This window comes from Pandoraea sp. SD6-2 (assembly GCF_000389825.1).
Classification (GTDB): Bacteria; Pseudomonadota; Gammaproteobacteria; order Burkholderiales; family Burkholderiaceae; genus Pandoraea; species Pandoraea communis.
Genome location: NZ_KB944456.1, coordinates 1 through 57,671, shown reverse-complemented (window position 1 = coordinate 57,671; position 57,671 = coordinate 1). Strand labels below are relative to the sequence as shown.

Annotated in this window: 56 protein-coding genes (1 of these 56 running past the window's edge); 8 read left to right on the top strand and 48 right to left on the bottom strand. The window is 63.2% G+C overall.

Translation table 11 applies throughout. The features are described 5' to 3' along the window. The 5 genes from fliN to fliR form a co-directional block, all read left to right on the top strand. A protein-coding gene (gene fliN, locus C266_RS22375; protein WP_010807715.1) for a flagellar motor switch protein FliN crosses the window boundary here: on the top strand, positions 1-365 show its 3' portion. Its footprint begins 76 nt before the window's first position; only the last 365 of its 441 coding nucleotides appear in the window; its start codon lies beyond the left edge, outside the window; it ends in the stop codon at positions 363-365. Further along, positions 362-967 (top strand): flagellar biosynthetic protein FliO, encoded by a 606-nt coding sequence (gene fliO / locus C266_RS22370; RefSeq protein WP_246189730.1) that lies wholly within the window; start codon positions 362-364, stop codon positions 965-967. The genes fliN and fliO overlap by 4 nt, the downstream gene beginning before the upstream one ends. 74 nt (positions 968-1,041) lie before the next feature. Further along, the gene (gene fliP, locus C266_RS22365; protein ID WP_051126525.1) at positions 1,042-1,773 is read left to right on the top strand and encodes a flagellar type III secretion system pore protein FliP; all 732 of its coding nucleotides are present in this window, start codon (positions 1,042-1,044) and stop codon (positions 1,771-1,773) included. Between the two features lie 16 nt (positions 1,774-1,789). After that, on the top strand, positions 1,790-2,059 hold the full coding sequence (gene fliQ / locus C266_RS22360; protein WP_010807718.1) for a flagellar biosynthesis protein FliQ: 270 nt from the start codon (positions 1,790-1,792) through the stop codon (positions 2,057-2,059). A 12-nt stretch (positions 2,060-2,071) separates the two neighbouring features. Further along, complete coding sequence (gene fliR, locus C266_RS22355) at positions 2,072-2,863, top strand: flagellar biosynthetic protein FliR (RefSeq protein WP_010807719.1); 792 nt, start codon at positions 2,072-2,074, stop codon at positions 2,861-2,863. Between the two features lie 116 nt (positions 2,864-2,979). Here fliR and flgL read toward each other — a convergent pair whose 3' ends face one another. The 11 genes from flgL to flgB all read right to left on the bottom strand — a co-directional run bounded on the left by flgL (position 2,980) and on the right by flgB (position 13,804). Then, positions 2,980-4,215 (bottom strand): flagellar hook-associated protein FlgL, encoded by a 1,236-nt coding sequence (gene flgL, locus C266_RS22350; protein WP_010807720.1) that lies wholly within the window; start codon positions 4,213-4,215, stop codon positions 2,980-2,982. 16 nt (positions 4,216-4,231) lie between these two features. Next, on the bottom strand, positions 4,232-6,220 hold the full coding sequence (gene flgK / locus C266_RS22345; protein ID WP_010807721.1) for a flagellar hook-associated protein FlgK: 1,989 nt from the start codon (positions 6,218-6,220) through the stop codon (positions 4,232-4,234). Between the two features lie 176 nt (positions 6,221-6,396). Beyond that, on the bottom strand, positions 6,397-7,284 hold the full coding sequence (gene flgJ / locus C266_RS22340) for a flagellar assembly peptidoglycan hydrolase FlgJ (protein ID WP_010807722.1): 888 nt from the start codon (positions 7,282-7,284) through the stop codon (positions 6,397-6,399). Between the two features lies 1 nt (position 7,285). After that, on the bottom strand, positions 7,286-8,464 hold the full coding sequence (locus C266_RS22335) for a flagellar basal body P-ring protein FlgI (protein ID WP_010807723.1): 1,179 nt from the start codon (positions 8,462-8,464) through the stop codon (positions 7,286-7,288). After that, positions 8,464-9,186, bottom strand: coding sequence for a flagellar basal body L-ring protein FlgH (locus C266_RS22330; protein ID WP_051126524.1), 723 nt, complete (start codon positions 9,184-9,186; stop codon positions 8,464-8,466). Before C266_RS22330 ends, C266_RS22335 begins: the two co-directional genes overlap by 1 nt. Positions 9,187-9,228: 42 nt before the next feature. Continuing rightward, complete coding sequence (flgG, locus tag C266_RS22325; protein ID WP_010807725.1) at positions 9,229-10,011, bottom strand: flagellar basal-body rod protein FlgG; 783 nt, start codon at positions 10,009-10,011, stop codon at positions 9,229-9,231. 67 nt (positions 10,012-10,078) lie between these two features. Beyond that, positions 10,079-10,822, bottom strand: a complete 744-nt coding sequence (locus C266_RS22320; protein WP_010807726.1) for a flagellar basal body rod protein FlgF — start codon at positions 10,820-10,822, stop codon at positions 10,079-10,081. A 40-nt stretch (positions 10,823-10,862) separates the two neighbouring features. After that, positions 10,863-12,119, bottom strand: a complete 1,257-nt coding sequence (gene flgE, locus C266_RS22315) for a flagellar hook protein FlgE (protein ID WP_010807727.1) — start codon at positions 12,117-12,119, stop codon at positions 10,863-10,865. Between the two features lie 79 nt (positions 12,120-12,198). Continuing rightward, a complete protein-coding gene (gene flgD, locus C266_RS22310) occupies positions 12,199-12,930 on the bottom strand; it encodes a flagellar hook assembly protein FlgD (protein WP_010807728.1) in 732 nt (243 codons plus the stop codon). 23 nt (positions 12,931-12,953) lie between these two features. Beyond that, entirely contained in the window at positions 12,954-13,358 is a 405-nt protein-coding gene (gene flgC / locus C266_RS22305) for a flagellar basal body rod protein FlgC (RefSeq protein ID WP_010807729.1), read from the bottom strand. Positions 13,359-13,363: 5 nt separating this feature from the next. Next, a complete protein-coding gene (gene flgB / locus C266_RS22300; protein ID WP_036664149.1) occupies positions 13,364-13,804 on the bottom strand; it encodes a flagellar basal body rod protein FlgB in 441 nt (146 codons plus the stop codon). Positions 13,805-14,216: 412 nt separating this feature from the next. Between flgB and flgA the strand changes: the two genes are divergently transcribed. The 3 genes from flgA to C266_RS22285 all read left to right on the top strand — a co-directional run bounded on the left by flgA (position 14,217) and on the right by C266_RS22285 (position 16,162). After that, complete coding sequence (gene flgA, locus C266_RS22295; RefSeq protein WP_010807731.1) at positions 14,217-15,242, top strand: flagellar basal body P-ring formation chaperone FlgA; 1,026 nt, start codon at positions 14,217-14,219, stop codon at positions 15,240-15,242. Between the two features lie 126 nt (positions 15,243-15,368). Beyond that, positions 15,369-15,707 (top strand): flagellar biosynthesis anti-sigma factor FlgM, encoded by a 339-nt coding sequence (gene flgM / locus C266_RS22290; protein ID WP_010807732.1) that lies wholly within the window; start codon positions 15,369-15,371, stop codon positions 15,705-15,707. After that, positions 15,704-16,162 carry a flagella synthesis protein FlgN gene (locus C266_RS22285; RefSeq protein WP_010807733.1) on the top strand — a complete coding sequence of 153 codons (459 nt, stop codon included), beginning with the start codon at positions 15,704-15,706 and terminating at the stop codon, positions 16,160-16,162. The genes flgM and C266_RS22285 overlap by 4 nt, the downstream gene beginning before the upstream one ends. Before the next feature lie 103 nt (positions 16,163-16,265). Here the strand turns inward: C266_RS22285 and C266_RS22280 are convergent, their stop codons facing one another. The 37 genes from C266_RS22280 to mnmG form a co-directional block, all read right to left on the bottom strand. After that, entirely contained in the window at positions 16,266-16,994 is a 729-nt protein-coding gene (locus tag C266_RS22280) for an RNA polymerase sigma factor FliA (protein ID WP_010807734.1), read from the bottom strand. Positions 16,995-17,031: 37 nt separating this feature from the next. Beyond that, positions 17,032-17,886, bottom strand: coding sequence for a flagellar biosynthesis protein FlhG (locus tag C266_RS22275; protein WP_010807735.1), 855 nt, complete (start codon positions 17,884-17,886; stop codon positions 17,032-17,034). Then, positions 17,879-19,141, bottom strand: a complete 1,263-nt coding sequence (gene flhF / locus C266_RS22270; protein ID WP_010807736.1) for a flagellar biosynthesis protein FlhF — start codon at positions 19,139-19,141, stop codon at positions 17,879-17,881. The genes C266_RS22275 and flhF overlap by 8 nt, the downstream gene beginning before the upstream one ends. Then, the gene (flhA, locus tag C266_RS22265; RefSeq protein ID WP_370855816.1) at positions 19,138-21,198 is read right to left on the bottom strand and encodes a flagellar biosynthesis protein FlhA; all 2,061 of its coding nucleotides are present in this window, start codon (positions 21,196-21,198) and stop codon (positions 19,138-19,140) included. The genes flhF and flhA overlap by 4 nt, the downstream gene beginning before the upstream one ends. Positions 21,199-21,246: 48 nt before the next feature. Then, complete coding sequence (gene flhB, locus C266_RS22260; RefSeq protein ID WP_010807738.1) at positions 21,247-22,398, bottom strand: flagellar biosynthesis protein FlhB; 1,152 nt, start codon at positions 22,396-22,398, stop codon at positions 21,247-21,249. Between the two features lie 186 nt (positions 22,399-22,584). After that, a complete protein-coding gene (gene cheZ / locus C266_RS22255; RefSeq protein ID WP_051126522.1) occupies positions 22,585-23,178 on the bottom strand; it encodes a protein phosphatase CheZ in 594 nt (197 codons plus the stop codon). 83 nt (positions 23,179-23,261) lie between these two features. Further along, complete coding sequence (gene cheY / locus C266_RS22250) at positions 23,262-23,660, bottom strand: chemotaxis response regulator CheY (protein WP_036664138.1); 399 nt, start codon at positions 23,658-23,660, stop codon at positions 23,262-23,264. A 134-nt stretch (positions 23,661-23,794) separates the two neighbouring features. Beyond that, positions 23,795-24,874, bottom strand: coding sequence for a chemotaxis response regulator protein-glutamate methylesterase (locus tag C266_RS22245; protein WP_010807741.1), 1,080 nt, complete (start codon positions 24,872-24,874; stop codon positions 23,795-23,797). Further along, on the bottom strand, positions 24,871-25,545 hold the full coding sequence (gene cheD, locus C266_RS22240) for a chemoreceptor glutamine deamidase CheD (RefSeq protein ID WP_010807742.1): 675 nt from the start codon (positions 25,543-25,545) through the stop codon (positions 24,871-24,873). The genes C266_RS22245 and cheD overlap by 4 nt, the downstream gene beginning before the upstream one ends. A 1-nt stretch (position 25,546) precedes the next feature. Continuing rightward, entirely contained in the window at positions 25,547-26,497 is a 951-nt protein-coding gene (locus C266_RS22235; RefSeq protein ID WP_010807743.1) for a CheR family methyltransferase, read from the bottom strand. A 60-nt stretch (positions 26,498-26,557) separates the two neighbouring features. Further along, positions 26,558-28,183 (bottom strand): methyl-accepting chemotaxis protein, encoded by a 1,626-nt coding sequence (locus C266_RS22230; protein WP_010807744.1) that lies wholly within the window; start codon positions 28,181-28,183, stop codon positions 26,558-26,560. Positions 28,184-28,366: 183 nt separating this feature from the next. After that, on the bottom strand, positions 28,367-30,127 hold the full coding sequence (locus C266_RS22225) for a methyl-accepting chemotaxis protein (protein ID WP_036664106.1): 1,761 nt from the start codon (positions 30,125-30,127) through the stop codon (positions 28,367-28,369). Positions 30,128-30,189: 62 nt separating this feature from the next. After that, positions 30,190-32,550: a PAS domain-containing methyl-accepting chemotaxis protein gene (locus C266_RS28305; protein ID WP_010807746.1), complete on the bottom strand. Its 2,361-nt coding sequence runs from the start codon at positions 32,548-32,550 to the stop codon at positions 30,190-30,192. A 120-nt stretch (positions 32,551-32,670) separates the two neighbouring features. Continuing rightward, complete coding sequence (locus tag C266_RS22215) at positions 32,671-33,186, bottom strand: chemotaxis protein CheW (RefSeq protein ID WP_010807747.1); 516 nt, start codon at positions 33,184-33,186, stop codon at positions 32,671-32,673. Between the two features lie 17 nt (positions 33,187-33,203). Continuing rightward, a complete protein-coding gene (cheA, locus tag C266_RS22210; RefSeq protein WP_010807748.1) occupies positions 33,204-35,381 on the bottom strand; it encodes a chemotaxis protein CheA in 2,178 nt (725 codons plus the stop codon). Positions 35,382-35,423: 42 nt separating this feature from the next. Beyond that, complete coding sequence (locus C266_RS22205; protein WP_010807749.1) at positions 35,424-35,807, bottom strand: response regulator; 384 nt, start codon at positions 35,805-35,807, stop codon at positions 35,424-35,426. 17 nt (positions 35,808-35,824) lie between these two features. Then, positions 35,825-36,802, bottom strand: a complete 978-nt coding sequence (motB, locus tag C266_RS22200) for a flagellar motor protein MotB (RefSeq protein WP_010807750.1) — start codon at positions 36,800-36,802, stop codon at positions 35,825-35,827. A 12-nt stretch (positions 36,803-36,814) separates the two neighbouring features. Further along, positions 36,815-37,675, bottom strand: a complete 861-nt coding sequence (gene motA / locus C266_RS22195) for a flagellar motor stator protein MotA (RefSeq protein WP_010807751.1) — start codon at positions 37,673-37,675, stop codon at positions 36,815-36,817. Between the two features lie 116 nt (positions 37,676-37,791). Then, positions 37,792-38,388 carry a flagellar transcriptional regulator FlhC gene (flhC, locus tag C266_RS22190; protein WP_010807752.1) on the bottom strand — a complete coding sequence of 199 codons (597 nt, stop codon included), beginning with the start codon at positions 38,386-38,388 and terminating at the stop codon, positions 37,792-37,794. Between the two features lie 75 nt (positions 38,389-38,463). Further along, positions 38,464-38,781 carry a flagellar transcriptional regulator FlhD gene (gene flhD, locus C266_RS22185; RefSeq protein ID WP_010807753.1) on the bottom strand — a complete coding sequence of 106 codons (318 nt, stop codon included), beginning with the start codon at positions 38,779-38,781 and terminating at the stop codon, positions 38,464-38,466. A gap of 562 nt (positions 38,782-39,343) precedes the next feature. Then, entirely contained in the window at positions 39,344-40,552 is a 1,209-nt protein-coding gene (locus C266_RS22180; RefSeq protein ID WP_036664103.1) for a Bcr/CflA family multidrug efflux MFS transporter, read from the bottom strand. A 110-nt stretch (positions 40,553-40,662) separates the two neighbouring features. Then, positions 40,663-42,381: an AMP-binding protein gene (locus C266_RS22175; RefSeq protein WP_010807755.1), complete on the bottom strand. Its 1,719-nt coding sequence runs from the start codon at positions 42,379-42,381 to the stop codon at positions 40,663-40,665. A gap of 377 nt (positions 42,382-42,758) precedes the next feature. Further along, the gene (locus tag C266_RS22170; RefSeq protein WP_010807756.1) at positions 42,759-43,175 is read right to left on the bottom strand and encodes a F0F1 ATP synthase subunit epsilon; all 417 of its coding nucleotides are present in this window, start codon (positions 43,173-43,175) and stop codon (positions 42,759-42,761) included. Between the two features lie 149 nt (positions 43,176-43,324). Further along, complete coding sequence (gene atpD / locus C266_RS22165; RefSeq protein WP_010807757.1) at positions 43,325-44,716, bottom strand: F0F1 ATP synthase subunit beta; 1,392 nt, start codon at positions 44,714-44,716, stop codon at positions 43,325-43,327. Positions 44,717-44,777: 61 nt separating this feature from the next. Beyond that, the gene (gene atpG, locus C266_RS22160) at positions 44,778-45,665 is read right to left on the bottom strand and encodes a F0F1 ATP synthase subunit gamma (protein WP_010807758.1); all 888 of its coding nucleotides are present in this window, start codon (positions 45,663-45,665) and stop codon (positions 44,778-44,780) included. A gap of 88 nt (positions 45,666-45,753) precedes the next feature. Further along, a complete protein-coding gene (gene atpA / locus C266_RS22155) occupies positions 45,754-47,295 on the bottom strand; it encodes a F0F1 ATP synthase subunit alpha (protein WP_010807759.1) in 1,542 nt (513 codons plus the stop codon). Between the two features lie 50 nt (positions 47,296-47,345). Then, complete coding sequence (locus C266_RS22150) at positions 47,346-47,876, bottom strand: F0F1 ATP synthase subunit delta (protein ID WP_010807760.1); 531 nt, start codon at positions 47,874-47,876, stop codon at positions 47,346-47,348. A gap of 2 nt (positions 47,877-47,878) precedes the next feature. Continuing rightward, on the bottom strand, positions 47,879-48,349 hold the full coding sequence (locus C266_RS22145) for a F0F1 ATP synthase subunit B (RefSeq protein ID WP_010807761.1): 471 nt from the start codon (positions 48,347-48,349) through the stop codon (positions 47,879-47,881). A 125-nt stretch (positions 48,350-48,474) separates the two neighbouring features. After that, complete coding sequence (atpE, locus tag C266_RS22140) at positions 48,475-48,741, bottom strand: F0F1 ATP synthase subunit C (protein WP_010807762.1); 267 nt, start codon at positions 48,739-48,741, stop codon at positions 48,475-48,477. Between the two features lie 85 nt (positions 48,742-48,826). Continuing rightward, entirely contained in the window at positions 48,827-49,675 is an 849-nt protein-coding gene (gene atpB, locus C266_RS22135) for a F0F1 ATP synthase subunit A (RefSeq protein ID WP_010807763.1), read from the bottom strand. Positions 49,676-49,745: 70 nt separating this feature from the next. Beyond that, positions 49,746-50,249, bottom strand: coding sequence for an ATP synthase subunit I (locus tag C266_RS22130; protein WP_010807764.1), 504 nt, complete (start codon positions 50,247-50,249; stop codon positions 49,746-49,748). Positions 50,250-50,493: 244 nt separating this feature from the next. Then, positions 50,494-51,609 carry an SLC13 family permease gene (locus C266_RS22125; protein ID WP_036664134.1) on the bottom strand — a complete coding sequence of 372 codons (1,116 nt, stop codon included), beginning with the start codon at positions 51,607-51,609 and terminating at the stop codon, positions 50,494-50,496. A 145-nt stretch (positions 51,610-51,754) separates the two neighbouring features. Further along, positions 51,755-52,654 (bottom strand): ParB/RepB/Spo0J family partition protein, encoded by a 900-nt coding sequence (locus tag C266_RS22120; RefSeq protein WP_010807766.1) that lies wholly within the window; start codon positions 52,652-52,654, stop codon positions 51,755-51,757. A 27-nt stretch (positions 52,655-52,681) separates the two neighbouring features. Next, a complete protein-coding gene (locus C266_RS22115; RefSeq protein ID WP_010807767.1) occupies positions 52,682-53,452 on the bottom strand; it encodes a ParA family protein in 771 nt (256 codons plus the stop codon). A 181-nt stretch (positions 53,453-53,633) separates the two neighbouring features. Next, positions 53,634-54,218, bottom strand: a complete 585-nt coding sequence (locus C266_RS22110; protein ID WP_036664098.1) for a lipocalin family protein — start codon at positions 54,216-54,218, stop codon at positions 53,634-53,636. After that, entirely contained in the window at positions 54,215-54,895 is a 681-nt protein-coding gene (gene rsmG / locus C266_RS22105) for a 16S rRNA (guanine(527)-N(7))-methyltransferase RsmG (RefSeq protein ID WP_010807769.1), read from the bottom strand. Before rsmG ends, C266_RS22110 begins: the two co-directional genes overlap by 4 nt. 12 nt (positions 54,896-54,907) lie before the next feature. After that, complete coding sequence (mnmG, locus tag C266_RS22100) at positions 54,908-56,881, bottom strand: tRNA uridine-5-carboxymethylaminomethyl(34) synthesis enzyme MnmG (protein WP_010807770.1); 1,974 nt, start codon at positions 56,879-56,881, stop codon at positions 54,908-54,910. Positions 56,882-57,671: the final 790 nt, after the last annotated feature.

Sequence of the window (57,671 nt, the reverse complement as noted above, 5' to 3'; positions counted from 1 at the left end):
AGACGTCTGCCGAGCCGGAGCCCGCTAGCGCGCCGCAACCGGCCGCCGCCCCTGTGTTTCAGCCGCTTGCCGCCACCGCCGGGAATCCCCCGAACGCCACGCACAACGACATCGACCTGATTCTCGACATCCCGGTGCAAATGACCGTGGAGCTGGGCCGCACGAAGATCGCCATCAAGAACCTGCTGCAACTGGCGCAAGGTTCCGTCGTGGAACTCGACGGCATGGCCGGCGAGCCGATGGACGTGCTGGTCAATGGCTGCCTCATCGCCCAAGGCGAAGTGGTGGTCGTGAACGACAAGTTCGGCATCCGCCTGACTGATATCATCACGCCATCCGAACGCATCCGTAAGCTCAACCGATGATGGCAAGAAAAGTCCACGGCAAGCCCGTGCGGCGTGCCGTGGCAAGCGCCACGACCTCTCGCACCACCTGCATCGCCTCTCGCCCCTCCCGCGTGGCGCACGCCGCGCAGGCAATGGCGCGAGCCTTCGGCGCGCCGGCTCGCCGCCGCGGCGTCGGCAGCGTCCTCGGCCTCGCCTTCCTGACGATCTCCAGCGCGCACGCCCAAAGCCCTGCCTCGCAGGCGGCGGCCGTGCCGAGTCTGGGCGGCGCGGGCATCGTGCAGACGGGGCTGGGCCTTGTGCTCGTGCTGGCCTTGTTGTTCGGGCTCGCGTGGCTTGCGAAGCGCTTCGGCCTGCAACGTCCGTTGGGGGGCGGCAATGTGCGCATCGTCGGTAGCGCCGCCGTCGGCCAGCGCGAACGTGTGGTGGTCGTGGAAGTCGCCGGCGACTGGATCGTGCTGGGTGTCGCCCCCGGTCAGGTCCGCAGCCTGCATGTGATCGACGCCGATCGCGTCGCCGGCATGCCTGCCGCGCCCACCGTCGCCCAACCGGGCGCGCAAGCCAGCCGCGCGGCGCAGGCTTTTGCGCAAAAATTGCGCGAATCGATGAAAAAGGATTCCTGATGTTGCGTGGCTTGCTGTGCGCCGGAACGTCTCGGGGCCCGGCGGGTCCGACGCTAGGTCTGACGCAGGGACTGATGCTCGGGCTGGCGCTCGCCAGCCTCATCTTGCCGGGCACGGCACTTGCGCAGGCCACGCTGCCCGCGCTGACCACAACACCGGCGCCTGGCGGCGGACAGACCTATTCGCTGTCCGTGCAGACGATGCTGCTGCTCACATCGCTGGGCTTCCTGCCCGCGATGCTGCTGATGATGACGGCCTTCACGCGCATCATCATCGTGCTCTCGCTGCTGCGCCATGCCATTGGTGTGCAGACCTCGCCGCCGAACCAGATCCTGATCGGGCTTGCCCTGTTCCTGACGTTCTTCGTCATGTCGCCGGTCTTCGACCAGGCGTACACCAACGCCTATCAGCCGTTTGCCGCCAACAAGATCAGCTTCGAACAAGCCATCGACACCGGGGCCAAGCCATTCCACGCGTTCATGCTCAAGCAGACCCGCGAAGCCGATCTGGCGCTCTTCGCCAAGCTGGCCAAGACCCCGCCGATGAACGGCCCCGAAGACGTGCCGATGCGCATTCTCGTGCCCGCCTTCGCCACGAGCGAGCTGAAGACGGCATTCCAGATCGGCTTCACGATCTTCATTCCGTTCCTGATCATCGATCTGGTGGTCGCGAGCGTGCTGATGTCGATGGGGATGATGATGGTCTCACCCTCGACCGTCTCACTACCGTTCAAGCTGATGCTGTTCGTGGTGGTCGACGGCTGGCAATTGCTGCTGGGCTCGCTGGCCCAGAGCTTCACCATGTAGCGGCGAGGAACGCGAAATGACTCCGGAAACCGTCATGGCGCTGGCCCATCAGGCCATGCAGGTCACACTGCTGCTCGCCGCGCCGCTGCTGCTCGTCGCCCTCGTCTCCGGTCTGCTCGTCAGCCTGTTTCAGGCCGCCACGCAGATCAACGAAATGACGCTGTCGTTCATCCCCAAGCTGCTCGCGGTGTTCGTCACGCTCGTGATCGCGGGTCCGTGGATGCTTAACCTGATGGTCGACTACATGCGCCAGTTGCTCACCGGTATTCCCGGCCTCGTCGGGTAAGCCGCGCCGGCTTTGATCAGCTTCACTTACGAACAGCTCCTGGGCGTCATCGCGACGTTCCTGTTTCCGTTCGTGCGCCTGCTCGCGCTGTCCATGAGCGCGCCCCTGTTCGGCGATGCTGCCGTGCCCGGCACGGTCAAGATCGGCCTGGCGGGCATCGTCGCGCTGGCGCTCGCCCCGGTACTCGGCCCCATGCCGGCCGTCTCGCCGTTCTCTTGGGAAGGTCTGTGGATTCTCGTGCAACAGGTGATGATCGGCGCGGCGCTGGGCTGGTGCATGCAGATCGTGTTCTCGGCCATCAGCATGGCGGGCGACTTCGTCGGGTTGCAGATGGGTCTGTCGTTCGCCACGCTGCTCACGCCGAACAGCGACGGCAGCACGGCCGTGCTCGGCATGCTGCTCAATGTCGTGGCCATGCTCTTGTTCCTCTCCACCAATGGCCATCTGGTGATGTTCGCCACGCTGGTACAGAGCTTCACCGTGCTGCCGGTGTCGAGCGCGCCGATCTCCGTGGCCGGCTGGCATTACCTCGCCATGCTCGGCGGCCAGCTCTTCACGCTCGCGCTCATGTTGTCGCTGCCGCTCGTCGCGGCGTTGCTGATCTGTAACCTCGCGCTGGGCATCCTGAACCGCGCCGCCCCGCAGCTCAACATCTTCGCCGTGGGCTTCCCGCTCACGCTGGGCGTCGGCCTCGTCGTGCTCGAACTGATGATGCCGCGCCTCGCACCGGTCATGGATCACTTCATCGCAACCGGCATCGACATGATGATTCGCGCCACAGCCGCCTTCGTGCCCAAGGCCTGAGACCGGCACTCGCGGCATGGCGTACGTCCCAAAACGACTGCGGGCCACCCGGCGTCATGCCGCGTGGCCCGCAATCTTTTCTGTCGTCTCGCGCGGGTGTGCCCGCGCACCGTGCCTCAGAGCAGCGCGAACAGCGAGAGCTTCTGCGTTTGCAGGAAACTCTGTTGCGACGCCTGCAATGCGGTCTGCAACTGTTGAAACTTGGTCGCCGCCGAGTTCCAGTCCACGTCGAGCAGATCGCCCAGCTGCGACTGGTAGTTCAGCGAGTTACTGTCGCCAATGTTGTTGAGCGATGTCAGTTCGTTCATTCGGGAGCCCGTGGTGGTGCGAATGGTCGTGACGTTATCGTAAGTGTTGCTGAACTGCTGGCCGAACGTCGTCAACGCGTTGCTCAGGTTCGCCTGCCCCGTGCCGTTGGTGCCGTTGGTCGGTGTCTTGAGCGTGCTGATCAGCGCCTGCAAATTGTCGAACAGGTTCGTGCTGGCCTTGTTCGCCGGCTGCACGGTGTAGGTGTCGCCGGTGGCCGGCGCCCCCGAGAAGGTGACCGACTTGCCGCCGAACTTGATCGGCTGGCCGGCGGTGTACGCTCCCGTCACGTCGGGCACCGTCACGTCCGTCTGGTCCTTGACCGTGTAATTGGTCGTGGGCGGCGTGGTGGTGTTGTCGATCGCAAAGCTGATCTGGTACTGATGGTTCGCGCCCGCGTTGGTCACGTCGGTCGTCGAGACGGTGGAGTATGTCGCGGTGCCCTGATTGGCTGCGGTGCCACTGATCAACGTACTGGCGGTACTCGCCTGAATGCCTTCGAAGATGGTCGGGCCGGGATCGTTGATCGCGATCTGGCGGTTCGGACTCACCTGCACGTAACGCACGCCCATGTCGCCTGAATACGATGCCCCCGTGGGCGACGCCGCGTAGGCGGCCGAATTGCCCATGTAGCCCGAGAACAGATATTGCCCGTTGGCATCGGTCGTGTTCGCGAGCGAGAGCAATTGCTGGAAGCTCGATTGCAGATCGGTCGCAATGGTCGCGCGGTCGGTGTCGTTGAGCGTGGCGTTGCCCGCCGCCGCGACCTGAGACATCACGTGTTGCAGCGAGTTGATGATGCTGCCGAAGGTCGAATCTTCGAGCTGAAGCTGGGTCGTCGCAGCCGCACGGTTCGCACCGTACTGGGTGTTCATGCTGTTGTCTTGCGACACGGCGACCGCCTGGGCGGCAGCGATCGGATCGTCGCTCGGCGTCGTCACGCGCTTGCCGGACGAGAGCTGGGCTTGCGTGTTGAGCAGGTCAGAGGTGTTCTGGCTCATCGAGCGCAGCCCCTGATCGTAGATCATGTTGGTGCTGATACGCATTATCGTGCCCCTGCGCTTAGTGGACGATCTGGAGGATGGTGTCGAACAGCGTTGACGCCGTCTGAATCACCTTCGAGTTGGCCTGATAAAGCTGCTGATACTTGATCAGATTGGCCGCCTCTTCGTCGAGGTTCACGCCCGAATTCGACTGCTGTGCCGTCTGCGCCTGTTGCAGCAAGGTGGCCTGCGCGGCGCTGGTGGACTTGTAGGTATTCGTGGTCGAGCCCACGAACGAGACCAGATTGGCATAGGCCGTCGCGTAGCTTTGCGCGCCGCCCACCTTTGTCTTGTCGTTCTGCAAGGCCGAGAGGGCCAGGCCATTGCGGTTGTCGGTCACGGCCCCCGAGTTGTTCGGTGCAATGGTGAACTTGTCGGTATCGCCCGGCGTGCCGCTGAGATTGACCGTCATGCCGTTCATGGTGATCTTGGCACCCGTGGCGGCGTTGTACGGGACGGTGGCGCCGGCCGCGTAGGGAGTCGTCACACCGTTGACCGTGACGGTCATGGCCGACGGCGCAACCAGCGTCAACGCGCCGGTCGCGGGGTCCTTGCTGAACGTGAAGGTCACCGGGGCCGCCAGCACGTTCGACAGATAGGTCGCGTCCACGCTGCCCTGGTCCACCTTCAGCGAGCCACTGTTGCCGCTGGCCGTCGAGGCGATGATCGGCGCGGCCAGTGCAATCTTGCCCGGATCGGTGATCGCCACGCCGATGTTCTGTGCCGCATTGCGCGTGGGCTGGATCGTGAAGCTGTCGCCCGCCGCCATACTGCCCGTCGTGACCGAAAAGCCGTCGCCGAAGGCTACGCCGCCGCCGTCCACGAAGTTCAGTGGCGTGCCCGGCAGCGCCGGTGCACCGGCGGTCCACTTCGCGCCGTCGGACTGGCGCGTCAGCGTGTAGTTCGTGCCGTCGAAGCCCACGGTGTAATCGCTCGTCGTCACCTTGGAGGCATCGGTGATCGTGGCGTTGAGGGTGGCGGCGTTCGAGTTGCCCGTGTTGGCAATGACCGTCGGGTTGGGCACCGTGAAGAAGTTGCCGCCCATCTGACCATAGAGGTCCAGGCCGAGCTGGTTCTGCGCGTTGAACGTGCCGGCCAGCGACAAGGCGATCTGGCCGAGCGAGTTCTGAGCCTGCGTGAGCGCGCCGCTACGGAACGACAACAGGCCGGCCAGCGAGCCGCCGGTGATCGACGATTCCGGAATCGGCACCTTCGTCCCGTTGGGGCTCACATACGCGATGGTCACTTGCGACGGATCGCTCGTCGAAGGCACCGTGGTGAGCTGGTAGGCCGAGTTGCCCGTCACCAGCGACTGGCCATTGCCGATGAAGACGTTGTACGCGCCGCTGCTGTCCTTGACGACGTTCGTCTGCACGATCGCGTTCAGGTTCGCCACGGCCAGGTCGCGCTGGTCGAGCAGGTCGTTCGGCGTCGCGTTGATGCCGTTGGCCTGCGCCTGTGCAATCGCGTCGTTGAGCGAGGCGATCTGCTTGGCGTAGGTGTTGATCTGATCCGTCGACTGGCTGAGCGTGCCGTTAACGCTGGCGCGCAGCGAGGACAACGTGCCCGAGAGCGACTGGAACATGCTCGTGAGCGTTTGCGCCGACGAGATCACCGTAGCCCGGGTGGCCGAGTTGTTCGGCGCCGTCACGATCGTCTGCAGGTTCGTGAAGAACGTGGACATCGAGGCCGACAGGCCGGTCGTCGAGCTGCCCAGCGCGTTGTTGATCTGCGAGATCTGCTGGTAGTAGGTGTTGAGCTGGCTGTACTGGGTCTGCGCCTGATTGACCTGATTCGACAGGAATTGGTCGTACACACGCGACACGTCGGTCACGAGCACGCCCTGGCCGAGGTAGCCCATGCCGGTGAACTGGCTGTTCTGCTGCGCGTAGTTGACGATCTGGCGGTTATAACCGGCCGTCCCCGAATTGGAGATGTTGTTGCCGGTGGTATTCAGGGCGAACTGGGAGGCGTTCAGCCCACTCATGCCAATATTGATTAGGCTCATGATCTCGCGGCTTGAATTAGAGGCGCGCCCCGCGCGGCCCAAGGCCCGCTCGCGCACCGTTACCGATGTGTTTACGGCAGCCCGGCGGCAATATTGAGGCCACCGCGCCAGATGATTTCGTCCCGTTTGCCGTACTCACGGCCAGCCAACGGCCGGCCGCCCCTGCCGCCCGGTGCTCAGGCGAAGTGCTTCATGATCTTCATGAGCTTGCTGGCGTACTGCGGATCGGTCGCGTAGCCCGCGCGCTGGAGATTGGTGGCGAAGCTCGCCGCGTCGTTGGCGCTCGCCACGACCGACGCGTAGCGCGGGTTGTTCGAGATCAGATTCGCGTAGTCGTTGAACGCCTCGTCGTACGAGCGATAGGCGCGGAACTTTGCCATCACCTTGCGCGGCTGGCCGTTCACGTACTCGGTCGTGGCGACCTCGACGGTCGGCCCCGTCCAGTGCTTGCCCGCCTTGATGCCGAACACGTTGAAACTCGTGCTGCCGTCGCTGCGACGAATTTCCCGCTTGCCCCAGCCGGACTCGAGCGCCGCCTGGCTCAGCATGAAACGCGCCGGGATACCGCTCTGCGCGCTGGCGTTCTGTGCGGCCGTGGCCATGCGGTCGACGAACTCTCCCGCAGCCGCCGGTGCGCCGTCGGCCACCCCGATGGCATCGGCCGAGTTGTAGGCACGGCCCTGAAGCGACTGCTGACGCCCCACCGCAGCAGGCGGCAGCGTCGTGCCGGTCGTGGCGAGCTGCTTGAGCATCAGATCGGCCAACCCGATGCCCTTGTGCGACGTGAGCTGCTGGGCAAGCTGGTCGTCGAGCATGCCGCTGAACATCTTTTCCTGATCGCTGCCGAGCAGGCCGCCGGACATGGTGGCATCGCGCATGCTCTTGAGCATCATCTGGGTGAAGACGGCCTCGAATTGCTTGGCGGCCTGTTGCGTGGCCTGCGGCGTCTGCTGGTGCGCGGCGGCGCGCAAGGCCGTGAGGCCCTGCATGTCGTACGTGGCGCGCTGCGTCAGGTCGGGCAGGTTCTTGCCCGCCGCGCCGGTAAGGCGGTTGCCGTCGGCCATATCAGATGATCTCCAGATCGGCGCGCAGGGCGCCCGAGGCCTTCATGGCCTGCAGAATCGACATCAGGTCTGCCGGACTCGCACCGAGCGAGTTCAGCGCCTTGACGACGTCGGCGAGGTTGGCGCCCGCCTTGACCATCTTGAGCGCGTTGTTCTCCTGTTGGACGGAGATTTGCGAATTCGGGGCCACCACCGTCTGTCCACCCGAGAATGGCGCCGGCTGGCTCACGTTGTTCTGCGTATCGATGACCACCGACAGATTGCCGTGGGCCACCGCGCATTGCTGGATCGTCACGTTCTGGTTCATCACGACCGAACCGGTTCGCGCATTGATGATGACGCGTGCGGCCGTGTTGTCGGGGCGAACTTCCAGACTCTCGAGTTGCGCCAGAAACTGCACACGGGCGGCCGGATCGGTCGGCGTGCGCAGCAGAATCACGCGGCCATCGAGGGCCTGGGCCGTGCTGAAGCCGAAGCGGCGGTTCACGGCGTCGACCACGCGCTGCGCGGTCGAGAAGTCGGTAACGTTCAACTCCATTTGCAGGGTGCCCGGCTGGCCACCCATGGCGCTCGGCACAGCGCGCTCGACGATAGCGCCGCTCGGGATGCGGCCCGACGCCAATTGGTTGACGGTCACGCTCGAGCCGTTGGCCGACGCGCCGGCGCCCCCCACGAGCAAGTTGCCCTGCGCGAGCGCGTAGACCTGTCCGTCCGGCCCCTTGAGCGGCGTCATGAGCAGCGTGCCGCCGCGCAGGCTCTTGGCATTACCCATCGACGACACCACCACGTCGATGGCCTGACCGGGGCGTGTGAATGCCGGCAGCGTGGCCGTCACCATGACGGCTGCCACGTTCTTCAACTGCATGTTGGTGCCGGGCGCGACGGTAATCCCCAACTGCGAGAGCATGTTGGTCATGCTCTGTACGGTGAACGGCGTCTGCGTGGTCTGGTCGCCCGAGTTATCGAGACCGGCCACGAGACCGTAGCCGATCAACTGGTTGTCGCGCACGCCCTGAATCGACGCCAGCTCCTTGAGCCGCTCGGCGTGTGCCACGCCCGGCACCAGCAGCGCCGCACCGGCCGCGCCCGCCACGGCAAGCGTGGCAACGAAGCGGCGGACAGCCTGGCGGAGGTGACGGTGTTGGGACGCGCGGCGCGACAGGGACGGCATGATCGACATCAGAAGGGCGAAACGTTAAGGAAGAAGCGCTGCAGCCAGCCCATGGTTTCGGCTTCATTGATGTAGCCCTTGCCACGGTATTCGATGCGCGCATCGGCCACCTGCGTCGAAGGCACGGTGTTCGCGCCCGAAATCGTCTGCGGGCTGACGATGCCCGAAAACTTGATGTACTCCGTGCCCTGATTGATGGCGATCTGCTTCTCGCCCGCCACGGCCAGATTGCCGTTGGACAGCACTTCCATCACGGTCACGGTGATCTGACCCGAGAACACGTTGTTGGCGTTGGCCGCGCCCTTGGCGTCGAACTTGTTGCCGCCGCTTGCGTTCAGCGACTGGTTGTTGAACACGCCACCGACCACACCCGGCATCTGGTTGAGCGAGAGCGTTTCGCTGCCTGCGCGGTTGGCGTTGGCGGCCGAGTTCTTGCTTGCCGCCGTGTTTTCGTTGATGACGATCGTGAGGATGTCGCCAACGTTACGCGGACGGCGGTCTTCGAATAGCGGGCGATTCGAGTACAGCGGACGGTAGATCGAGCCTTCCGGGTCAGCCGCCATCGGCGGGGGCGGCGGGCGCGTGGTCGTCGGCCCGTTCACCACCGGCTCCTGCGGCACATAAGCGCAGCCGGCCAGACCGCTCAGCGCGGCGGCGGCCACAAGCGCCAGATACCGCGCGTGGCCAGCGCTGCGTTGCGTTGCCGTCGGGGCGGTCGTTCGAGCGGACATATCGACGTTCATTCCTGAGAACTTTCAGCGGCGAACCGCTGCTTACATCTGGGTCAGACGTTGCAGCATCTGGTCGGATGCCGTGACCGCCTTCGAGTTGATTTCATAGGCGCGCTGCGCGGAAATCATGTTCACCAGTTCTTCCACCACGTTCACGTTCGACGTTTCGACGTAGTTCTGGTTGAGCACGCCCGCGCCGTTGGTGCCCGGCTGCGCCACGTTGGGCGCGCCCGAGGCGGCCGTCTCGGCGTACAGGTTCTCGCCCATGCTTTGCAGACCGGCGTTGTTGATGAACGTGGCGAGCTGGAACGTACCGATCTGCACGTTGGCCGTGCTGCCCGGCTGCGTAACCGAGACCGTGCCGTCGCGCGCAATGGTCAGCGACAGCGCGTTGGCCGGAATCGTGATGGCCGGCTGGATCGGGAAACCCGAGGCCGTCACAAGCTGACCGTTGTTATCGACCTGGAACGAGCCGTCGCGCGTATAGGCGGTCGTGCCGTCCGGCATGAGCACCTGGAAGAAGCCGTCGCCGTTGATGGCCACGTCCTTGGCGTTGCTCGTCGAGGTCAGGTTGCCCTGCGTGAAGATGCGCTCGGTCGCGGCCGGGCGCACACCGGTGCCCAGTTGCAGGCCCGAGGGCAGCAACGTCTGCTGCGACGACTGCGCGCCAGGCTGGCGGATCGTCTGATACAGCAAGTCCTCGAACACCGCGCGGCCCTTCTTGAAGCCGTTCGTGCTGGTGTTGGCGAGGTTGTTGGAAATCACGTCCATGTTCGTCTGCTGGGCGTTCATGCCGGTGGCAGCGATGTAGAGCGAACGGATCATTGGGTCATTCTCCCCGTGTACGTTGGCGGTGCGAGGTCTTTCACGACCCCGGCGCACCCCCCGCGCGTTAGCTGAAGTTCAGCAACTGGTTGGCGGTTTGTTCGTTGGTATCGGCCGTCGAGAGCATCTTCATCTGTATCTCGAAAGCCCGCGATTGGGAAATCATGTTCACCAGACCACTGACCGGATTGACGTTGCTGTTCTCGATCGAACCCGAGACCACCACAACATTCGGATCGACCTGCGCCGGTGCGTTGTTCGCCGTGCGGAACAGTCCGTCGTCGCCGCGCACCAGATTGCCTTCCGGCGGATTCACCAGCTTCAACTGCCCCATGACGGCGATGGAGTTGGGCGGATCGCCCTGCCCAAGTGCCGAGAGCGTGCCGTCGGTGCCGATGCTCACGGCCGCGCCCGGCGGTACGGCGGCCGGCCCGGCGTCGGTCATCACCGGCAGCCCGTGCAACGTGAGCTGACCGTCGGCGGTCATCTCGAGGTTGCCACCGCGGGTATAGGCTTCGCGGCCCTGCGCATCGCGAACGGCGAGCCAGCCCTGCCCCTGAATGGCAACATCGAGCGCACGGCCGGTCTGCTGCATGGCGCCCGGCGTGAAGTCGGTGCCCGGCGTGGACGTGGTCACGAACGTGCGGGTGCCCGTCGTGCCGTCTGCGGCGCGCACGGGGGTCTGGCGAAACGCCGCGAGCTGGGCGCGAAAGCCCGGCGTCGAAACGTTCGCCAGATTGTTGGCGGTGGTCGATTGCTGCTCCATCGCCTGCTTCGCGCCCGTCATGGCGATATAGATCAGACGGTCCATCGACGCCCCTCCTCCAAGTTACGCATGTGCGCCGTCCGCCTTACAGATTCACCATCGTCTGCATCAACTGGTCTTCCGTCTTGATCGTCTGCGCGTTGGCTTGATAGTTACGCTGCGCGGTGATCATGTGGACCAGTTCCGCCGTCAGATCGACGTTCGACGCTTCCACTGCGCCGGCCTGCAGCTTGCCGAGGTTCGTGCCGCCCGGCACGCCGACGATCGGAATGCCCGAATCGGCCGACTCCGCCCACAGGTTGTTGCCCAGCGGAATCAGGCCCTGCACGTTGTTGAAGTTGGCGAGCGCAACCTGACCGAGCGTCATCGACTTCGTGTTCGAGTACGTACCGACGATCGTGCCGTCTGCATTGAACGTGAAGCCCGTCAGCCGGCCCGACGTATAGCCGTCCTGCGTGAGCGTGTTCGGCGTGTAGGTATTGCCGTACTGCGTCGTGCCCGTCAGGTTGAGCGTCAGGGTCGCGGGCGATGCGCCGTTGCCGTAGGTGATGGCCGGCAGCGTGATCGGGCCGGTCACGGCTGCGCCGGTCGAATCCGTCTGCGAAACCAGGCTGCCGGCCGTGTTGAACGTCATCGTGCCGATCGGGCCAGCGCCGATTTGCGTCGTGCCGTCGACCGAGCCGTACACGGTCCACGTGGCGTTGTTGGTCACCGGATCGACGCTCGTCTTCTTGAAGTACACGTTGACGTCGTGCGAATTGCCCAGCGAGTCGTAGACCTTGAGCGACGTGGCGTTCGTGTACGAGGTCGGATCGGTGATCGAGAACGGCGTGGCGTTGAGCGGACTGCGCGAGTCGAGGTTGAACTGGCCCGTGATCTTCGTGGTGGCGGTCGGTGCAAGATCGCCCGTCGGGATCTGGAGATCGACCGGCGAGACGCTGTTGACGATGCCGTTCGGGCCGGCAAGGTAACCGGTCAGGTGGTCCCCATTGGCGTCGACGATGTAGCCGTTCTTGTCGAGCGAGAACTGGCCGTTACGGGAGTAGGCGATGGTGCCGTTGTTCGACACGCGGAAAAAGCCGTTGCCCGAGATCGCGAGGTCGAGCTGACGGTTCGTGACCGTGATGTCGCCCTGTGTGAATTGCTGCGCGACGGTCGACACACGCGTACCGATACCGACGGTGTTGTTGCCCGCGCCGAACAGCGAGTTCGCGTAGATGTCGGCGAACTGCGCCTGCCCCTGCTTGAAACCGACGGTGGCCGCATTGGCAACGTTGTTGCCGATGACGTCCAGGTCCTTGGAGGCGGCGTTCAGGCCGCTCAGTCCGGTCGAAAATGCCATGGTGATACTCCTGAAATTCGGTGATCGACGATGTTTGTCGCGATGAAAACGGTTTAGGGCTTACGTCGGATGAGAGCGGTTACAGGATTTCGCGCACGTCGGAGAGCTTGATGTTCGAGCCCGTGCCGACATTGAGCAGCGGCGCGCCCGTCGTGCTGGCCACCACGCTCTGAACCTGTGCGTAGGAGAGCAGCGTCGGCGTCACGGCCTTGCCGTTGGCCGAGGCGGTCACCGTCAGCGAGTATTTGCCGTCGGCCACGGTGGCGCCGGCGTCGTCCTTGGCGTCCCACGTGAGCGCCTGCACACCGGCGTCGAGCGCACCGGCGTTGACCGTGCGCACCACCTTGCCGGTGCTGTCCTTGATCTGAATCGTGACGGTGTCGGCGTCGCCCGCCAGTTCGAAGCCGAATGGGGTGGCCGTCTTCGTGACGGTACCGTCCGTTGCCGTCGTGCTGCCCACGCCGATGTTGTTGCCAGGAACCAGCACGCCCTTGCCGACCAGCGCGGCGGCTTGCAGGCTCTGCGTCGAGTTGAGCTGCGACGTCACCGACGACAGCGTGGTGTTCAACTGGGTGATGCCCGAGACCGTGCTGATCTGCGCGAGCTGCGAGGTCACCTGCGAGTTGTCCATCGGGTTGAGCGGGTCCTGATTGTTCATCTGTGCGACGAGCAACTTCAGGAAGCTGTTCTGCAGATCGTCTGCGCTGCCGGCCGAGGACTTCGAGCTGGAGCTGTTGCTCGCCGTACCGTTGACCGAATCCAGGAACGACTGCGAGAAATTGGCAGCGTTCGACGTGTTGATACTTGCCATTGTTCTGGTCTCCGCGCGGCCCCTTACTGGCCGACCGTGAGGGTTTTGAGCATCAACGTCTTGGCGGTATTGAGTGCCTCGACGTTGGCCTGATAGGAACGGGAGGCGGAGATCATGTTGACCATCTCCTCTACCGGATTCACGTTGGGCATGGTCACGTAGCCCTGGGCGTTGGCTGCCGGATTCTTCGGGTCGTACACCGTCTTGAGCGGCGACGGGTCGTTGACCACGCCGGCCACCTTCACGCCGCCCACGTCGGTGCCCGTCACCGGGTTGACCTGAAACACCACCTGCTTGGCGCGGTACGGCTGACCGTCCGGGCCGGTCACCGACTCGGCGTTGGCCAGATTGCTGGCCGTGACGTTCATGCGCTGCGACTGGGCCGTCATGGCCGAGCCGGCAACATCGAAGATGCTCATGAGTGGCATGGCACTTACCCTTGACTCGTGATGGCTGCCAGCATCGTCTTGATCTGGCTGGACATGACCGTGAGGCCCGTTTGGTAATGCACGGCGTTATCGGCGAAGTTCACGCGCTCGGCATCGAGTTCGACGGTATTGCCGTCGACGCTTTGTTGATACGGCACGCGATAGAGCAGCTCGGGACCGCCCATCGGCGGCGCGGCGCTCACGCCACGGCCGGCGATATGACGCGAGGACGTGCGCGAGAGCGACACGCTCGACTCGGTGGCGAGCTGCTGCTGCGCGCCGCGCTCGACCGCCTGGCTCAACGCACTGTTGAAATCGACATCGCGCGCCTTGTATCCCGGCGTGTCCGCGTTAGCGATGTTCGACGAGATCACTTCTTGACGGTAGGCGCGCATGGCCAGCGCCTGCTGGGAAAATCGCAATGCCGCATCCAGTTTGTCCATGATCTCGTCTCGCCCAATGCTTGCTCTGATGCTGGGTGCTGCACAAGAAACCTGCCCGTGATGCGCCCGTGGCATCGGGTCCGCTCAGAGGTCTCTGGCGGGCCCCGCGCGTTGCGCAGTCGGGATGTCCTGCCGGGGTCCGGAAAAAGTACGGACCTTTTGGCATGCTGTGCATCGTATGCGTGCCCCCCTGGATTCAATCGGAGGAATAGGAAGGAGATTGACCGCCATTTCGAGCCATGCCCCGCGCGGGGACATCTCTAGAATGGCTTCCTGACGGCACCGGGCGGGGTTCGCCCCCCAGGCACAGGAACGCTGCCTGGTGCCGTCGGCTTCACGGACTGACGTGTGCCGAGGCAGGTTGAGCGTCGAGCACCCATGGCGACATCGGGTGACGGCTGCAAGGAGAGTCACGATGGCAGGCAAATACGGCAGCGGTCTTGCCAGCGCCCCCCACACGCGTCATGCGTTGCGGCAGGGTCTGCGCGCGTCCGTGTGTTCCGGGCTGCTGGCCGCCGTACTCGGTCTGACGAGCCTGACCACGCCGGGCTTTGCACACGCCGCCCCCCCTGCCGCCGGCATCGCCACCGATACCGCAGCGCAGCACCTCGGCAACACGCTGGGCCCGGGCGCCATCGTCATCCCCGGTAACAACACCGCCGCAGGCGGCGTCGCATCGAACGTGCCGAACATGGTTCACCCCGTCACGACGGCGAACGCCAACGCTGTTGGGGCGAATGCGGGTGTTGCCAGCGCGAGCGCGCAAGCGCCCCAGACAGCCGCCCCCCAGCCCCTCCAGAATTCCCAGTTCCAGAACACCGAAGCCATTCGTCAGACGGCCGAACGGTTTCTGCGCGAGCAGACGACAGGGCTGCCGGGGCGCGTGGCCATCACGGTCGGCGACGCCGTTTCCGATCGCATGCCCGCCTGCCCTGTGCTCGAACCGTTCCTGCCACCCGGCGCGCGTCTGTGGGGCTCGACGACAGTGGGTGTGCGCTGCTCGGGCGAGCGGCCATGGACGTTGTATCTGCAAGCCCGCGTGAGCATCAACGCGACGTACTTCGTCGCGGCGCGCCAGATCAATCCGGGCGAGACCATCGGGCCGAACGATCTGTCGCCGCGCCAGGGCGATCTCACGCTGCTGCCGCGCACGGTAGCGACCGATGCCGGTCAGATTGTCGGCACCGTGGCCGTGAACCGTATTACGTCGGGCCTGCCGATCCGCGCCGATCTGCTGCGCAGCGCGATTGCCGTCCAGCAGGGACAAACCGTCCGCGTGGTCTCGCGCGGCTCGGGATTTGAAGTCAGTACCGAAGGTCAGGTGCTGTCGCGTGCCAGCGCCGGCGACCCCGTTCAGGTGCGTACCCGCGCCGGTCAGGTCGTCAGCGGCACGGTCAAGACAGGCAAAGGCGGCAACGTCGAGGTTGAAGTTGCGCTTTGAGTAAGCACTCACTACGATTGAGTATTCGTTGAAAGCACCCGGGCACTTGAACTGGTAACAGGATGTTACTTGCCTAAAGTTGTGGCGGATAATGCCGTTACACAGGCAAGTTTCTGGGGAAAGCACATGAAAATCGAACCACCCGCCAAACCGCTGACTGGCGTCGGCGCGAGCAAGGCGACGGCTGACCGGGCGAGCACTGGCGCTGTGAGCGCCGACGGCTCGCCCGCGTCTGCTGCAAATGCTGGCAGCGATGCGAGCGTGAGCACGAGCGCCCTGTCGTCGGAAATGCGCGCCTTGCAGTCTGCGCTGGCACAGACAGGCTCGGCCGATGTCGACGTGACCAAGGTGCTCGCGATCAAAGACGCGATTGCCAAGGGCCAGCTCACTATTGATCCCTCCAAGATTGCGGACGGTCTCATTGCGACCGCACGCGATCTGCTCTCGACGCAATCGAAGTCATGACCCCTGATGCCCTGCTGAACGCCCTGTCTGCCGAAACGACCGCCATTGGTGCGTTTTCGGCGTTACTTGGCGAAGAGCAGCAGGCATTGGTCAGCGGCACGCTCGACGCGCTGCCGGAGCTGACCGAGCGCAAGGCGCGCGCGGTGGCGGAACTCGCGACACTCGGTCGCGAGCGCGACGCTCAGCTGCAAGTCCTGGGTTATTCGCCTGACGAGGCGGGTGCTGCGGCGGCTTCCGCCGACGACGCCCGGATCGATATCGCCTGGAAGGCGCTGCTCGACGCCGCGTTGGACGCCAAGCGCGCCAACGAGACGAACGGCATGCTCATCCACACGCGTCTGACCTACACGCAGCAAGCCCTGAACGTGCTGTACGGCCCGGAGAAGAACGCGCCGCTGTACGGACCGGACGGCCGCACTACACCGCGCTCGAGCGGTGGAAGTGTTACGGCCTGACCGCCTGCCTGTTCAAGTTAAGCTTGGCCGTTCGCTAGCCCCTCCGGCGCGCTTCTCGCGTCGCGTCACCGCAGTCTGCTTCAGCCCCCCCTGGGAGCTCGGATTAATTCGCCGACGTCCACGCCTTCTCACGCAGCGTCGCGCGCAAGCGCGAGATCGCCTGGCTGTGCAACTGGCAGACGCGAGACTCGCTTACTTCGAGCACCGCGCCGATTTCGCGAAGGTTCAGCCCTTGCTCGTAGTACAAGCTCATTAGCAACTTCTCGCGCTCCGGCAAGCGATCGATGGCGTCGACGACGCCGCCGCGCAATCCCTCATCGAGCAGCATCGTGAGCGGGTCGGCGCCCGGATCCGAACAGATCCGGTCGATGAACGGCTCTTCGTCCGCCGCTTCGAAGTCTTCGTAATAGATCAACTGGCAGCCGTGCACGTCCTGCAGCATTTGCTGGTACTCGGACAGCCCGATGGACATCTCGCTTGCAATTTCGCTCTCCGACGGCCCCCGGCCCAGCCGCTGCTCCAGCCGCTGCACCGCCTGCTCGATCTGACGCGCCGTCTTGCGAATGCCGCGCGACGCCCAGTCCAGCTCGCGCAACTCGTCGAGCATTGCCCCGCGAATGCGCTGGCTCGCGTACGTTTCGAACTGCGCGCCCTGCGTCTCCTGATACCGGTTCGACGCATCGAGCAGCCCCAGCATACCGGCCTGAATCAGATCTTCCAGCTCCACGCTCGCCGGCAGCTTCGCCATCAATTGCAGCGCCAGACGGCGCACCAATGGCGCATATTGGGTCAGTGTGTCGTTCGTGTCGACCTTCCCGCGCGCGGTATACATGTTCCCCTCCGCTTTCTCTCGACGCGTGCCGTGACGCTCAGACCGTGTGGGCGCTAAGCGCCCCCACACCATGCGCCAGCTCGCTGCCACGATCGGCACCGAGCGCCGCCGGGCTCGTCTCGCGCATGGCCAACGGCCAATGCATCACCTGTGCCGCCAACTGACGATACGCCACCGCCGCCGGTGCCATGGGGAACGCATCGACCACCGTGCGCATGAGATGCCGCGCCCGCATGACCTGCCGATCCACCGGCACATGGCCCGCCAGTTCCAGCGACACCGCCAGATAGCGGCTCGCCGTCGTTGCCAGATTGCGGCACACCACACGTGCCTCTATATCTTCTGCCCGATTCACCAGCACCCGGAATTGCGCCAGCGCATAGTCGAAATGCGCCTGCTTGATCCAGGAATACGCCCCCGTGATCGATGCCGGCTCGCATCCGAGCACCACCATCACCTCATGCGCCTGTGCAGCCAGCGGGCTGAGCACCGCCCCGGCACGCGTGCAGTCGATGACCACGATGTCGGGCTCGCCCATCGTGAGCAGCGGCAACGCACCCGACGGGTCGATACGTTCGGGATGACGGTGCGCCACCGGCACCAGAACCACGTTGTCGCGCGTATGGACACGAATCGCGTCAGACGACACGCGCCCGGCCAGCACGTCGTGGATGTCGCCGCGCAGCGTCAGGCCAAGGGCCGGCGCCGCATGCCCGCTCTCGTCGGCCAGCACGACATCCTGACCGTGATGGGCCAGCGCGCTGGCCAGATTCAGAGCAACACTCGTCTGACCCGCTTCAGGCGCACTCCCCACCACCGCGACGATACGCGTGGTATGGCGCGCCACCAGACGGCGCAGTCCCTCAGCTTGATCGATAACGAGTTTAACCAAAGCAGGCCTCGCCTGAAGGTTGAGCGGACGCGAAGAGCCCGCTGTAGTTGGGGTCGACCCCGCGCACCACAGCCGGCAGGTCTTCCTCGGCCGGCACAAACGGCGAGCCCGTCACCGGCGCCGAAAGCGCCGTGTCGATCAGGAACTCCCGGTCGGCAACGTGCAGATTTTCCGGCACGCGCTGCCCCGTGGAAACGTAATGCACCGGCAGACGGTGACGAATCACCGTATCGAGCACCGAACCGAGATTGGTCGTCTCGTCGAGTTTCGTGAGAATACACCCGGCGAGATCGCTGCCGCCTTCCGCACTGGCGCTGCGATAGGCGTGCACCACTTCGTTGAGCGTGTCGCCATGACTTGTCGCGTTGAGCAACAGCAGACGCTGCACCGGGGTCTGCGCGCCGCATAGCATCGCGACCTGTTCGGGTACGGTGCGGTCGCGCTGGCTCATGCCCACCGTGTCGATCAGCACCATGTGCTTGTTGCGCAACTCGGTCAGCGCCAGACGCAAATCCGTGGCGTCCTTCACCGCATGCACCGTCACGCCGAGAATCTTGCCGTAGATGCGCAACTGCTCATGTCCGCCGATACGATAGCTGTCGGTCGTGAGCAACGCGAGCTTCTCTGCGCCATGACGCATCACGCAGCGCGCCGCGAGCTTGGCCGTCGTCGTGGTCTTGCCCACGCCGGTCGGGCCCATCAGTGCATACACACCGCCCCGGTCCATCAACTCGTCTTCGTTCGGCATGATGGGCAAGTTGCGCTTGAGCGCTTGCTTCACCCAGTCGATTCCGTTCTCGCGATCGCTCCCCTCCGGCAGATGTTCGAGCAGCGCGCGGCCCAGTTGTGCCGAGAACCCGGCAGCCAGCAGCGTGCGCAGAATCTCGCCCTGCGCCGGCGAGCGGCGTTGCTTGTCGTTCCAGACCAGCCCCGCCACCTGCTCCTCGAGCAAGCCTCGCATGCTCTGGAGTTCACCCATCATCGTCTCGGCGAATGCGCTCGCCGCAGCGGCGTCGTGTGCACTCGCGGCAGGTGACGCAGCGATCCGCGCGGGTGCCGCCGGCCGGGGACGCGGCCGGTACGTCGGCATGTCGCCGCCTGCGAGCGCGTCGAGATCTTCTTCCGCCAGCGCAACGATTTCCACGCCGTTGGCAACCGAGCGGTTGGACAACACGACCGCATCGGGTCCGATTTCCTCGCGAATCTGGCGCAGTGCGTCGCGGCACGTGCCCGCAAAGAATTTCCGAATCTTCACGCTTGACCTCCGATGAGTGCCGTCATTTTCACGTTCCGTGTGTCAGGCACTTCCGCATACGACAGAACCTTGAGCTGCGGCAGGCTGCGGCGCAAGAAGCGCGAAAGCAGTGAGCGCAGCGGATGTTGAACCAGCAATACCGACGGCAAGCCCTGACGTTCCTGACGCGCCACGGCTGCCTGGGTTTCGCGCAGCAGCGTGTCCGCGAGGCCCGGTTCGAGACCGGTGCCTCCGCCCGCGGACAACGCCTGCGTGAGAATTCGTTCGAGATTGGCGTCGAGCCCCACCACTTCGAGATCGCCGCTGCCCGGGAACACGCTTTGCGTGATCGCACGACCGAGCGACAGGCGCACCAGCGCCGTAAGGTCGTAAGGGTCCTGCACGCGTGCGCCATGCTCGGCAATGGTGTCGATGATCGTGCGCATATCGCGAATCGGCACCTGCTCTTCGAGCAGGTTCTGCAACACCTTCTGCAACGTGGTGAGCGTGACGGTCTTCGGCACCAGATCTTCGATGAGCTTGGGCGCGTCCTTCCCGATACGCTCGATGAGCTGCTGCACTTCCTGGCGCCCCAGCAACTCGTGCGAGTGGGCGTTGATCAGGTGGTTCAGGTGCGTCGCCACCACGGTGCCGGCATCGACCACCGTGTACCCATAGGCCTGCGCCTGATCGCGCTGACCGACGTCGATCCAGGTGGCCGGCAGGCCGAAGGCCGGGTCGCGCGTCGGCGTGCCTTGCAGCGGCGCAGTGACCTGCCCCGGATCGATGGCGAGCAATTGGCCCGGATACGCTTCGCCTTCGCCGATGGTCACGCCCTTGAGCGTGATGCGGTACTGGTTCGGGCGCAGCTCCAGATTGTCGCGAATGTGAACGACCGGCGCGAGGAAACCGATTTCCTGCGCGAATTTCTTGCGGATGCCCTTGATACGCTTGAGCAACTCGCCGTCCTGATTGCGGTCGACGAGCGGAATGAGCCGGTAGCCGACTTCCAGTCCCAGCGGATCGACGAGCGCCACGTCGTCCCACGAGGCTTCGGCCACTTCGGCTGGTGCGGTAGCCGCCACCGGTGTGGGGCGCGCCGCCTGTTGCTTGGCCGCCTCGGCCTTGCGAAACTGCCAGCGCGCGAGGGCGCCGAGCCCGATCGCCAGCAACAGGAAGGCGAAGTGCGGCATGCCGGGAATCAGCCCCATCAGGCCCAGAATCGCCGCCGTGATGCCGAGCACACGCGGATTGCTGAACAGTTGCGAGACGACCTGCTGGCCGACGTCTTCGTCGGTCGCCACACGTGAGACGACCACACCGGCGGCCGTCGAGATCACCAGCGCGGGGATCTGCGCGACGAGGCCGTCGCCGATGGTCAGCAGCGTGTAGTTCTTGGCGGCGAGGCCGATGTCCAGTCCGTGCTGAACCACGCCGACGATCAGGCCGCCGACGATGTTGATGACCATGATGAGCAGACCGGCGACCGCGTCGCCGCGCACGAACTTCGATGCACCGTCCATCGAGCCGTAGAAGTCGGCCTCCTGCGCGATCACCGAGCGGCGCTTGCGCGCTTCCTCTTCGCCGATCAGGCCGGCGTTCAGATCGGCGTCGATGGCCATCTGCTTACCGGGCATCGCATCGAGCGTGAAGCGCGCGCCAACTTCGGCGATCCGCCCCGCACCCTTCGTAATCACCATGAAGTTGATGACCACGAGGATGATGAACACCACGATACCGACGGCGTAATTGCCACCCACCAGGAAGTGCCCGAACGCTTCGATCACCTTGCCTGCGGCGTCCGGGCCGGTGTGGCCTTCGAGCAGCACCACGCGGGTAGACGCCACGTTCAGCGACAGCCGCAGCAGCGTGGAGAACAGCAGCACGCTCGGAAACGCCGCAAAGTCGAGCGGCTTTTGCGTGTACATGCTCACGAGCAGCACCATCACCGCCAGGGCGATGTTGAAGGTAAACAGCAAATCCAGGATGAACGGTGGCAACGGAAGGATCATCATGCCCAGAATCATGATGATCAGCACCGGCGCGGCGAGCGACTTCAGACTGCCGCCGAGGAGCATTTGCGACGAGCGCAGCCACTGGTTCGCGCGAGGGTTGAGGTTCATTCGTTACACTCGTTTCGGCCCGGCGCGCCGCGGCGCGTCGAGTTCGGCCGGCACCGGCAGGTCGGACGGAACGCTTGGCTCCATGCCCCCTTCGGTACGCCAGCGGCGAAGCTGGAAGACCCACGCGAGCACTTCGGCCACGGCCGTGTACAGCGTGGCCGGGATTTCGTGACCGATCTCCACGTGCGCATGCAGCGCGCGCGCGAGCGGCGGGGCTTCGAGAATCGGGATGTTGTGCTCCGCACCCAACTCACGGATGCGCTGCGCCACCAGATCGGCGCCCTTGGCCAGCACGCGCGGCGCGCGCATGTTGTCCTTGTATTCGAGGGCGACGGCAAAGTGCGTCGGGTTGGTCACGATCACGTCGGCCTTGGGCACGTCCTGCATCATGCGGCGGCGCGCGGTCTGACGCTGCAACTGGCGGATGTGCGCCTTGAGGTGCGGATCGCCTTCCGATTCCTTGTTTTCCTGACGCACTTCCTCTTTGGTCATGCGCAGTTTCTTGTAGTGCTGCCAGAGCTGGAAGGGGATGTCGATGGCCGCCACCAGCAGCAGCGACGCCACGATGAACGCGCAGCACACCACGATCAACTCGCCCACGTAGGGCAGCGCCGCCCGCGGCGACTGGGTCATCAGCCCCATCACGGCGTCTTTATCGCGCGCAATCGCCCAGTAGGCCACCGCCCCGACCAGCAGTGTCTTCGCCACCGCCTTGACCAGTTCGACCAGACCTTGCGTGGAGAACATGCGGCCAAGCCCCTTGAGCGGGTTCAGCCGGCCAAAGTTGGGGGCCAGCGACTTGGTCGTGAAGAGCCAGCCGCCCAGCGCCATCGGGGCGGCGATCGCCGCGAGCACCAGCAAGCCGAGCAGCGGGGCGATGGCGACGAGGGCGTCGGCGCCCGAGTGGGCGGCGTGGGAAAGCATGCGGTGGGTGTCGAGCGCGGTGCCTGGCTCGAACGCCATGCCGTGGCGCATGAGCTGTGCGAAACCCTGCGAGATCCGGTCGGCCGTCATCCACAGGCCGGCCACCCCGGCCGCCAGCAAGGCGAACGTGGAAAGCTCGCGCGAACGCGCAACCTGTCCCTCCTCGCGCGCCTTTTCAAGACGCCGGGGGGACGCAGGTTCCGACTTTTCGAGATCGCTTTCCTCTGCCATGCCCTATCCACTGCGGGCGGACGAACCCACCCTATCGCGACTGATTATGGCCGTAACCGTCAAGTCACAAAGGGGGGAATAGAGGCGGGATTGGGCGGTATTTCGTGACAGCGGCCGAACGAGGCCGGCGCCGGGGCCGAAAAACTACGCCCGCCAGGCCGGTCAACCGGCTGGCGAGGCACTCACTCAGAAGCCGAGGCTGGCGAGCAGGTCGTCGACCTGGCCCTGATCGGCCACGATGTCGGTGCGACCTTCCTTCTTGATCTGCGGCCCGTTGAGCAGCGAGTCTTCGGCCTCCTTGCGCTTCTCCGGAGGCATGTTCTCGAGCAGCGTCTGAAGCAGATGCTTCTCGATCTCCTGCACGACCTCCATGATCTTCTTGATGACCTGACCGGTCAGATCCTGGAAATCCTGCGCCATCATGATTTCCATCAGATGGTTGTTGGTCGCGCGGGTGTCTTCTGGCACGCGGCGCAGATAGGTGCGTGTCTCGAGGACAAGCTTGCGTGCGTCGTCGAGTTCGAGCGGCTCGTCGAACCACTTGGCCCAACGCTCGTCGAGCGCGTTGGCGTCCGCTTCAAGGCGATCCTGAAGAGGCTTGGCCAGTTCGATGGCCGTGAGCGCCCGCACCGCCGCCTGCTCGGTCATGGTGGCGACGTAGTTCAGGCGGTCGCGCGCGTCGGGAATTGCCTCGGCAGCCTGCTCGAGTTGCTTGTCCAGCCCCAGTTCACGCAGGTTGTCGCGCAACATGCGCGTCAACTGTCCGATGCGCATGAGCATGCGCTCGGCGGGGGCCGCCTCGCCGGTCACGTGAGCGCCATTGGGCTCACCCGGCCATTCAGTGCTCGCCTCGTGGGTCACGCTCAGGCCCCCGTCTTGTCCATTTTCTCGAAGATCTTGCCCAGCTTTTCATCCAGGGTCGCCGCCGTGAACGGCTTGACCACATACCCGCTCGCCCCCGCCTGGGCGGCAGCGATGATGTTTTCCTTCTTCGCTTCGGCCGTCACCATCAGCACCGGCAGCTTCGAGAGGTTCGGATCGGCACGGATCTGCTGGAGCATCGTCAGGCCGTCCATGTTCGGCATGTTCCAGTCCGAGACCACGAATTCGAAGTTGCCGCCACGCAGTTTGGCCAGCGCCGCCGCACCGTCTTCCGCTTCGTCGACATTGGAGAAACCCAGCTCCTTGAGCAGGTTTCGCACAATCCGGCGCATCGTCGGAAAATCGTCGACGACCAGGAATTTCATGTTCTTGTCTATCATCATTACTCCAATTCGGCCGGCGCCCCTCGGGGGCCGGCGATATTCATGGGCAAATTCCGCCGCCACTCAGTGCCCTGAGTGTGCCCGCAAATCCATGCGAACCATACGGCGAAAAAACGCCAAAAAGCGCACTACTATACTCGTTGGGTGCGTTCGCCAAATTTCGCGACCTGATGCAGCACTTTGCGAGCCATTTCGTGCAACGGCACCACTTCTTCTGCGCCGCCCATGGCAATGGCCTCGCGCGGCATGCCGAACACGATACAGCTCGCTTCGTCTTGCGCGAAGGTATATGCGCCGGCCTGGCGCATTTCCACGAGACCGGCCGCGCCGTCGCGGCCCATGCCCGTGAGAATGACCCCGATGGCGTTGCGTCCGGCATGCACGGCCGCGGAGCGAAACAATACATCGACCGACGGCCGATGTCGATTCACCGGCGGCGCCGGGTCGAGCAAGGCCACATAGTTCGCACCGCTGCGCGAGAGCTGCAAGTGAGTGTCGCCGCCCGGCGCGATGTACGCGTGACCCGGCAGCACACGCTCGCCATGCTCGGCTTCCTTCACCGTGATGCGGCATAGACCGTTCAGGCGCTGCGCGAACGATTTGGTGAAACCGGCCGGCATATGCTGGGTGATCAGAATCGCCGGGGCATCCGGCGGCATCGGCACCAGCACCTCGCGAATCGCTTCGGTGCCGCCCGTCGACGCGCCGATGATAATCAGCTTCTCCGTCGACACCAACGGGTTGCGCAACATCGGCGCCGCTTCGATCGGTGTGGGTACCGCGCTCTTGGGCGGGGCGCTGCGCACCCGGGCACGGGCGGCCGCACGAATCTTGTCGGCGATCATCTCGCCGTATTCGAGCATGCCGTCGCGAATACCCAGGCGCGGCTTGGTCACGAAGTCTACCGCGCCGAGTTCGAGCGCACGCAGCGTGACTTCCGAGCCGCGCTCGGTCAGCGACGACACCATGAGCACCGGCATCGGACGCAGGCGCATGAGCTTCTCGAGGAAGTCCAGCCCGTCCATGCGCGGCATTTCGACGTCGAGCGTGAGCACGTCCGGGTTGTGCTGCTTAATCAGGTCGCGCGCCACGAGCGGATCGGGTGCGGTCGCCACAACGGTCATGTCCGGTTGCGCATTGATGATCTCAGTCATCAGACTGCGTACGAGTGCGGAATCGTCCACGCACAGGACTTTGATTGGTTCGCTCAAGCCTCCTCCATTTGTCGGTTGTCAGGCCCCGGCCGAGGCTTGGCATTTCTGGCCGGTGGCGCAAAGAGTTCTACGGAGCCCCGTACTTCGCGTGTGCGCAAACGCTGCGCGTACGCCTGTTCCCGCTGGACGATGGCCGGATCTCCCCGGTCGCCCAGCTTCTTGACCATCACCCGCCCGGTGCGCGGTAAAAAGCACACCTTACGCGGATGCGGTCCGAGCAGATCCTGCGCCGTGACGCGAATCTGCTCCATCTCGAGATAACGCAACACGAAGTTCGCATTGCGATCGCCGATGTTCAGTGTGGTCATGCCCGCCAGCACCGCGCCGCCGCCGAAGACTTTCGCTTCGAGCCGTTCGCGCTTTGCGCCGAGCTTGATCAGCTCGTTGATGAGCATTTCCATAGCGTATGCGCCGTAACGCATGGACGCCGAGAGTATACGGTCGCGCTCGCTTTCGCCATCGTCCGGAAGCATGAAATGGTTCATGCCGCCGATGCCCGTGACGCTGTCGCGCACGCATGCAGCCACACACGAGCCAAGCACCGTCACGAGCATGATGTCTTCGGTCGTGACGTAATACTCCGACGGCAGCAATTTCACCGCCTGCATGTTGAACGCATTGTCGAAGTAATGATTGGTCGCGAGCGCTTCGGCCAGTGGTTGCGCCATGTCAGGCTCCCCGTGCACTCGTGCCGGCCAGTTCGTAGACCGTCTGCCCACGCAGTCGGAACGACCGGCTCACATAGGTAAAGTTCTCGGAGTGCCCGGCAAAGAGCAACCCGTCCGGCTTTAGCAAGGGCACGAAGCGCTCGAGAATCCGCGCCTGTGTTTCCTTGTCGAAATAGATCATCACGTTGCGGCAGAAGATGACGTCGAACGGACCGCCGATCTGCCACGACGGCGCCAGCAAGTTCAGCGGCTCGAACGTCACGAGTTGCTGCAACTCCGGACGCACCCTGATCTTGCCCGCGTTCGCGCCCGTGCCGCGCAGAAAGTGGCGGCGCAATTGCTCTTGCGAGAGTTTGCCGGTCTGCTCGCCGCTATAGACGGCAGCCGACGCGCGCGTCAGCACCTGTGTATCCACATCCGTGGCCAGCACGCTCGCATTCGGGCGCGAGCCCAGCGTGTCGACAAGCGTCATCGCAATCGAGTACGGCTCTTCGCCGGTCGACGCCGCGCAGCACCAGACCGAAATCGGCTTGGGGCGCTGGCGCACAAAGTCGGCGAGCAACGGGAAGTGATGCGATTCACGGAAGAACGACGTCAGGTTGGTCGTCAACGCGTTGGTGAACGACTCCCACTCGCCGTCGCCGGTATCGGCCTCGAGCATGTCGAGGTATTCGGTGAAGCTCGTCATGCCGAGCGCACGCAAACGCCGCGCGATGCGGCTGTACACCATCTCGCGCTTATGTTCGGCCAGTGCAATCCCGGCACGCTGATAGATCAGGTTGCGGATGCGGCCGAAATCGGCCAGCGAGAAGGCAAAGTCGCGCTCGCCCGAGAGGGCGGCACCGCTTGCGCGCGCGAAATCCGCGCTGCGCGAGCTGCCAGCGTCGTGCGCGCCGGTGTTGCCAGCGGCACTGCGGCGCGACAGCTGCGAGGTATTGCGCGAATCAGTCATGGTTTCTCACTTTGCTGCAACGTCAATCGTCGGACGTCATGTTCACTGTTGTGCTCACATTCATGCGGCGCGAGCCAACGGCTGCGGCGTCGGTTCCCGGCGCGTTGCGCTCATGGCATGCACGCTCGCGCCGCCCTCGCCGTTCGTCTGGAACACCGACACGGCATCGCGCAATTCGTCCGCCTGCGACTCCAGTGCGCCGGCGGCGGCCGCCGCTTCTTCCACGAGCGCCGCGTTTTGCTGCGTCACTTCGTCCATCTGCGTGATCGCGCGGTTGACCTGCTCGATGCCGCTCGACTGTTCGGCCGACGCCGCCGAGATCTCGCCCATGATGTCGGTCACGCGTTTGACCGCCTGCACGATCTCGCCCATGGTCTGACGTTGTTGCGTCACGAGCGCCGTACCGTCGTGCACGCGGCGCGCCGAGTCTTCGATCAGCGTCTTGATTTCCTTCGCCGCCGCCGCACTGCGCTGCGCCAGCGTGCGCACTTCGCCCGCCACCACGGCAAAGCCGCGCCCCTGCTCGCCCGCACGAGCCGCTTCCACGGCAGCGTTCAACGCGAGGATGTTGGTCTGGAAGGCAATGCCATCGATCACCCCGATGATGTCGACAATCTTGTTCGAGCTGGCCGAGATGCCGTCCATCGTTTCGCCGACCTGCCCGGAGACTTCGCCGCCACGTGTGGCGATGTCCGAGGCGTTCACGGCAAGCTGACTGGCCTGGCGCGCGTTGTCCGCGTTCTGCTTGACCGTGGCCGTGAGCTGCTCCATCGACGAGGCCGTTTCTTCCAGCGAGGCGGCCTGCTGTTCCGTGCGGGCCGACAGATCGGTGTTGCCGGCCGCGATCTGATGCGCGGCTGTCGTGATCGACTCGGTGCCCTGGCGAATCTGCCCGATGGTCTGGGCAAGCGTCTGCTGCATGCGCTGCATGGCGTAGATCAGACTGCCGGTGTCGCCCGGCGCGACGTCGACAGGATCGTAAAGATTGCCGCCGGCGATGCGGTGCGCAATTTCGGCCGCGTAATCGGGTTCGCCACCGAGACTGCGTTGCACATTGCGAATGATCGCCATCATTGCCGCAGTGACGATGGCGCCGATGACAAGCATCGCAATGCCCAGGCGCCACAGCGTGGCATAAAACGCTTCATCGATGTCCTGGACGTACACACCGCTCATCACGGCCCAGTCCCAGGGCGCGAAGTACTTCACGTACGAGAGCTTCGCGAGAAATTTGTCGCTACCGGGCATGCGGCCGTAGTAATCGACGAAGCCAGAGCCCTTGCTCTTGGCGACTTGCGCCATCTCGATGAAGAGCAGTTTGCCGCTCGAATCCTTGTAATTGGAGACGTCCTTGTTGACCAAATCGGCGAGTGTCGGATGCATGAGCACGGTCGGCGTCGTGTTGAAGACGACCAGATAACCGTTGTCGCCATAGCGCATCATCTTGAGGCGTGCCATGGCCTGCTGTTTCGCCTCGTCGACGCCGATTTTGCCCGCCGCAGCCTGCGCCGCGTAGTCGCGCACGATCCCGTCGGCAGTGGAGACAATGTTCTCCAGCGCGGAGCGTCGCTCCGATATCACCGTGCCGCGCTCATGCCAGGCAGCCCAGCCGCCGAGAATCAACAGCCCCAGCCACATCAGCGCAAGCGCTGACCAGAGTTTTGCCTTGAGACTCAACTGCATCATGATGTGACCCTCCACCCGCCGCACGTCGCGGTGTAATGCGCGCGACGGCGTTTCGTCTTACCGATTATTGCCACTTGCCGACACGCGTCTCGTCGATTCCGGCCCATCTTGCTCCGGGACAGACGCGTGCACCGTTCCTATAAGTTGTTACCTGGTTGCCTTTTACGCCCGTTCGACGCGTGCTCAGAAGGTTTCCCAGTCACCGCTCGCGTCGTCCGTACCGGTGCGGGCCGCTGGCGCGGCTGCGGCCGGTGCCGGTTTGCGCTGCGGCGCGGCTGCGACCTTCGCCGCCGGTGCCGGTGCCGCAGCGGCGGGCGCCGCCACCTTCTTCACTGCCGGACGCGCGGCGCCCGGCTTCGCCGCCAGCGTCGGCGCCGCGTGGTTTGCTGCGGCCTGACCGGCGTCCAGGCGGAACACCGAGACAACCGACTTCAGACGATTGGCCTGCTCTTCCAGCGAGCCGGCGGCAGCGGCCGCTTCTTCCACGAGCGCCGCGTTTTGCTGCGTCACTTCGTCCATCTGCGTGATCGCGCGGTTGACCTGCTCGATGCCGCTCGACTGTTCGGCCGACGCTGCCGAGATCTCGCCCATGATGTCGGTCACGCGTTTGACCGCCTGCACGATCTCGCCCATGGTTTGGCCCTGCTGCGCCACGAGCGCCGTGCCGTCTTGCACGCGGCGTGCCGAATCTTCGATCAACCCCTTGATTTCCTTCGCTGCCGCCGCACTGCGTTGCGCCAGCGTGCGCACTTCGCCCGCCACCACGGCAAAGCCGCGGCCTTGCTCACCGGCACGCGCGGCTTCCACGGCGGCGTTCAACGCGAGAATGTTGGTCTGGAAGGCGATGCCGTCGATCACGCTGATGATGTCGACGATCTTGTTCGAGCTGGCCGAGATGCCATCCATCGTTTCACCGACCTGCCCGGAGACCTCACCGCCACGCGTGGCGATTTCCGAGGCGTTCACGGCAAGCTGGCTGGCCTGACGCGCGTTGTCCGCGTTCTGCTTGACCGTGGCCGTGAGCTGCTCCATCGACGAGGCCGTTTCTTCCAGCGACGCGGCCTGCTGTTCCGTGCGGGCCGACAGATCGGTGTTGCCGGCCGCAATCTGCTGTGCCGCAGAGGTGATCGACTCGGTGCCCGAGCGAACTTCCGCGACGGTGCGCACGAGGCTGTCCTGCATGTGTCTCACGCCCTTGAACAGACGCCCGGTTTCCGTGTCGCTCGACACGTCGACGCGTTGCGTGAGGTCACCGTTGGCAATCTTCTCGAAGTGCTTGATGGCGTCGTCGATCGGGCCGACGATAGCGCGCGTGAGCGTGACCTGCGTCACGATGCCGACGAGCAGGCCCACAGCGAGGCCCAGGCCGACCATCCACATCACCATCGTGTAGCGGCTCTGTGCGTCGAGGTAACGATCTTCTGCGTTCTTGACCTGCAAATCGGCCAATGTCGTCATCGCCTTCGTGTAGTCGGCAAACAGGCGCGGCACGTCGATCACCGTCTTGGCGTGGAAGTCGGGAATATCGCCGGATTCGATGGCCTTGAGGGCGGGCAGGATGCCATCGTTGACCACTTTGCCGCGTGCGACGATCACAGCGTCGGCGATGCTCTTCTCGCCATCGCTCATCGGCAGCGCGGCATAGGCAGCCCAGGCGTCGTCAGCATTCTTGAGGCTCCTGCGAACGTCTTCGATCGCCGTCTTGATCTCGGTCGGATCGGCAATGAATTCGATGCGCGAGAGGGTCACACGTGCGCTCAGTGTCCCAACCGTCGTCCGCGCGAGCGCGCGTGCCGACGCCATGTCGTTCGAGTAAATCTCCTGCAGCGATGCATTGCTTTGTCGCAGCGAGACGAGCCCCACAGCAGCGCCGACAACCAGCAGCACCATGAAGAGTCCTAGCGCCAGCGTCAGCCGAGCCCGGATGGTGACATTCTTAAACATAACGACCTCTACCCCGTGAAGACCGGCCAGCGGCCGGCATACCCATCTGAATCATCGAAACGTCAAAACTCTTCCCAATCTCCCGGATCACTCGACTTCGCCGCCGCAGCTCCCGCCGATCCGCCTGCTGGTGCCTTGTCCCTCCGTGCTGCGATTGGCAGCACCTGAGCGTCTTTTTGTGCGGTGGTGGCCGCCGGCGCGGGCGGCTGCGCACGGCGCGTCACCGCACGCGTCGCCCCCCCGCCGGCACTCGCGCGTGCCGGTGCGGCGCTGGCTGCCGATGCCACGGCCGTTGCCGCCGAGGCAGCCTTTGTGGCTGAGACGGCCGGTGCCGCCGCACTCGCCTGCCGCGCGATAGACGCCGTGCGTTGCATGGTGGCGCTGGACGCCCCGGCGAGCTTGACGCTGTCGCCGACACGGAAGACGGCAACCGCGTCGCGCAAGCGATGCGCCTGATCTTCGAGCGATCCGGCGGCAGCCGCCGCTTCTTCCACGAGCGCCGCGTTCTGTTGCGTGACTTCGTCCATCTGCGTCACGGCACGGTTGACCTGTTCGATGCCGCTCGACTGCTCGGCCGAGGCCGCCGAGATCTCGCCCATGATGTCGGTCACGCGTTTGACCGCCTGCACGATCTCGTCCATCGTCTGACCGGCCTTCGCCACGAGCGCCGAACCGTTTTCCACGCGCCCGACCGAGTCTTCGATCAGCACCTTGATTTCCTTCGCCGCTGCCGCACTGCGTTGCGCCAGCGTGCGCACTTCACCTGCCACCACGGCGAAGCCACGTCCCTGCTCGCCCGCGCGGGCCGCTTCCACGGCGGCGTTGAGCGCGAGAATGTTGGTCTGGAACGCAATGCCTTCGATCACGCTGATGATGTCGACGATCTTGTGCGAACTCGTCGAGATGCCGTCCATGGTGTCGACGACGTTGCCCACCACCTGACCGCCGCGCTCGGCAATCTCCGAGGCGTTCACCGCCATCGCGCTCGCTTGCCGGGCGTTGTCGGCGTTCTGCTTGACCGTGGCCGTGAGCTGCTCCATCGACGAGGCCGTCTGCTCCAGCGAGGCGGCCTGTTGCTCCGTGCGGGCCGACAGATCGGTGTTGCCTGCGGCGATTTCGCGCGAAGCCACATTGATCGAGTCGATGCCTTCACGGACATCCGAAACGATGGACAGCAGACTGTTCTTCATGACCGTGAGGCTGAAGAGCAACTGCCCGATTTCGTCGTGGCCCGAGCCTTCGGCCGTGCCGGTCAGGTCGCCCGCCGCGATCTGCTTGGACATCGAGAGCGCGACGCGCAGCGGATGGTTGATCGCCCGGCGCAGAATGCTGCCGAGAACGAACAGGATGACAATGCCGCCGAGCACCGCCACTGCCGTGGCACCGCGCACGAGGGTGTGCTCCTTCTGCGCTTGCTCGTACAGATCGGTCGCCTGCGTGAGCTCGAGACGCGTGAGCACGTTCAGCTCGTCGCGCATCGGGCCATAGGCCGGCTTCACCTTCTCGATATATGTCTGTTGGGCACCCTCGGCCGAGCCGGCCTTGAGCATCGCGACCGTTTGTTGAAGGCCATCGGTCGTGAAGTGCTGGCGAATCACGTTGAAACGCTCCGCCTGCGCCTGCGTCGCCGGATCGACCGCCTTCATGTACTCCGCCCACTGACGGTTGATCTCGTCGAGACTGCCCGCGATTTCGTCGCCCGCGCGCTTCATCGCGTCGAGGTTCGGGCTGCCTACGGCTTCCGCCACGAGCAGCACATCGCGATCGAGCTTCTGGCCGATCACACCCAGCGTGCTCACCGGCACCATACCGTTCTGGTACACGCGCAACAGCTTCTGATTGCTGCTCGAGACGCCCCACATGCCCAAAGCGCCGACCACGACGAGCAGAATCGCGCCGAGCACGATCATGCCGGTCAGACGCGCACGCAGCGTATCGAGACGGACCTTGCGCACCAGTGCCGCAATCCCGCCGCGCTCGACCTTGCCGCCGCGAATGCGCAGATTGCCCGCTTGCCCATTGCGAAAGCGCGCATAGACGGTTTCAGCCTGCGCCGTCGCCCCCGCCGCAGGACGTACGCGCACCGATGTGTAACCCACCACCGTGCCGTTCTCCTGCGTCGGCGTCACCGTCGCCAGCACCCAGTAGTAGTCGCCGTTCTTACGGCGGTTCTTGACCAGCCCGATCCACGTGTCGCCGCGCTGAACTGTCTCCCACAAATCGCCGAACGCCTCCGGCGGCATGTCCGGATGGCGCACGATGTTGTGCGGCGCACCCAGGAGTTCATCGCGCGAATAGCCGCTCACCTCCACGAAGGCGGGATTGGCGTACGTGATCCGCCCCTTGAGATCCGTCCGCGAGATCAGGTACTGATGCTCGCCGATGACGAACTCATTCTGGGTGACGGGCTGGTTATTGCGCACGTACTCGGTCTCCGTGGACTGGGTGAGTGGGTTATGGTTTGTGAGGTGATGTTGCGGGTGTCTCGGCCCGCCGTTCACGTCCGTGCTATGTGTCTTGCTTTGCGCGCCTGCTACCGGTGCTTAGCTCGCCAGCCGCTCGATGAGCGCCATATCGTCGCTGGTCATCAACTTCTCGATGTCCATCAGGATCAGCATGCGGCCTTCGACCGTGCCCAGACCCGTGATGTACTCGGTCGCCAGTTGCGCGCCGAACTCGGGCGCCGGCTTGATTTCGCCGCGTGCGAGCGTGAGCACGTCCGACACGCCGTCGACCACCATGCCGACCACGCGGCCCGCCACGTTCAGAATGATCACGACCGTCTGCGTGTCGTACTCGACGCGGCCCAGACGGAACTTGATGCGCATGTCCACGATCGGCACGATGATGCCGCGCAGATTGATCACGCCCTTGATGAAGTCCGGCGCATTGGCGATGCGCGTGACCGCGTCGTAACCGCGAATCTCCTGCACCTTCAGAATGTCGATGCCGTATTCCTCTTCACCGAGTGTGAAGACCAGAAATTCCTGACCGTCGCCATCGGTCTGCATGGCGCCGCCCTGGCGCGACACGGCATGCTCTTGCGAAAGGTTGTCCATCTAACGCGTCTCCGACTTCAGTTGAAGATGGTGGCTACTGCCGAGCGCTGGCCGCGCTGAAGCGCCGCCACGTCGACGATCAAAGCCACACTGCCGTCACCCATGATGGTGGCGGCGGAAATACCGTGAATACGGCGGTAATTGGTTTCGAGGTTCTTCACCACGACCTGCTGCTGACCGACCAGTTCGTCCACCAGCAACGCGAAGCGACGGCCTTCGGCCTGAAGGATCACGATGATGCCCTGCGTGGGGTCGAGGCGCGCTTCCGGCACGTCGAACGCGCGGTACAGTTCGACAAGCGGCAGGTACTCGCCGCGCACCAGCACGACCTGACCTTCGCCGGTCACGGCGCGAATGTCGTCGCGACGCGGTTGCAACGACTCCATCACGAAGTTCAGCGGCAGGATGAATATCTCGGGGCCGACCTTGACGGACATGCCGTCGAGAATCGCGAGCGTGAGCGGCAACACGATGCGGATCGTGGTGCCCTTGCCGCGCGAGGACAGAATCTCCACGTGGCCGCCCATCTGCTGGATGTTTCGCTTGACGACGTCCATGCCCACGCCTCGGCCCGACACGTCGGTCACCGCTTCAGCCGTGGAGAAGCCTGGCGCGAAGATCAGTTGCCAGACTTCCTCGTCCGTCATCGAGTCGGACACATTCATGCCCTGCTGCTGTGCCTTGGCAAGAATCTTTTCACGACGCAGGCCCGCGCCGTCGTCGCTCACTTCGATCACGATGTTGCCGCCCTGATGCGCGGCAGACAGCACCAGTTGGCCGACCGGGTCCTTGCCCGAGGCCAGACGCGCCTCCGACGTTTCGATACCGTGATCCAGACTGTTGCGCACAAGGTGCGTGAGCGGATCGATGATGCGCTCGATCAGGCTCTTGTCGAGTTCGGTCGCCTGACCGAACGTGACGAGTTCGATTTGCTTGCCCAGCTTGCCGGCGAGATCGCGCACGAGACGCGGGAAACGCGAGAACACGTAATCCATCGGCATCATGCGGATGGACATCACGGCCTCTTGCAGGTCGCGCGCGTTGCGCTCGAGCTGGCCCATGCCGTTGAACAGACGGTCGTGAAGCATCGGGTCGAGGCTGCTCGCCGTTTGCGCGAGCATCGCCTGCGTAATCACGAGTTCACCCACGAGATTGATGAGCTGGTCGACCTTTTCGACACCCACGCGAATCGAGCTGTTCTCGTGTCCGGCAGCCGCACCGGCCGGCGCGGCTGCCGCGCGCTTTTCCGGCGGGTGATGGGCGCCGTTGCCACCCGAGCCCGCCTGGGCCACCGGGGCAGCGGGCACGACGATTTGCTCGGCCGCAGGCGCCGCAGCGGGTGCCGGCGCAGCAGGCACTTCGATCGGCGCCGAGGCAGCCGGTGCCTGCGCAAAAATCTCGGCCGTCTGGACCGGCGCCGCCACAGGGGCTTGCGCCGGTGCGTCGGGTGCGGCCGCGACGGCAGAGGCATCCTGCACGTCGATCTGCGACGGCTCGATCACGAAGCAGCACACGGCGAGAATGTCGTCCGCTCCGCAAGTGGTGTCGAGCCACAGGTGCAACACGTCGCCGGTCGACTGACGCCCGGCCACCTGACCGAGGTTGCCCAGTTCTTCCGCGAGCAACGCCTGATCTTTTTCGCCCACGCCGGTGAGCGTGACTTTCAGACGCGTCTGGCCTGGCGGCACCGCGCTCGTGGGTGCGCCGCTCGCGTCGGTTGCCGCTACGCCGGCATCTCCGGATGCTGCGGGCGCGCTCGCCGGCGCCGCCGCTGCGGGCGAAACCGGTGCGGCGGTGGCCGGGGCCCCGCCTTCTTCGGCGGCGAGTTGCTGGAGAATTGCGCAAATGCGCGTCATCGCCTCAGCATCGGGTTCACTGGAGGCGCGGTAGGCATTCAACTGTTGATGCAACACGTCTTTGGTTTCCAGGAAGGTATCGACCATCTCGGTGCGCAACTGCAATTCGCCGCGACGCGCGCGGTCCAGCAGATTTTCCAGCAGGTGAGTGGTCTCGGTGAGCGCGGTGAAGCCGAACGTAGCGGCGCCGCCCTTGATCGAATGTGCCGCACGGAAAATCGCGTTGAGCTGCTCGTTGTCCGGCGCATTGATATCGAGCGCGAGCAGGAGGTGCTCCATCTCTGCGAGCAACTCTTCCGCTTCATCGAAAAAGGTCTGGTAGAACTGGGTGATATCCACCGATTTCCTCGTCCTAACTTAGTTGTGCCATCAACGTCATCGTCATGCGCCTTCGCCGACGAGCGAGCCCACTACGTCGACCAATGCCTCGGGGTCGACCGGCTTGATCAGCCAGCCGCTGGCGCCCGCTTCGCGGGCTGCCGTCTTGTATGCACCATCGACTTCTGTCGTCAGCACCAGAATGGGTGTCTGGGCAAACGCGTCGAGTTCGCGCAGTGCGCGAATGAGCGACAAGCCATCCATGCCGGGCATGTGCTGGTCGGTCAGCACCAGATCGAAGGTCGTGTTCGACGCCAGCGCCAGAGCTTCCTGCCCGTCGCGGGCGGTCGTCACGGCGTAGCCGGCTTCGTCGAGCGTTGCCGCCAGAATCTGACGCATCGACGCGGAATCGTCGACGGCGAGAATCGTGTTACGAAGGGCGTGCATGCGTCTCCTCTTGTCGGTTATCGCGCTGCGGTGCCAGGCGCCGCCGGCGGCGTGGGCACGGCAGGCAAGGTACCGTTGATGACGGCGTTCACCGCCTCGCTTCCTGCGCCGCGCGCGTTTACGGCATCGATGGTCGGCTGGTCGCCCTCGTGCTTGAACGACTGCTCTGCGCGGCGGTTGAGCACGATGATGCTGATACGGCGATTGATCGGGTTGTACGCGTCGTCATGATCGAGCGGCACCGTCGACGCCAGGCCCACCACGCGCAACACCTTCTCACTGTCGAGACCGCCCGCAATCAGCTCGCGACGCGAGGCGTTTGCGCGATCGGCGGATAGCTCCCAGTTGCTGTAGCTCTTGTCGCCCTGCGCATAGGCGGTGGCGTCGGTATGCCCCGAGAGGCTGATGCGATTGGGCACGTCGTTGAGCGACTTGCCGATCTCGCGCAGGATGTCGCGCATGTACGGCTGCACCTGCGCGCTCGCGTTGGCGAACATCGGCCGGTTCTGGTCGTCGACGATCTGGATGCGCAGACCTTCGGTCGTCACATCGATGAGCAACTGTTTGCGGAACTGTTTGAGCGTCGGGTTATTTTCGATGGCCTTCTCGAGGCGTGCCTTGAGTTCGCGCAAACGCTGCGCATCGGCACGCTCGGCCAGCTCGGTGGTCGTCGCCTGACGCGACTTGGCCTGATCGCCGCGCGACTTCTGACCGTCGGTGCGCGTCGTATCGGCGCCACCACCGGGAATTACGCCGTTGTTGTCCGCCGCGTTACGCCCGCCGGTGAGCGCGACTTTGAGCGGCGTGCGGAAATACTCGGCGATGCCCGTCAACTCCTTGCTGGTCACGGAGCTGAGCAGCCACATCAGCAGGAAGAACGCCATCATGGCCGTCATGAAGTCGGCGTAGGCAATCTTCCACGCGCCGCCATGATGGCCGTGCCCGCCGGCTTTGCGGCGTTTGATGATGATGGGCCGCTCTTCTTTCTCGCTCATTGCTGCCGCCCGTCAACGTGATTTGACCTGCCGCACGTGCTCTTCAAGCTCGGCGAACGACGGACGTACTGTGGAATAGAGCACCTTGCGGCCGAATTCGACCGAGAGCGCCGGCGCGTAACCGTTCAGGCTGGCCAGCAGCGTGACCTTGATGCACTCGTAGAGCTTGACCGACTCGTTGATGCGGTGCTCGATGAGTTGCGCCAGCGGCGAAATGAAGCCGTAGGCCAGCAAAATGCCGAGGAACGTACCCACGAGCGCCTGGGCGATCAGCGCACCCAGCACGGCAGGCGGCTGGTCGGCCGACGCCATCGTGTGCACCACCCCCATCACCGCAGCCACGATACCGAAGGCCGGCATGGCGTCGCCCGTCTTTTGCAGACAGTGCGCCGGGACTTCGCCCTCATGACGGTACGTTTCGATTTCGTGATCCATCAGGTTCTCGATCTCGAACGCGTTCATGTTGCCGCTGACCATCAGGCGCAGATAGTCGGTGAGGAATTCCATGATGCGCGGCTCGCCGAGAATGCGCGGGTACTGCGAGAACACCGGGCTCGCTGCCGGGTCTTCCACGTCCCCTTCGATGGCGAGCATGCCGTCCTTGCGCGCCTTCGCGAGCAGCACGTACAGAAGCGCCATCAGCTCCATGTACAGATCTTTGGTGTATTTCGAGCCCTTGAACAGCATCGGCAGCGCTTTCATCGTCGCCTTGATCGCCTTGCTGTTGTTGCCCACCACAAACGAGCCGACGCCCGCGCCACCGATAATCAGCAGCTCGGTCGGCTGAAACAGCGCGCCCAAGTGGCCCCCGCCAATGACGAAGCCGCCAAAGACCGATGCCAGAACGATGATGTAACCAATGACGACAAGCACTGCCGGATACCTCTCGCAAAAATACGTCTACGGAAAAATGTCCTTCCTGTTCAGAGGGCTTAACGGCAGACACGCAGGGAAACTGTAGGGGGTGTGACCTCGTGAAGTGGGCTTGATCAGGCGGCGAGCGGAGAAATATCCGTGCCAGGTGCGGGCGATGCCACGGCCGGCGCCAGATCGGCGGCATGCGCGTGTTTCGCTTTCCGGGTCTTACCGGCACGCGACGGCGGTTGGCACAGCCCGCAAACGTACTGGCCATGCGGTTCGTGCGCGTGCGTGACGAAATGACCGCCGCAGCGCGTGCACGGCGTCATCTGCAACATCTTGCTGTCGAAGAAGCGAACGAGCGTCCACGCACGTGTAAACCCGAGCACGGCTTCCCAGCCATGCAATTCCACATGCTCGAGGTACAGGCGGTACGCCTTGACGATGGCTTCGATGCCCTGACATCCGCCGTGCTGAACCAGATGACGGTAGATGTTGTGGAAAAGCGACGAGTGGATGTTCGGCAGCCACGTCACGAACCAGTCGGTCGAGAACGGCAGCATGCCCTTGGGTGGCGAGGCCCCTTTAAGCTCCTTGTAGAGCTTGATGAGACGGTCGCGGCTCAGGCTCGTTTCCGCTTCCAGCAACTGGAGGCGGGCGCCGAGTTCGATCAGTTCGATGGCCAGTTGAATCTCACGGGCCTCGAGAACGACGCTTTTGGTACGCATTTACAGGCTTCCTGGCAAGTCACGCGAAACGCCGCCCCCTCGGGACGGCGCAGCGAGCGTCGCGTTGTTGTACGCTCAGCCGATCTGCTCTACGGGTTGCCCCGCCAGCAGAATCGATGCGTGTGACTGCTGCATACCTACGTCTTTCGCACCGTGTGTAAGGGTGGAAAGAATCACGTGGTCGTCGAATCGAAATCGGCACAGAAGCTGGTTCGACCCCGCAAACTTGACGAGTTGAGCCAGCGTGAGACTGCCGAGCACGTCGGCAAGCTGGTCGCTGATACCCAGGCGAAACATCGCCGCGGCGCGATCCTCACGGATCAGGCGCTGAGCCAGGACAAGGTAGGAAAGATTCAACTCACGAATCTCGTTCAGTGTTTCGCTGTTTCGCATGCGGCCCCCCGGCGCAATGGATGAATCTTGCGGTACTACTGTCTATTCCCCCGCATTGTGGAGAAGGGCGAACGATAAAGAAATCGGAGAAAAACTACGTGGAGTGATGAGAAAAGCGGAAGTTTTTTGTAGGAATTTTTCCTACATCGGGGGCGCAAGCGGCCCCAACGATGCACTCGGGGAGAGTGATCGGTGCCTAACGGACGGCAGTTTCATGAAAGTGTCACGAAGCTGCGCTTTACTACTTGACTGTATTTCGGCGAGGTTTCACCGAACTTTAGCGATCCTTGCAAAAAAACTGGGGGAGGACTTTGCAAGGAGGCGTTGGATCGTACTTTGCCAATCGTGCGGACACGGGAACAGAGCAATTACAAACTGTTACAGATGCACGGTCGCGCGCCGGATTTCAGTGTTGGAAAGAAAGCTCGGCAGTCGGTTCCCGAGAAATTGCCGATCACGCCCATTTGCCGGCTTACCGTGCCTTTCCGCATGTTGCGAATTTCAGACGCCCGGCAACGTCGCAGGTTCCGGCTTCGGTGCATCGATGCGGTGTCGAAACGCCTCACACCGTTCCGGTGGCCGAGGGTGTCGCCTTCGCTCTGCGAATGAGCACCGTGTGGAAACACCACGACAGGACACCACACAAGGCGATGACGGCCGCCATCGGCACCGCCGAGCGGGCGTGCATCAGCCCGACGGCCGCGCCCGCGCTCGCCGCAGCGAGGAACTGCAATGCTCCCAGGAGGGCCGATGCGGCGCCCGCGCGTTGATGCTGGCGGTTCAAGGCTTCGGCCACCGCGTTCGGCTGAGAGAAGCCCAGACTCGTGACATAAGCGAAGAGCAGCACCATCAATCCGATCAGTCCGCCCAGTTGCAACGCCGCCACGGCAAGCATCAATAATCCGAGAACCGCAACGAGATTGTTGGTACGACGCAACACGTCGGCCGGACGGCGTTTGCGCAGCAAATGCGCGTTGATCTGCGAGCCGGCGATGATGCCACAGGCGTTCAGTCCGAACAGCCAACCGTAATTCGCCGGGTCGACACCGTACAGATTGATGAACACGAAGGGTGAGCCCGTGATGTAGGCAAACATGCCGGCTTGCGCGACGCCGCCCGCCAGTGCATTGCCCATGAACTCGCGGTCACGCACAAGCGCGCCGTAGTTGTGCCAGGCGGTCATGAGCCAGTTGCGGGCCTGCTTTGCCGCCGCGCGCGTCTCCGGCAGCCAGTAGACGGACATCGCGAAGCACATCGCGCCGAACGCCGTCAGCCCCCAGAAGATCCAGCGCCAGCCGACAAACATCAGCACCTGCCCGCCGATGAGCGGCGCGAGGATCGGTGCGGCCCCCATGATGAGCGTCATGCGCGACAGCACGCGCGCCACCGTGCTCGTGTCGAACAGATCGCGCGCCATGGCGCGTGCGATCACGAAGCACGCGCAGCCGCCCACCGCCTGAATGAAACGGCAGACGATCAGCGTCTCGATATTGCTCGCCAGCGCGCAGCCGGCCGATGCCAGCGTGTAGAGCGCGAGACCGGCATACAGTGGACGCTTGCGGCCGTAGCGGTCGGCGAGCGGCCCATGCAGCAACTGACCAAGCCCCAGGCCGATGAAGAACGATGCCAGCGAGAATTGCGCGGCCGCATCTGTGGTGTTCAGTTCGCGAGCGATACTCGGCAACGCAGGCAAATACATGTCGATCGACAGCGAGCCGATGGCCGACAGAATGCCAAGAACGAAAACGGTGCGAAATGTGTGGGCAGGCATGGCGCAGACCAAGGGTAACCCCGAATCATACGGCATTGATCCCGGTCCCGCTCAAAAAATAAGCAGGGCTCGCCCCCTCCGGGCGAGCCTGGTCCTGCGCCCTGCCTCGCTCAAGCCGTCTTCGCTTCGGACAACCCGAGTGTTTCGACCATCTGTTCGCGCATGATGAATTTCTGCACCTTGCCCGTGACCGTCATCGGCATCTCGTCGACGAAGCGGATGTAGCGCGGAATCTTGTAGTGCGCGATCTGGTCCTTGCAGAAGGCGCGGATATCGTCTTCCGTCGCACTCTGACCCGGCTTGAGAATGATCCACGCACAGACTTCCTCGCCGTACTTCGCGTCCGGCACACCGAACACCTGCACAGCCTGCACCTTGGGGTGACGGAACAGGAATTCCTCGATCTCGCGGGGGTAGATGTTCTCTCCGCCACGAATGAGCATGTCCTTTACCCGGCCGACAATATTGCAGTAGCCGTCTTCGTCGAGCGTGGCGAGATCGCCCGTGTGCATCCAGCCATCGCGGATCGCTTCGCGCGTGCGAGGCTCGTCGTCCCAATAGCCCAGCATCACCGAGTAGCCCTTCGTGCAAAGTTCGCCTTTCTCACCCACCGGCACGATCTCTCCGGCAGCATCCACGAGCTTCACTTCGAGGTGCGGCTGCACGCGCCCCACGGTTGTCACGCGTTTTTGCAGCGGGTCGGTCGTCGTGGTCTGGAACGACACCGGGCTCGTCTCCGTCATGCCGTAAGCGATCGTCACTTCGCTCATGTGCATTTCGTTGATGACGCGTTTCATCGTTTCGATGGGGCACGGCGAGCCCGCCATGATCCCCGTACGCAGAGAATCGAAGTGGTAGTAGCCGAACGCCGGGTGATCGAGTTGCGCGATGAACATCGTCGGCACGCCGTGAAGCGCCGTACAGCGCTCTTCCGACACGGCAGCCATCGTGGCCTTCGGGTCGAACGCCTCGCCCGGGAACACCATCGTCGCACCCGTCGACACGCAGGCAAGTACCGCCAGCACCATGCCGAAGCAGTGATAGAACGGCACGGGAATGCACAGACTGTCGTGCTCGGAGAAGCGCATCGCCATGGCGATATAGCGGCCGTTGTTGACGATGTTGTGGTGCGTGAGCGTAGCGCCCTTCGGGTTGCCCGTCGTGCCGCTCGTGAACTGGATATTGATGGCGTCGAAACAATCGAGCGAGTCGGACATCGCGCGCAGTTTGACGAGATCGGTGTCCGCGCCGAGCGCCACCACGTCGCCGTAATTCATCATGCCGGGCGTGGTCTCCATGCCCATGCGGATGACCGTTCGCAACGTCGGCAGCTTTTCCGACTTCAGTTGGCCGGGGGTGCACGTTGCCAGCTCCGGCGCGAGCACGTTGAGCATGTCGAGGTAGCGCGACGTCTTGAAAGACTCCGCAGCCACAAGTGCCTTGCACCCCACCTTGTTGATCGCGTATTCCAGTTCGGCGAGCCGATAAGCCGGATTGATGTTCACGAGAATCAGGCCGACGCGCGCGGTCGCAAACTGCGTGACCAGCCATTCGACGCGGTTCGGCGACCAGATACCTACGCGATCGCCCTTCTTCAGCCCCAACGACATCAGTCCGGTGGCAAAGGTATCGACGTGTGCGATGAATTCGCGCCACGTCCAGTCCACGCCCTGCTCCCGAAACACCACGGCCTGGCGCTCCGGAAACTTCGCCGCCGTCTCGGCAAGCAAACCGAACACCGTCAACGTCGAAAGCGGTACGGTGGTATCGCCTTTCACATACGACAGTCCGTTACGAGGTACAACGCCCGCACCTTCCCGGCTTTCCATGCTTGTGTCTCCTGAAGCAATGCTGAAGTGGCGAAATGCTGTCGCGTGGCGCTTGCGAGTGAATGGCTCGCCTGTCGTTGCATCGAACGACGGCGGGCTTCTCTTCATCACAATAGTGCGTCACGCCGACTTGACGTTTACGTTAACGTAATTCGAGTGACGGAACGAGTGGGGATGGCCCTGAGTCTGGCGTGCCTTGCGCATCGACGGCGATCGGCGATCGAATTCACCAGGCAAAACAAAAGCCCCGCGCACTTGCATGCGTGGGGCTTCCTGCCGTTATACGGCAACGTACGTGGTGACGCACGCCGCTGTGTGACGGCGGGCATTGCGGGCTACGCCGGCGGTGAAAACGCCGTCGCAACCGCCCTGCCGATTTACTTCATCTTGCGGAACTTCTGGATCGCAGCGAGTTGAGCGATGGCTTCGGCCAGTTCGGCCTGGGCAGTCGCATACTCGATGTTCGAATCCTTGTTCGTCAGCGCTTCTTCCGCGCGGCGCTTGGCTTCGGCAGCCTTCGCCTCGTCCAGATCCTTGCCGCGAATGGCGGTGTCGGCGAGCACGGTGACCGTGCCCGGTTGCACTTCGAGAATGCCGCCGGCCACGAAGACGAAGTCCTCGTTACCTGCCTCGTCCTCGATGCGCACCGCGCCCGGCTTGATACGCGTGATCAGCGGCGTGTGGCCGGGCAAAATGCCCAGCTCGCCGGCTTCGCCGGGCAGCGCCACAAAGCGCGCCTTACCCGAGAAGATCTGCTCTTCCGCGCTGACGACGTCTACGTGAATGGTTGCCATAATCGCTCCCGTTGAGTGTGATGAAGCGGCAGGCGCGCTAGTCCGGACGTTGCCGCCCTCGCTTCGCTACCCCGCCCCGCAACAGTCACCTGCCGGCGTGCGGTGGGGTCTCTCTTACGACACCCCGCCGTCGCCCGGCACTCAACCGTTTACTGCATCTTCTTGGCTTTTTCGAACGCTTCGTCGATCGTGCCAACCATGTAGAACGCCTGTTCCGGCAGGTGGTCACACTCGCCGTCGACGATCATCTTGAAGCCGCGGATCGTTTCCTTGAGCGGAACGTACTTGCCCGGCGAGCCCGTGAACACTTCGGCCACGTGGAACGGCTGCGACAGGAAACGCTGAATCTTACGCGCACGGGCCACGGCGAGCTTGTCGTCCGGCGACAGTTCGTCCATCCCCAGAATCGCGATGATGTCGCGCAGTTCCTTGTAACGCTGCAGCGTCGATTGCACGCGACGGGTCACCGTATAGTGCTCTTCGCCAATCACGTTCGGGTCGATCTGACGCGAGGTCGAGTCGAGCGGATCGACGGCCGGGTAGATACCCAGCGAGGCGATGTCACGCGACAGAACGACGGTGGCGTCCAAGTGACCGAAGGTGGTGGCCGGCGACGGGTCGGTCAAGTCATCGGCAGGCACGTACACGGCTTGCACCGACGTGATCGAGCCAGTCTTGGTCGACGTAATACGCTCTTGCAGCTTACCCATTTCTTCAGCCAGCGTCGGCTGATAGCCCACGGCCGACGGCATACGGCCGAGCAGTGCCGACACTTCGGTACCGGCCAGCGTGAAACGGTAGATGTTGTCCACGAAGAACAGCACGTCGCGACCTTCGTCACGGAAGTGCTCTGCCATCGTCAGACCGGTCAGCGCCACGCGCAGACGGTTGCCCGGCGGCTCGTTCATCTGGCCGTACACCAGCGCGACCTTGTCCAGAACGTTCGAGTCCTTCATTTCGTGGTAGAAGTCGTTCCCTTCACGGGTACGCTCGCCCACGCCGGCAAACACCGAATAACCGCCGTGTTCCTTGGCGATGTTATTGATGAGTTCCATCATGTTCACGGTCTTGCCCACACCGGCGCCACCGAACAGACCCACCTTGCCGCCCTTGGCGAACGGGCAGATCAGATCGATAACCTTGATGCCGGTTTCGAGCAGTTCCGTCGACGGCGACAGCTCGTCGAATGCCGGGGCCTTCTGGTGAATCGAACGGGTGTGATCCTGTGCGATCGGACCGGCTTCGTCGATCGGACGGCCAAGCACGTCCATGATGCGACCCAGCGTCGGCTTGCCGACCGGCACCGTGATCGGCAGACCGGTGTTTTGCACCGTCATACCGCGGCGCAGGCCTTCGGAGGAACCCAGACAGATGGTACGCACCACGCCATCGCCCAGCTGTTGCTGGACTTCGAGCGTCAGTTCCGAACCTTCCATGGTGAGCGCATCGTAGATCTTCGGCATGCTTTCGCGCGGGAATTCCACGTCGATAACGGCGCCGATGCACTGTACGATTTTGCCTTCAATCAAAGCAGTACTCATCGCTTTTCCTTTAGATACTCAAATTCATTTCGCCTGACGGCGCATCGGCCCGTGCCACCGCTTACACTGCGGCGGCGCCACCCACGATTTCGGACAGTTCCTTCGTAATCGCTGCTTGACGGCCCTTGTTGTAGACCATCTGCAATTCACCGATCACGGTCTTCGCGTTGTCCGATGCGGCCTTCATGGCCACCATACGGGCGGACTGTTCCGACGCCATGTTCTCAGCGACTGCCTGATACACGACAGCTTCGACGTAACGCACCAGCAGGGCATCGACGACCGTCTTCGCATCCGGTTCGTAGATGTAGTCCCACGAATGCCGTGCCGGCACTGCGCTCGCGTCTTCCGACGCGCCCTCGAGCTTCTCGGGCAGCGGCAGCAGTTGTTCGACCACAGCTTCCTGCTTCATCGTGTTGACGAAGCGGTTGTACGCCAGGTACACGGCGTCGAGCTTGCCTTCGGCATACGCGTCGAGTTGCAGCTTCACGGCACCGATCAGCTTGTCCAGATGCGGGGTGTCGCCCAGTTGCACGACATGCGAAACCACCTTCGCGCCGATACGGTTCAGGAAACCGAAGCCCTTGCCGCCAATGGCGGTGGCTTCGATCTTCAGCCCTTGCGCTTCGATAGCCTTCATCTTGTTCACCACGGCACGCAGCACGTTGGTGTTCAAGCCGCCGCACAGGCCCTTGTCCGTCGTCACCACGATGATGCCGGCAGCTTTCGCGTCGGCATGCTTCACCATGAACGGGTGGTGGTATTCCGGATTCGCCTGGCCCATGTGCGCGGCGATCTGGCGCACCTTGTCAGCGTACGGCCGGGCATGACGCATGCGTTCCTGCGCCTTGCGCATCTTCGACGCGGCCACCATTTCCATGGCCTTGGTGATCTTGCGCGTGTTTTGCACGCTCTTGATCTTGCCGCGAATTTCCTTCATTCCAGCCATTGCTTACTCCTTGTCTCGGCGCGACGTCCGCTGTTGCCTGAACATCGCGCCTTCCCGGGTCCGTTGAATAGTTACCGATTCAACCGGATTAGTAAGCGCCGGTCTTCTTGAAGTCCTTGATCGCAGCGTGCAGGGCGGCTTCGTCGTCCTTCGAGAGATCTTTGGTCTCTTCGATACGGCCGATGAGCGCACCGTGGCTGGTCTTCAGAACTTCGCGCAGACCCTTTTCGAACGGCAGCACCTGAGCGATTTCGAGGTCATCCAGATAGCCGTTGTTGGCGGCGAACAGCGACACAGCCAGTTCCCACACTTGCAGCGGCTGGTACTGCGGCTGCTTGAGCAGTTCCGTCACGCGGCGGCCGCGCTCGAGCTGCTTGCGGGTGGCTTCGTCCAGGTCCGAGGCGAACTGCGCGAACGCAGCCAGCTCACGATACTGCGCGAGGTCGGTACGAATACCGCCCGACAGCTTCTTGATGACCTTCGTCTGTGCTGCACCGCCAACGCGCGACACCGAGATACCGGCGTTGATTGCCGGACGGATACCTGCGTTGAACAAGTCGGTTTCCAGGAAGATCTGGCCGTCGGTAATCGAGATCACGTTCGTCGGAACGAAGGCAGTCACGTCACCGGCTTGCGTTTCAATGATCGGCAGTGCCGTCAGCGAACCGCTTTGACCCTTCACAGCGCCGTTGGTGAACTTCTCGACGTACTCTTCCGAGACGCGAGCCGCACGCTCGAGCAGACGCGAGTGCAGATAGAACACGTCACCCGGATACGCTTCGCGGCCCGGCGGGCGGCGCAGCAGCAGCGAGATCTGACGGTAGGCCCAGGCTTGCTTGGTCAAATCGTCATAAATGATCAGCGCGTCTTCGCCGCGGTCGCGGAAGAATTCGCCCATCGTGCAGCCGGCGTACGGTGCGATGAACTGCATGGCGGCCGAGTCCGAAGCGGTGGCGGCCACGATGATCGTGTATTCCATCGCGCCGTGCTCTTCGAGCTTGCGCACCACGTTCATGATCGACGAAGCCTTCTGACCGATGGCGACGTAGACGCAGGTCACACCCTTGCCCTTTTGCGAGATGATCGTGTCGATGGCCACAGCGGTCTTACCCGTCTGACGGTCACCAATGATCAGCTCACGCTGGCCGCGGCCGATCGGCACCATGGCGTCGATAGCCTTCGTACCGGTTTGCAGCGGCTGCGACACCGACTTACGCCAAATCACGCCCGGGGCGATCTTTTCGATGGCGTCGGTTTGCTTGGCATTGATCGGGCCCTTGCCGTCGATCGGCACGCCCAGCGCGTCAACGACGCGGCCCTTCAGTTCCGGACCGACCGGCACTTCCAGAATGCGGCCCGTGCACTTGACGGTGTCGCCTTCCGAGATGTGCTCGTATTCGCCCAGAATCACGGCGCCGACGGAGTCGCGCTCGAGGTTCAGTGCCAGACCGAACGTATTGCCCGGGAATTCCAGCATTTCGCCCTGCATCACGTCCGACAGGCCATGGATACGGCAGATACCGTCGGTCACCGAAATCACGGTGCCTTCGTTACGGACTTCGGCGCCGCTCTCGAGACCTTGAATCCGGCTCTTGATCAGTTCGCTGATTTCAGAGGGATTGAGTTGCATATGTGCTCCTGATATTCAATTCTTGCCGTCGCAGGCGTATCGCGCCGGGCTCAGGCCGTCAGCGACGTCCGCATAGCCGCCAGGCGGGCGCGCACCGAAGTGTCCAGCACCTCGTCGCCAACCACCACACGCACGCCACCGATCAGCGACGGGTCTACCGTCACGCTCGGGTTGAGCTTGCAGCCGAACTTGTGCTCGAGGCCCTTGACCAGCGAGGTCAGTTGCTCACCTTCGAGCGGGAAGGCGCTTTCGATCGTGGCGTCCGCCGAACCGGCGGCAGCGTTCTTCAACGCTTCGAACTGCACGGCGATTTCCGGCACAGCGGCCAGACGGCCGTTTTCGACCACAGCGGCGACGAAGTTGCGCACTTCGGCGTCGGTCGATTTCACGGCTGCGGTCAGCACGTCGACGACTTGCGCCGGCGTGACTTTCGGATCGTCGGCCAGATTGGCCACTTCGGGCAGCGCTGCCACTTGCGCCAGTTCGCGCACCAGCTCCGACCAGCGATTCAGGTCGCCGGACTTCGCCACGCGGAACAACGCCTCGGCATACGGACGAGCGATGGTTGCGAGTTCGGCCATGATCAGAGCTCTGCCTTGAGTTGGTTCAGCAGGTCGGCGTGGGCCTTGGCGTCAACTTCACGCTTCAGGATCTGCTCGGCGCCCTTGACAGCCAGACCGGCAACGTCTTCGCGCAGCGATTCACGGACCTTGACGGCCTGGTTCTCGGCTTCGGCTTTTGCGTTGGCGATGATACGGGCGGCTTCGGCTTGCGCCTGGGCCTTGATCTCGTCGGCCACAGCCAGTGCGCGCTTCTCGGCGTCGGCAATACGCTTCGCGCCTTCGTCGCGGGCTTCCGCGAGGGCTTGCGTGGAGCGCTTGTTGGCGGCATCGAGTTCAGCCTTGCCCTTATCGGCAGCAGCCAGACCGTCAGCGATTTTTTTCGCGCGTTCGTCGATAGCCTTGATCAGCGGCGGCCACACGAACTTCATCGTGAACCATGCCAGGATCAGAAACACGACGGTTTGCGCGAACAGAGTTGCGTTGATGTTCACGGTGTTTCCTTTCGGTGATGCGAGTCGATTGGCAAAACAGCGCGCCCCATTGTGCCTGCTGGCTTGGGCGCGCCGTTCATGTCCAGTTGGCCGCGCGGATCAGTGCGCGACCGGCCGAAAGAAACTTAAGCGAGCTTCGACAGCAGCGGGTTCGCGAACGCGAACAGCATGGCAACGCCCACGCCGATCAGGAATGCCGCGTCGATCAGGCCGGCCAGCAGGAACATCTTCGTTTGCAGCGGGTTCATCAGCTCGGGCTGACGGGCGCACGCTTCGATGTACTTACCGCCCATCAGCGCGATACCCAGACAGGCGCCGATAGCACCCAGACCGATGATGATGCCGATACCGATGGCGGTCAGACCCTGGATGTTGGCGATGAAAGCTTGCATGATTACTCCTTTTGGTTAGAGACTTGAAACTTTGAATTTGAAAAACTGAAAAACCGGGAAACCCTTAACGACCCGCAACGACCGATCAGTGATGGTCATGCGCCTGACCGATATACACGAGCGTAAGCATCATCATGATGAACGCCTGGAGCAACACGATCAGGATGTGGAAAATCGCCCATGCGGTGCCGGCAATGACGTGACCGACAAAACCCAGCACCGACGCATCTGCGCCAAAGCTCCAGATACCGCCCAGCAGAGCGATCAGCAGGAACACCAGTTCGCCGGCGTACATATTGCCGAACAGTCGCATACCGAGCGACACGGTCTTGGCACAGAATTCAATGAGGTTGAGCAGCAGGTTCGGAATCCACAGCAGGAAGTGGTTACCGAACGGTGCGGTGAACAACTCGTGCATGAAACCGCCCGCGCCCTTGATCTTGAAGCTGTAGAACAGCATCAGGATGAGCACGCCGACGGCAATACCGAGCGTGCCGTTCAGATCGGCCGTCGGCACAATGCGATGGTGCGTGATGATCGAACCCAGACCCACCCATTCGATCACCTTCGAGGGCAGATCGACGGGCAGCAAGTCCAGCGAGTTCATGAGCGCGACCCAGACAAACACGGTCAACGCGAGGGGAGCGATGAAAGCACGATTGCCGTGCACGATGCTCTTCGACTGGTCTTCCACCATCTCGACGAGCATTTCGACCGCAGCCTGGAAGCGGCCCGGCACGCCCGACGTGGCTTTGCGGGCGGCCATCCACAGCACGAAGCAGCCCAGAACGCCCATCGCGATCGACCAGAACATGGTGTCCCAGTTGATGATCGAAAAATCGACAATGCTAGTCTGCGTCGAACTCGCGAGATTTTGCAGGTGGTGCGAAATGTACTCCGACGGGTTCGGAGCGTGGCCGGCTTCTACTGACATAGCGATCAAACACCCAATTATGAAAATCCGCACACGGTAGCGCGTCGACACGTGAGCGGCATTCTCACCGCTACTTCAGTACCATCGCCAGCCAATAGGCTTTCAGCGTCAGTACGAAGGTGACGAGGAACGCGACCCAGTGAATTCCTGGATAACCGAACGCTACCGCCACCAACAACGCAATCGTCGTGACTACCTTGACCGCTTCTCCCATCACCAGCGAACCGACGGAGAGGCGATCACCTGACATCCTTAGCCGCAACGCAAACAACGCGCCCGGTATCCAACCGATCATTCCGCCCAGCCAGGCTGACACCGCCGCATCTCGTGGCGATGCCGAGAGAAACCACCAGGCCAATGTCGCTACCAGCGACAGCAGTACCTGGGCTCCCACCACCCTGAATGGAGTCACACGGGATGCGCGTCCCACATCGGGACCGAACAGGCGCTCGGCCTGCGCACGCGTGAGCGGAACGATTGTCTCTTGCTCCTGCTCGTCGTCCCAATCCTCTGATGTTGCGCGTGCCGGCGCTTGCGGTTTCGGTTCCAAGTTCGACCGTTTATCTTCGGTCATCTCGTTGCCTCCCCGCCCGACTCGTGCAAAACGAATGGGCTCTTCAAGCAGATAAATCCGCGAGATTTTACGGGACATTACGAACCCCAGTCAATCGAAACGCGCAACAAATTCGCCGAAATTGTGCAGTGCATGCTTCGATTTGGCGCCAACTTTCATGGAGCACCATTTTACGCATAGTGCGACGCGGCATTCCTGGCGAACGCTGCGCAATCGCTGCACCTTCGCGGGGTTTGGTGCGTGATCATACCCATTTCAGGGCGATGGACCCGAGGAAAAGTGCGACAAAAAAGAACGGGAGGGAAAGCCAATGGAAATGCCACCAGACTTTTCCCGATTTCGCCATGCGCAACGCGATCAGGTTGGCCAGCGAACCGATCGCCAGGCCGAACCCGCCGACAGCCACGCCATGCGCGAGCGCCGGCCAGTTGTGGCTGTATTCGGCGAGCAGAATCGCCGCTGGCACGTTGCTGATGAATTGCGACAGCACCGCAGCGCCCGCATAGGCCATTGCCGTCCCGGAGAAGTCCACATGCCCCAAAGTGGCGCGCACTTCGGGCAGCCCGGCCACACCCCGTAGCACGACGAACATCAGCACGAAAATCGCAAGCAGCAGCCAGTCGATGCCGAACACCGCATTGCGGCGTGCCACCAGCAGCACCGCTGCCACGCCAGCACAGGCCCAGGCGGCATACCCGTGGTCTGCGAGTACGACGAACGCGACGAACAGCGTCAGGGCGACCCACAGCAGCGTCCAGCGCATGTCGTGCCTCGGGCCGCGCTGTTGAAAATGCAGCGCGCGCGAATCGAACGCGGCCGCGCACATCGCCAGCAGTACAGCCATGAGGGCGAGCGTGAGCGGCGTCATCATGACAACGTACGCGCCGAAGCTCATGCCGCTCTGTTGCCACAGAAAGAGGTTTTGCGGATTGCCGAACGGCGTGAGACTCGAACCGGCGTTGACCGCCAGCGCGAGGAAGATGATGAGTCGCTCGATCCTCACGGGGGCAATCCGGGCGAGCGACTGCGCGAGCGGCACGACGGCAAAGAGGGCGACGTCGTTGGTAAGCAGCGTGGACAGTGCGGCGGCAAACGTCACCATCAGCAACGCGAGGCGCCGCTCCGTGCGAAACGCCCGCAGCAGTCGTTGCGCCAGCCAATCGAGAAAGCCGCTCTGGTCGATGGCGCGCGTGAGCATCAACAATCCCGCAAGCGTGAGGATCGTTTGCCGATCGATACGCGCGAACAATTCGCCGACGCTCGCGGGACGAAACACCTGCAGGATGACGAATCCGGCGAGCAGAATGACCAGCACCCAGTCGCTGCGCACACGCTCGTACGTCGCGCGCAAGATGCGCAAGGTGTGCAAGGCGTGCGTCGTTACGGCGCCCCGCGACGGTGCCGCCGCGAGGGAGTCGTCCGGCGCCCGCGGCACCGTTGGCTTTGCCTTACCTACCGGTTCACCGGCGGGTTCGTTCACGGAAAAGTTAATCGGTAGGCCAAAATTATTCGGCGCGAATGCGTGCGAGGATACCGTCGAGCGCATCGAGACTGCCGAAATCGATCGTGAGTTGTCCGGCCCCTTTCCGCCCAACCTTGATCTTGACGTTCGACGCGAGCAGATCCGACAGCTCGTCTTCGAGACGCGTGACGTCGCGACCGCCCTCCTCTGCCGAGCGACGGCGAATGCCATCACCTTGCGGTTTCAGCGACGCGTTGACGATCCGCTCGGTATCGCGCACCGACAGGCGCTTGTTCACCACTTGATTGGCGAGCGTGATCTGCGTGGCGGCGTCGACGGCGAGCAGCGCGCGAGCGTGCCCCATGTCGAGATCGCCCGCCAGCAGCATGGTCTGCACCGGCTGCGCGAGATTGAGCAGACGCAACAGGTTCGACACGGCACTGCGCGATCGGCCGAGCGACTCGGCAGCTTGTTCGTGCGTGTAGTTGAATTCGCCGAGAAGACGTTGAATGCCTTGCGCCTCTTCGAGCGGATTCAGGTCTTCGCGCTGAATGTTCTCGATAAGCGCCATTGCGGCGGCGGCTTCATCGGAGACGTCGCGCACGAGCACCGGCACTTCGGCCAGCCCGGCGATGCGTGCGGCACGGAAGCGTCGTTCGCCCGCAATAATTTCGTACTTCTCACTATCGACACGACGCACCAGAATCGGCTGCATGAGGCCCTGCGCGCGAATGCTCGCTGCGAGTTCCTGCAATGCCCCTTCATCCATGCGCGTGCGCGGTTGATACTTACCGGCCTGAATACGCTCGAGCGACATGACCGACGGCGCGCCGTCGGCACCGGCTTCGGCCGCGCCGTTATGGTTATCGGCGTGCGCGCCGAGCAGCGCTTCGAGGCCGCGGCCCAGGCCCTTTTTTTTCAGTGCGTTGGTCTTGGTCGCCATGACAATGCGTTCCTGCGCGATTGCGCCTTACATAGTTTGAATGCGCGCGATCATTTCCGCGCCGAATTGGAGATACGCCTTCGCTCCGCGCGACGCGGGATCGAAAACGACACCTGGCATGCCGTAGCTCGGCGCTTCGGCGAGTCGCACATTGCGCGGAATGATCGCGTTGAAAACCTTGTCCCCGAAGTGCTCCTTGAGCTGCTCCGAGACTTGTTGCTGCAGCGTGATGCGCGGATCGAACATCACGCGCAACAGCCCTATCACCTTCAGGTCGCGGTTCAGATTCGCGTGCACCTGCTTGATCGTGTTGACGAGATCCGACAGCCCTTCCAGCGCGAAATATTCGCACTGCATCGGAATGATGACGCCATGCGCCGCGCACAACCCATTGAGGGTCAACAGCGAGAGCGTCGGCGGGCAATCGATGAGGACGAAATCGTAGGCATCGTCGACCTTGGCAAGCGCTTGCTTGAGTCGCGTGTCGCGGTTCTCGAGCGAGACGAGTTCCACGTCTGCTCCGGCCAGTTCGCGATTGGCGGGCAACACGTCGTAACTCCCCGACTCCGAGCGCTGGCAACTCGTCGTGACATCGGCACCGTCGACCAGCACTTCGTACACGCTCGACTCGAGTGCGGCCTTGTCGATGCCGCTGCCCATCGTCGCATTGCCCTGAGGATCGAGGTCGACCAACAAGACCCGCTGCCCGTGCGACGCCAGTCCGGCAGCGAGGTTCACCGTGGTGGTCGTCTTACCGACGCCGCCCTTCTGATTGGCCACGCAGAAAATTTTCGCCATGCCGATGTAGTCCTCCGAATGCTGCCGTGTTGATGCAATTGATGCAGATGATGCCGGGATTGCACCGGTCAGGCGAACCCGCCGTACCGCCGGTGAACCGGCACATCCCGCAAATTCGATTTTCTGAGCAAAGCTCAGTTTTTGCGCTGACTGACCGGCGTCAGATGCGCCGGCGCGGTGCTCAGGGGACGCTCGCCTTCTGGGGCGTTAATACCAGTTTGTCGGTGTCGTAGCCCTGCTTGCGCAACTGGGCACGGACTTGATTCAGTGCATTTTCGTCGAGCGTCGGCGTACGCGAAAGGATCCAGAGGTACTCGCGGCTTGGCTCTCCGACAGCGGCAAACTGATAGTCGCCGTCGAGAACGATAACCCAGTAGTTCGCCCAAAGCCAGGGAATCCAGCGCAGCCAGTCGGGCGCGAAGGTGACTTTGAAGCGCGCCGTGCCGGTGCCTTGCCCGTCGGTGCGAGCCAAACCGGTGTCGCTGACCCAGGTACCGTCTTCTTTACGGCACTTGTTCGTGACTTCGATCCTGCCGTCCGCCCGAGCCACGTAATCTGCGGTCACGTCCGACACACATTTTCGCTCGAAGAAATTCGGGTAGCGTGCTATTTCGTACCAGGTGCCGACATATCGCGCCTTGTCGATTTTCGGCACCGGGCGCACGCGGGTCGTCAGCGATTCCTGCCCGGACTGCGCCCAGGCAACGGCAGCCACCACCGACAAACCGACCATGGCGGCCCCTATCCAGCGGGTGATGGCACTCATGCCGTCACCTTCACACGGAGCAGGTGACGCTCGGCATCGAGAAACGGTACGTTCAACGGCAGGCGTTCGACCAGCTCATAGCCGGCCGGCAGCGCAAGCTCGCTCTCGGCGGCCACCCCTTTCATGGCCCAGAAGCTGCCGCCTGGGGCGAGCAGATTGTGAGCCAGCGTAACGAAATCGGACAGTTCTGCGAAAGCGCGCGAGACGATGGCATCGAACGGTGCGAGCACTTCTTTACCGACGACGAGCGACTCGACCCGGCCGGTCACAACGGTCAGGTTGGTGAGCTTGAACGTCGCGCGGGCTTGCGTGAGGAACGCCGTCTTCTTGTGAACGATGTCGTTGACTGTCACCTGCCAGTCGGGACGAACCATGGCGAGCACCACGCCGGGCAATCCGCCACCTGAGCCCACATCAAGCACGCGTGAAATTGGCTCACGATCGAGACGTGGCAGTATCGAGAGGGAATCGAGCAGGTGCTTGATGACCATCTGCTGCGGATCGCGGATCGAGGTCATCTGCAACGAGGCGTTCCACTTAGCCAGCAGTGCCTGAAAATCGAGTAGACGAGCCTGTTGTTCGTCGCTGATAGACAGGCCCAGTTGCCGGATACCGTCGGCCAATAGCGTGCTCAACTCATTGCCGCCGCTGGCGGCAGTCCTGCGCGGATCAGTCATGAGGTCTCCGCGTCAGGCTGCGTGCTGGTCGCCGTTATCGGCGGCAGCGGCATCGGCAGTGGTGTCCTCCGACACGCGGCGGCGTCCGAGTCCCTTCTTGAGGTGGATCATCAGCAATGAGATCGCGGCGGGCGTCACACCGGAGATACGCGATGCCTGCCCCAGTGTCTCCGGCCGCTGCGCATTGAGCTTTTGACGGACTTCGATCGACAGGCCCCTGACATCGTTGTAATCGATGCTGGCGGGCAGCACGGTATTCTCGTTGGCTTCCTTGCGTCCGATTTCATCAGCCTGACGATCGATGTAGCCCTGATACTTGACTGCGATTTCGATCTGTTCGCGAATCAGGTTGGCCTGCAGTGGATCGTCGGACAACTGCCCTTCGGGCGCGAGACGCCCTCCCTGCACGGTCATCAATGCGTGGTACCCGACTTCCGGGCGACGTAGCAGATCGGCCAGCGAGTATTCGTGATCGATGGCCTTGCCAAGCAACGGCACGGAATCTTCGGCCGGGAAGGTTTTCGGATTCACCCACGTGGATTTGAGACGTTCTGTTTCACGTGAAACAGCATCGCGTTTTCGGCAGAATGCTTCCCAGCGAATATCATCGACCACACCGAGTTCGCGGCCGATTTCCGTCAGGCGCATGTCGGCATTATCTTCACGCAGCGATAGGCGATACTCGGCCCGGCTGGTGAACATTCGATACGGCTCTGAGACGCCACGTGTAATCAGATCATCAACCAGCACGCCGAGGTACGCTTGATCGCGCCGCGGACACCAGGCATCGCGCCCCTGCACCTGCAGTGCGGCATTGATGCCGGCGAGCAGCCCCTGAGCGGCGGCTTCTTCGTAGCCTGTCGTGCCATTGATCTGGCCTGCAAAGAACAGACCGGAGATCACGCGGGTTTCGAGCGAGCTACGCAGTCCACGCGGATCGAAGTAATCGTATTCGATGGCATAGCCCGGCCGCAGGATGTAGGCATTCTCCATGCCTTTCATTGAGCGGACGAGCTCCAGTTGCACGTCGAAGGGCAAGCTGGTGGAGATGCCGTTCGGATAGAACTCGTTGGTGGTGAGGCCTTCGGGTTCGAGATAGATCTGGTGCGACGTCTTGTCGGCGAAGCGGTGGATCTTGTCTTCAATGGACGGACAATAGCGCGGACCCACCCCTTCGATAACGCCGGTGTACATTGGCGACCGGTCGAGCCCGGCGCGGATGATATCGTGGGTGTGCTCGTTGGTATGTGTGACCCAGCACGGCACTTGGCGCGGATGTTGTTCCGGGCGGCCGAGGAACGAGAATACGGGTACCGGGTCGAGGTCACCGGGCTGCTCTTCAAGAACGGAGAAGTCGATGGAGCGACCGTCGATACGTGGTGGTGTACCGGTCTTCAACCGGCCTTGCGGCAACTTCAACTCTTTGAGGCGTGCCGACAAGCTGAGCGCAGCCGGATCTCCGGCGCGACCGCCCACGTAGTTGTTCAATCCAACGTGGATCTTGCCATCGAGGAAGGTGCCCGCTGTCAGCACCACGGCGCGAGCGCGGAAGCGCAACCCGATCTGAGTGATAGCGCCAACAACTCGCTCGCCCTCGACGATAAGATCGTCAACGGCTTGTTGGAACAACCAGAGATTGGGTTGATTTTCCAGCCGGTGGCGGATGGCTTGCTTGTAGAGAAGGCGATCGGCCTGCGCGCGGGTGGCGCGGACGGCCGGCCCCTTGGACGAATTCAGAATACGAAACTGAATCCCGCCTTCATCGGTCGCAGCCGCCATGGCGCCGCCCAGAGCATCGACCTCTTTGACAAGATGGCCTTTGCCGATCCCACCGATGGAGGGATTGCAGCTCATCTGGCCGAGCGTCTCGATGTTGTGGGTGAGTAGAAGTGTTTTACAGCCCATGCGGGCCGAGGCGAGCGCGGCCTCGGTGCCGGCATGGCCGCCACCCACCACTATCACGTCGAACTCGGTTGGATAAAGCATCGCAATTTTGCCGCGTGCGGCAAACTCTCTGGATTCGGTAATTGCGGAATTATAGCGGTATTGCGGCGCATCATTTGTAACTGCCACGGTGTTTCACGTGGAACATGTGTGGAAAACTACGGTTTTAGGGACTGTTTCACGTGAAACGTCGGGAGTGGGTGAGTCACGCTCGGCTACCATTGCGTCGCAGCGATAGCACTTCACCACCACGCCCCCAAATACCGGCGCCTGCCCTCTCCCGCGTCCGGGCCGCGAAGATCGCCGATACCCTGACTGCGCTCCACTTGAAAGTCGCTCCGTCAGGGCACCGACAATCTCCGCCGGGTCAACGCCCGAGCACAACCATCGACAAATCGGTCGGCGTGTTTCACGTGAAACGTTGGGGGTGTGGTTGGGTCACGCTCGGCCACCATCGCGTCGCAGCGATAACACTTCACCTCCACATCCCCGAATACCGGCGCCTGCCCTCTCCCGCTTCCGGGCCGCGAAGATCGCCGATACCCTGACTGCGCTCCACTTGAAAGTCGCTCCGTCAGGGCACCGACAATCTCCGCCGGGTCAACGCCCGAGCACAACCATCGACAAATCGGTCGGCGTGTTTCACGTGAAACGTTGGGGGTGTGGTTGGGTCACGCTCGGCCACCATCGCGTCGCAGCGATAACACTTCACCTCCACATCCCCGAATACCGGCGCCTGCCCTCTCCCGCTTCCGGGCCGCGAAGATCGCCGATACCCTGACTGCGCTCCACTTGAAAGTCGCTCCGTCAGGGCACCGACAATCTCCGCCGG

What these genes read in the sequence shown, in the direction of transcription:
- fliO (WP_246189730.1), top strand. Translation starts at nt 362, where the DNA reads ATGATGGCAAGAAAAGTCCACGGCAAGCCCGTGCGGCGTGCCGTGGCA.
- fliP (WP_051126525.1), top strand. Translation starts at nt 1,042, where the DNA reads ATGCTCGGGCTGGCGCTCGCCAGCCTCATCTTGCCGGGCACGGCACTT.
- fliQ (WP_010807718.1), top strand. Translation starts at nt 1,790, where the DNA reads ATGACTCCGGAAACCGTCATGGCGCTGGCCCATCAGGCCATGCAGGTC.
- flgL (WP_010807720.1), bottom strand. Translation starts at nt 4,215, where the DNA reads ATGCGTATCAGCACCAACATGATCTACGATCAGGGGCTGCGCTCGATG.
- flgK (WP_010807721.1), bottom strand. Translation starts at nt 6,220, where the DNA reads ATGAGCCTAATCAATATTGGCATGAGTGGGCTGAACGCCTCCCAGTTC.
- flgJ (WP_010807722.1), bottom strand. Translation starts at nt 7,284, where the DNA reads ATGGCCGACGGCAACCGCCTTACCGGCGCGGCGGGCAAGAACCTGCCC.
- C266_RS22335 (WP_010807723.1), bottom strand. Translation starts at nt 8,464, where the DNA reads ATGTCGATCATGCCGTCCCTGTCGCGCCGCGCGTCCCAACACCGTCAC.
- C266_RS22330 (WP_051126524.1), bottom strand. Translation starts at nt 9,186, where the DNA reads ATGTCCGCTCGAACGACCGCCCCGACGGCAACGCAACGCAGCGCTGGC.
- flgG (WP_010807725.1), bottom strand. Translation starts at nt 10,011, where the DNA reads ATGATCCGTTCGCTCTACATCGCTGCCACCGGCATGAACGCCCAGCAG.
- C266_RS22320 (WP_010807726.1), bottom strand. Translation starts at nt 10,822, where the DNA reads ATGGACCGTCTGATCTATATCGCCATGACGGGCGCGAAGCAGGCGATG.
- flgE (WP_010807727.1), bottom strand. Translation starts at nt 12,119, where the DNA reads ATGGCATTTTCGACCGGACTGAGCGGCCTGAACGCCGCCTCCAAGGAC.
- flgD (WP_010807728.1), bottom strand. Translation starts at nt 12,930, where the DNA reads ATGGCAAGTATCAACACGTCGAACGCTGCCAATTTCTCGCAGTCGTTC.
- flgC (WP_010807729.1), bottom strand. Translation starts at nt 13,358, where the DNA reads ATGCCACTCATGAGCATCTTCGATGTTGCCGGCTCGGCCATGACGGCC.
- flgA (WP_010807731.1), top strand. Translation starts at nt 14,217, where the DNA reads ATGGCAGGCAAATACGGCAGCGGTCTTGCCAGCGCCCCCCACACGCGT.
- flgM (WP_010807732.1), top strand. Translation starts at nt 15,369, where the DNA reads ATGAAAATCGAACCACCCGCCAAACCGCTGACTGGCGTCGGCGCGAGC.
- C266_RS22285 (WP_010807733.1), top strand. Translation starts at nt 15,704, where the DNA reads ATGACCCCTGATGCCCTGCTGAACGCCCTGTCTGCCGAAACGACCGCC.
- C266_RS22280 (WP_010807734.1), bottom strand. Translation starts at nt 16,994, where the DNA reads ATGTATACCGCGCGCGGGAAGGTCGACACGAACGACACACTGACCCAA.
- flhA (WP_370855816.1), bottom strand. Translation starts at nt 21,198, where the DNA reads ATGCTCCTCGGCGGCAGTCTGAAGTCGCTCGCCGCGCCGGTGCTGATC.
- flhB (WP_010807738.1), bottom strand. Translation starts at nt 22,398, where the DNA reads ATGGCAGAGGAAAGCGATCTCGAAAAGTCGGAACCTGCGTCCCCCCGG.
- cheZ (WP_051126522.1), bottom strand. Translation starts at nt 23,178, where the DNA reads ATGCTCATGCGCATCGGACAGTTGACGCGCATGTTGCGCGACAACCTG.
- cheY (WP_036664138.1), bottom strand. Translation starts at nt 23,660, where the DNA reads ATGATAGACAAGAACATGAAATTCCTGGTCGTCGACGATTTTCCGACG.
- cheD (WP_010807742.1), bottom strand. Translation starts at nt 25,545, where the DNA reads ATGGCGCAACCACTGGCCGAAGCGCTCGCGACCAATCATTACTTCGAC.
- C266_RS22235 (WP_010807743.1), bottom strand. Translation starts at nt 26,497, where the DNA reads ATGACTGATTCGCGCAATACCTCGCAGCTGTCGCGCCGCAGTGCCGCT.
- C266_RS22230 (WP_010807744.1), bottom strand. Translation starts at nt 28,183, where the DNA reads ATGATGCAGTTGAGTCTCAAGGCAAAACTCTGGTCAGCGCTTGCGCTG.
- C266_RS22225 (WP_036664106.1), bottom strand. Translation starts at nt 30,127, where the DNA reads ATGTTTAAGAATGTCACCATCCGGGCTCGGCTGACGCTGGCGCTAGGA.
- C266_RS22215 (WP_010807747.1), bottom strand. Translation starts at nt 33,186, where the DNA reads ATGGACAACCTTTCGCAAGAGCATGCCGTGTCGCGCCAGGGCGGCGCC.
- C266_RS22205 (WP_010807749.1), bottom strand. Translation starts at nt 35,807, where the DNA reads ATGCACGCCCTTCGTAACACGATTCTCGCCGTCGACGATTCCGCGTCG.
- motB (WP_010807750.1), bottom strand. Translation starts at nt 36,802, where the DNA reads ATGAGCGAGAAAGAAGAGCGGCCCATCATCATCAAACGCCGCAAAGCC.
- flhC (WP_010807752.1), bottom strand. Translation starts at nt 38,388, where the DNA reads ATGCGTACCAAAAGCGTCGTTCTCGAGGCCCGTGAGATTCAACTGGCC.
- flhD (WP_010807753.1), bottom strand. Translation starts at nt 38,781, where the DNA reads ATGCGAAACAGCGAAACACTGAACGAGATTCGTGAGTTGAATCTTTCC.
- C266_RS22180 (WP_036664103.1), bottom strand. Translation starts at nt 40,552, where the DNA reads ATGCCTGCCCACACATTTCGCACCGTTTTCGTTCTTGGCATTCTGTCG.
- C266_RS22175 (WP_010807755.1), bottom strand. Translation starts at nt 42,381, where the DNA reads ATGGAAAGCCGGGAAGGTGCGGGCGTTGTACCTCGTAACGGACTGTCG.
- C266_RS22170 (WP_010807756.1), bottom strand. Translation starts at nt 43,175, where the DNA reads ATGGCAACCATTCACGTAGACGTCGTCAGCGCGGAAGAGCAGATCTTC.
- atpD (WP_010807757.1), bottom strand. Translation starts at nt 44,716, where the DNA reads ATGAGTACTGCTTTGATTGAAGGCAAAATCGTACAGTGCATCGGCGCC.
- atpG (WP_010807758.1), bottom strand. Translation starts at nt 45,665, where the DNA reads ATGGCTGGAATGAAGGAAATTCGCGGCAAGATCAAGAGCGTGCAAAAC.
- atpA (WP_010807759.1), bottom strand. Translation starts at nt 47,295, where the DNA reads ATGCAACTCAATCCCTCTGAAATCAGCGAACTGATCAAGAGCCGGATT.
- C266_RS22150 (WP_010807760.1), bottom strand. Translation starts at nt 47,876, where the DNA reads ATGGCCGAACTCGCAACCATCGCTCGTCCGTATGCCGAGGCGTTGTTC.
- atpE (WP_010807762.1), bottom strand. Translation starts at nt 48,741, where the DNA reads ATGCAAGCTTTCATCGCCAACATCCAGGGTCTGACCGCCATCGGTATC.
- atpB (WP_010807763.1), bottom strand. Translation starts at nt 49,675, where the DNA reads ATGTCAGTAGAAGCCGGCCACGCTCCGAACCCGTCGGAGTACATTTCG.
- C266_RS22130 (WP_010807764.1), bottom strand. Translation starts at nt 50,249, where the DNA reads ATGACCGAAGATAAACGGTCGAACTTGGAACCGAAACCGCAAGCGCCG.
- C266_RS22120 (WP_010807766.1), bottom strand. Translation starts at nt 52,654, where the DNA reads ATGGCGACCAAGACCAACGCACTGAAAAAAAAGGGCCTGGGCCGCGGC.
- C266_RS22115 (WP_010807767.1), bottom strand. Translation starts at nt 53,452, where the DNA reads ATGGCGAAAATTTTCTGCGTGGCCAATCAGAAGGGCGGCGTCGGTAAG.
- C266_RS22110 (WP_036664098.1), bottom strand. Translation starts at nt 54,218, where the DNA reads ATGAGTGCCATCACCCGCTGGATAGGGGCCGCCATGGTCGGTTTGTCG.
- rsmG (WP_010807769.1), bottom strand. Translation starts at nt 54,895, where the DNA reads ATGACTGATCCGCGCAGGACTGCCGCCAGCGGCGGCAATGAGTTGAGC.
- mnmG (WP_010807770.1), bottom strand. Translation starts at nt 56,881, where the DNA reads ATGCTTTATCCAACCGAGTTCGACGTGATAGTGGTGGGTGGCGGCCAT.